Annotated in this window: 51 protein-coding genes and 1 tRNA gene (2 of these 52 only partly in view); 31 read left to right on the top strand and 21 right to left on the bottom strand. The window is 64.6% G+C overall.

The features are described from left to right. A protein-coding gene (locus tag RIC54_RS21760) for a DUF2806 domain-containing protein (RefSeq protein WP_350088626.1) crosses the window boundary here: on the top strand, positions 1–680 show its 3' portion. Its footprint begins 292 nt before the window's first position; the window shows 680 of its 972 coding nt (coding positions 293–972); its start codon lies beyond the left edge, outside the window; the stop codon is at positions 678–680. Here the strand turns inward: RIC54_RS21760 and RIC54_RS21765 are convergent. The 4 genes from RIC54_RS21765 to fabI all read right to left on the bottom strand — a co-directional run bounded on the left by RIC54_RS21765 (position 677) and on the right by fabI (position 4,951). Continuing rightward, positions 677–1,165: a hypothetical protein gene (locus RIC54_RS21765; RefSeq protein ID WP_350088623.1), complete on the bottom strand. Its 489-nt coding sequence runs from the start codon at positions 1,163–1,165 to the stop codon at positions 677–679. The genes RIC54_RS21760 and RIC54_RS21765 overlap by 4 nt on opposite strands. Before the next feature lie 16 nt (positions 1,166–1,181). Continuing rightward, complete coding sequence (locus RIC54_RS21770; RefSeq protein ID WP_350088619.1) at positions 1,182–2,933, bottom strand: S49 family peptidase; 1,752 nt, start codon at positions 2,931–2,933, stop codon at positions 1,182–1,184. Positions 2,934–3,012: 79 nt separating this feature from the next. Beyond that, the gene (gene aroC, locus RIC54_RS21775; RefSeq protein WP_350088616.1) at positions 3,013–4,119 is read right to left on the bottom strand and encodes a chorismate synthase; all 1,107 of its coding nucleotides are present in this window, start codon (positions 4,117–4,119) and stop codon (positions 3,013–3,015) included. A gap of 19 nt (positions 4,120–4,138) precedes the next feature. Then, positions 4,139–4,951 carry an enoyl-ACP reductase FabI gene (fabI, locus tag RIC54_RS21780; protein WP_350088613.1) on the bottom strand — a complete coding sequence of 271 codons (813 nt, stop codon included), beginning with the start codon at positions 4,949–4,951 and terminating at the stop codon, positions 4,139–4,141. Positions 4,952–5,071: 120 nt separating this feature from the next. Between fabI and RIC54_RS21785 the strand changes: the two genes are divergently transcribed. Further along, positions 5,072–6,466 (top strand): YihY family inner membrane protein, encoded by a 1,395-nt coding sequence (locus RIC54_RS21785; protein ID WP_350088610.1) that lies wholly within the window; start codon positions 5,072–5,074, stop codon positions 6,464–6,466. Positions 6,467–6,485: 19 nt separating this feature from the next. On the opposite strand, the gene RIC54_RS21790 is transcribed toward RIC54_RS21785, so the two are convergent. Together RIC54_RS21790 and RIC54_RS21795 are read right to left on the bottom strand one after the other, a co-directional pair. Then, entirely contained in the window at positions 6,486–7,478 is a 993-nt protein-coding gene (locus tag RIC54_RS21790) for a DnaJ C-terminal domain-containing protein (RefSeq protein WP_350088607.1), read from the bottom strand. Between the two features lie 52 nt (positions 7,479–7,530). Then, the gene (locus tag RIC54_RS21795; RefSeq protein ID WP_350088604.1) at positions 7,531–8,001 is read right to left on the bottom strand and encodes an RT0821/Lpp0805 family surface protein; all 471 of its coding nucleotides are present in this window, start codon (positions 7,999–8,001) and stop codon (positions 7,531–7,533) included. A 297-nt stretch (positions 8,002–8,298) separates the two neighbouring features. Between RIC54_RS21795 and pdxH the strand changes: the two genes are divergently transcribed. The 7 genes from pdxH (at position 8,299) to RIC54_RS21830 (ending at position 14,315) form a co-directional block, all read left to right on the top strand. Next, on the top strand, positions 8,299–8,895 hold the full coding sequence (gene pdxH, locus RIC54_RS21800; protein WP_350088601.1) for a pyridoxamine 5'-phosphate oxidase: 597 nt from the start codon (positions 8,299–8,301) through the stop codon (positions 8,893–8,895). 4 nt (positions 8,896–8,899) lie between these two features. Then, positions 8,900–9,856 carry a cation diffusion facilitator family transporter gene (locus RIC54_RS21805; protein WP_350151405.1) on the top strand — a complete coding sequence of 319 codons (957 nt, stop codon included), beginning with the start codon at positions 8,900–8,902 and terminating at the stop codon, positions 9,854–9,856. A 10-nt stretch (positions 9,857–9,866) separates the two neighbouring features. Then, complete coding sequence (locus RIC54_RS21810; RefSeq protein WP_350088596.1) at positions 9,867–11,426, top strand: bifunctional aminoglycoside phosphotransferase/ATP-binding protein; 1,560 nt, start codon at positions 9,867–9,869, stop codon at positions 11,424–11,426. A gap of 86 nt (positions 11,427–11,512) precedes the next feature. Then, the gene (locus RIC54_RS21815; protein ID WP_350088593.1) at positions 11,513–12,361 is read left to right on the top strand and encodes a universal stress protein; all 849 of its coding nucleotides are present in this window, start codon (positions 11,513–11,515) and stop codon (positions 12,359–12,361) included. 21 nt (positions 12,362–12,382) lie between these two features. Beyond that, positions 12,383–12,751, top strand: coding sequence for a hypothetical protein (locus RIC54_RS21820; protein WP_350088590.1), 369 nt, complete (start codon positions 12,383–12,385; stop codon positions 12,749–12,751). Between the two features lie 60 nt (positions 12,752–12,811). Then, a complete protein-coding gene (locus RIC54_RS21825) occupies positions 12,812–13,552 on the top strand; it encodes an SDR family NAD(P)-dependent oxidoreductase (protein WP_350088587.1) in 741 nt (246 codons plus the stop codon). Positions 13,553–13,562: 10 nt separating this feature from the next. Continuing rightward, on the top strand, positions 13,563–14,315 hold the full coding sequence (locus tag RIC54_RS21830; protein WP_350088584.1) for a glutamine amidotransferase-related protein: 753 nt from the start codon (positions 13,563–13,565) through the stop codon (positions 14,313–14,315). Here RIC54_RS21830 and RIC54_RS21835 read toward each other — a convergent pair. The 6 genes from RIC54_RS21835 to RIC54_RS21860 all read right to left on the bottom strand — a co-directional run bounded on the left by RIC54_RS21835 (position 14,284) and on the right by RIC54_RS21860 (position 20,364). After that, positions 14,284–15,186, bottom strand: coding sequence for an NHL repeat-containing protein (locus RIC54_RS21835; RefSeq protein ID WP_350088581.1), 903 nt, complete (start codon positions 15,184–15,186; stop codon positions 14,284–14,286). The two genes, RIC54_RS21830 and RIC54_RS21835, sit on opposite strands and share 32 nt — an antisense overlap. 14 nt (positions 15,187–15,200) lie before the next feature. Continuing rightward, positions 15,201–15,737, bottom strand: a complete 537-nt coding sequence (locus RIC54_RS21840; protein WP_350088578.1) for a hypothetical protein — start codon at positions 15,735–15,737, stop codon at positions 15,201–15,203. Between the two features lie 83 nt (positions 15,738–15,820). Further along, on the bottom strand, positions 15,821–16,684 hold the full coding sequence (locus tag RIC54_RS21845; RefSeq protein WP_350088575.1) for an ABC transporter permease: 864 nt from the start codon (positions 16,682–16,684) through the stop codon (positions 15,821–15,823). A gap of 9 nt (positions 16,685–16,693) precedes the next feature. Further along, positions 16,694–17,959, bottom strand: a complete 1,266-nt coding sequence (locus tag RIC54_RS21850) for an ABC transporter permease (RefSeq protein ID WP_350151407.1) — start codon at positions 17,957–17,959, stop codon at positions 16,694–16,696. A 101-nt stretch (positions 17,960–18,060) separates the two neighbouring features. After that, positions 18,061–19,131, bottom strand: a complete 1,071-nt coding sequence (locus tag RIC54_RS21855; protein WP_350088569.1) for an ABC transporter substrate-binding protein — start codon at positions 19,129–19,131, stop codon at positions 18,061–18,063. Between the two features lie 144 nt (positions 19,132–19,275). Further along, positions 19,276–20,364 carry an ABC transporter ATP-binding protein gene (locus RIC54_RS21860; RefSeq protein WP_350090629.1) on the bottom strand — a complete coding sequence of 363 codons (1,089 nt, stop codon included), beginning with the start codon at positions 20,362–20,364 and terminating at the stop codon, positions 19,276–19,278. 290 nt (positions 20,365–20,654) lie between these two features. Here RIC54_RS21860 and RIC54_RS21865 point away from each other — a divergent pair, with 290 nt between their 5' ends. Both RIC54_RS21865 and RIC54_RS21870 read left to right on the top strand, forming a co-directional pair. Then, complete coding sequence (locus RIC54_RS21865; protein ID WP_350088566.1) at positions 20,655–23,096, top strand: GcvT family protein; 2,442 nt, start codon at positions 20,655–20,657, stop codon at positions 23,094–23,096. A gap of 121 nt (positions 23,097–23,217) precedes the next feature. Further along, entirely contained in the window at positions 23,218–23,973 is a 756-nt protein-coding gene (locus RIC54_RS21870; protein WP_350088563.1) for a TylF/MycF/NovP-related O-methyltransferase, read from the top strand. A gap of 2 nt (positions 23,974–23,975) precedes the next feature. On the opposite strand, the gene RIC54_RS21875 is transcribed toward RIC54_RS21870, so the two are convergent. The 5 genes from RIC54_RS21875 to bluB all read right to left on the bottom strand — a co-directional run bounded on the left by RIC54_RS21875 (position 23,976) and on the right by bluB (position 28,367). Beyond that, positions 23,976–24,701 carry an HAD family hydrolase gene (locus tag RIC54_RS21875; RefSeq protein WP_350088560.1) on the bottom strand — a complete coding sequence of 242 codons (726 nt, stop codon included), beginning with the start codon at positions 24,699–24,701 and terminating at the stop codon, positions 23,976–23,978. Then, positions 24,698–25,753, bottom strand: a complete 1,056-nt coding sequence (gene choV / locus RIC54_RS21880) for a choline ABC transporter ATP-binding protein (protein WP_350088557.1) — start codon at positions 25,751–25,753, stop codon at positions 24,698–24,700. The genes RIC54_RS21875 and choV overlap by 4 nt, the downstream gene beginning before the upstream one ends. A 2-nt stretch (positions 25,754–25,755) precedes the next feature. After that, the gene (choW, locus tag RIC54_RS21885; RefSeq protein ID WP_350088554.1) at positions 25,756–26,622 is read right to left on the bottom strand and encodes a choline ABC transporter permease subunit; all 867 of its coding nucleotides are present in this window, start codon (positions 26,620–26,622) and stop codon (positions 25,756–25,758) included. Positions 26,623–26,696: 74 nt separating this feature from the next. Next, positions 26,697–27,638, bottom strand: a complete 942-nt coding sequence (locus RIC54_RS21890; protein ID WP_350088551.1) for a choline ABC transporter substrate-binding protein — start codon at positions 27,636–27,638, stop codon at positions 26,697–26,699. A 78-nt stretch (positions 27,639–27,716) separates the two neighbouring features. Beyond that, entirely contained in the window at positions 27,717–28,367 is a 651-nt protein-coding gene (gene bluB, locus RIC54_RS21895) for a 5,6-dimethylbenzimidazole synthase (protein WP_350088548.1), read from the bottom strand. A gap of 106 nt (positions 28,368–28,473) precedes the next feature. Here bluB and betB point away from each other — a divergent pair, with 106 nt between their 5' ends. After that, positions 28,474–29,940 carry a betaine-aldehyde dehydrogenase gene (gene betB / locus RIC54_RS21900; RefSeq protein WP_350088545.1) on the top strand — a complete coding sequence of 489 codons (1,467 nt, stop codon included), beginning with the start codon at positions 28,474–28,476 and terminating at the stop codon, positions 29,938–29,940. A gap of 6 nt (positions 29,941–29,946) precedes the next feature. Here the strand turns inward: betB and RIC54_RS21905 are convergent, their stop codons facing one another. Both RIC54_RS21905 and RIC54_RS21910 read right to left on the bottom strand, forming a co-directional pair. Continuing rightward, positions 29,947–30,816 (bottom strand): lysozyme family protein, encoded by an 870-nt coding sequence (locus RIC54_RS21905; RefSeq protein ID WP_350088542.1) that lies wholly within the window; start codon positions 30,814–30,816, stop codon positions 29,947–29,949. 73 nt (positions 30,817–30,889) lie between these two features. After that, positions 30,890–31,906 carry an N-formylglutamate amidohydrolase gene (locus RIC54_RS21910; RefSeq protein ID WP_350088539.1) on the bottom strand — a complete coding sequence of 339 codons (1,017 nt, stop codon included), beginning with the start codon at positions 31,904–31,906 and terminating at the stop codon, positions 30,890–30,892. Positions 31,907–32,074: 168 nt separating this feature from the next. Here RIC54_RS21910 and RIC54_RS21915 point away from each other — a divergent pair. From RIC54_RS21915 to RIC54_RS21980, 14 genes are all read left to right on the top strand, one after another. Then, positions 32,075–32,149: transfer RNA gene (locus RIC54_RS21915), tRNA-Val, on the top strand. Positions 32,150–32,716: 567 nt separating this feature from the next. Next, positions 32,717–33,628 carry a LysR family transcriptional regulator gene (locus tag RIC54_RS21920; protein ID WP_350088536.1) on the top strand — a complete coding sequence of 304 codons (912 nt, stop codon included), beginning with the start codon at positions 32,717–32,719 and terminating at the stop codon, positions 33,626–33,628. 157 nt (positions 33,629–33,785) lie between these two features. After that, positions 33,786–35,522 (top strand): NAD(P)H-dependent oxidoreductase subunit E, encoded by a 1,737-nt coding sequence (locus RIC54_RS21925; RefSeq protein ID WP_350088534.1) that lies wholly within the window; start codon positions 33,786–33,788, stop codon positions 35,520–35,522. Continuing rightward, positions 35,519–38,311, top strand: coding sequence for a formate dehydrogenase subunit alpha (gene fdhF / locus RIC54_RS21930; protein ID WP_350151410.1), 2,793 nt, complete (start codon positions 35,519–35,521; stop codon positions 38,309–38,311). The genes RIC54_RS21925 and fdhF overlap by 4 nt, the downstream gene beginning before the upstream one ends. A gap of 153 nt (positions 38,312–38,464) precedes the next feature. Further along, a complete protein-coding gene (locus RIC54_RS21935) occupies positions 38,465–39,181 on the top strand; it encodes a GntR family transcriptional regulator (RefSeq protein ID WP_350088529.1) in 717 nt (238 codons plus the stop codon). Between the two features lie 27 nt (positions 39,182–39,208). Further along, on the top strand, positions 39,209–40,969 hold the full coding sequence (gene oxc / locus RIC54_RS21940; protein ID WP_350088526.1) for an oxalyl-CoA decarboxylase: 1,761 nt from the start codon (positions 39,209–39,211) through the stop codon (positions 40,967–40,969). Positions 40,970–41,011: 42 nt separating this feature from the next. Beyond that, positions 41,012–42,286, top strand: coding sequence for a formyl-CoA transferase (gene frc, locus RIC54_RS21945; RefSeq protein ID WP_350088523.1), 1,275 nt, complete (start codon positions 41,012–41,014; stop codon positions 42,284–42,286). 54 nt (positions 42,287–42,340) lie between these two features. Next, complete coding sequence (locus RIC54_RS21950) at positions 42,341–43,228, top strand: methionyl-tRNA formyltransferase (RefSeq protein WP_350088520.1); 888 nt, start codon at positions 42,341–42,343, stop codon at positions 43,226–43,228. Between the two features lie 40 nt (positions 43,229–43,268). Further along, positions 43,269–44,936 carry a formate--tetrahydrofolate ligase gene (locus RIC54_RS21955; protein ID WP_350088517.1) on the top strand — a complete coding sequence of 556 codons (1,668 nt, stop codon included), beginning with the start codon at positions 43,269–43,271 and terminating at the stop codon, positions 44,934–44,936. Positions 44,937–44,948: 12 nt separating this feature from the next. Beyond that, on the top strand, positions 44,949–45,806 hold the full coding sequence (locus RIC54_RS21960) for a universal stress protein (RefSeq protein WP_350088514.1): 858 nt from the start codon (positions 44,949–44,951) through the stop codon (positions 45,804–45,806). Positions 45,807–45,919: 113 nt separating this feature from the next. Further along, a complete protein-coding gene (locus tag RIC54_RS21965) occupies positions 45,920–46,888 on the top strand; it encodes a Bug family tripartite tricarboxylate transporter substrate binding protein (protein ID WP_350088512.1) in 969 nt (322 codons plus the stop codon). A gap of 39 nt (positions 46,889–46,927) precedes the next feature. Continuing rightward, positions 46,928–47,431, top strand: coding sequence for a tripartite tricarboxylate transporter TctB family protein (locus RIC54_RS21970; RefSeq protein WP_350088509.1), 504 nt, complete (start codon positions 46,928–46,930; stop codon positions 47,429–47,431). A 44-nt stretch (positions 47,432–47,475) separates the two neighbouring features. Continuing rightward, positions 47,476–48,978 (top strand): tripartite tricarboxylate transporter permease, encoded by a 1,503-nt coding sequence (locus RIC54_RS21975; protein WP_350088506.1) that lies wholly within the window; start codon positions 47,476–47,478, stop codon positions 48,976–48,978. A gap of 150 nt (positions 48,979–49,128) precedes the next feature. Further along, on the top strand, positions 49,129–50,886 hold the full coding sequence (locus RIC54_RS21980; protein WP_350088503.1) for a hypothetical protein: 1,758 nt from the start codon (positions 49,129–49,131) through the stop codon (positions 50,884–50,886). 63 nt (positions 50,887–50,949) lie between these two features. Here RIC54_RS21980 and RIC54_RS21985 read toward each other — a convergent pair whose 3' ends face one another. Then, positions 50,950–51,543, bottom strand: a complete 594-nt coding sequence (locus RIC54_RS21985) for a cytochrome b (RefSeq protein WP_350088500.1) — start codon at positions 51,541–51,543, stop codon at positions 50,950–50,952. A 158-nt stretch (positions 51,544–51,701) separates the two neighbouring features. Between RIC54_RS21985 and RIC54_RS21990 the strand changes: the two genes are divergently transcribed. From RIC54_RS21990 to RIC54_RS22010, 5 genes are all read left to right on the top strand, one after another. Beyond that, a complete protein-coding gene (locus RIC54_RS21990) occupies positions 51,702–52,616 on the top strand; it encodes a LysR family transcriptional regulator (RefSeq protein WP_350088497.1) in 915 nt (304 codons plus the stop codon). A gap of 144 nt (positions 52,617–52,760) precedes the next feature. After that, a complete protein-coding gene (locus RIC54_RS21995) occupies positions 52,761–53,366 on the top strand; it encodes a TRAP transporter small permease subunit (protein WP_350088494.1) in 606 nt (201 codons plus the stop codon). Next, complete coding sequence (locus RIC54_RS22000; RefSeq protein WP_350088491.1) at positions 53,363–54,670, top strand: TRAP transporter large permease; 1,308 nt, start codon at positions 53,363–53,365, stop codon at positions 54,668–54,670. Before RIC54_RS21995 ends, RIC54_RS22000 begins: the two co-directional genes overlap by 4 nt. A gap of 39 nt (positions 54,671–54,709) precedes the next feature. Next, entirely contained in the window at positions 54,710–55,756 is a 1,047-nt protein-coding gene (locus RIC54_RS22005; protein ID WP_350088488.1) for a TRAP transporter substrate-binding protein, read from the top strand. 122 nt (positions 55,757–55,878) lie between these two features. Further along, a complete protein-coding gene (locus RIC54_RS22010) occupies positions 55,879–56,205 on the top strand; it encodes a hypothetical protein (protein ID WP_350088485.1) in 327 nt (108 codons plus the stop codon). Between the two features lie 22 nt (positions 56,206–56,227). Here the strand turns inward: RIC54_RS22010 and RIC54_RS22015 are convergent, their stop codons facing one another. Beyond that, on the bottom strand, positions 56,228–57,671 hold the 3' portion of the coding sequence (locus RIC54_RS22015; protein WP_350088482.1) for a protein adenylyltransferase SelO. The gene runs 68 nt beyond the window's last position; only the last 1,444 of its 1,512 coding nucleotides appear in the window; its start codon lies beyond the right edge, outside the window; its stop codon occupies positions 56,228–56,230.

Below are 57,671 nucleotides of genomic sequence, written 5' to 3' on the forward strand. Positions count from 1 at the left end.
TGCAACGGGCGTTGCGGATCCTTCCGGACACGGTCGAGGAGGGTACGCCCGATCCGGACTGGTCGGCCCGGTTCTTCAACGCCGTGGCGGATATCTCCGACGCCGAGTTCTCGCGGCTGTGGGCCCGCCTGCTGGTGATGGAGGTGCGCAGGCCGGGGACGGTGCCGCTGAACACGCTGCATCAGTTGCCCGGACTGTCCAAGGACGGACTCCGGCTGTTCACCCGGTTTGCGGCCTTTGCCATCAACAATTTCGTGATCCGGCTGAGCCAGGAGTTCTTCGACGGCAAGGACGTGACCGGCGACCAGATCCTGCTGCTTGAGGAGTATGGCTTGGTGCGGACCAACCGCGATCTGAACCGGGTGTTCCAGAGTCAGCGCACCGACCGGTTTTCGACCAACCTGCTGTACGCCGACAAGGCCCTGCGGATCACCAACCCCGACCAGAAGAAGCAACTCAATCTGCCATGCTACCGGTTGACCGAAGCCGGCAGCACGCTGTCCCGAGCGCTGTTCGACGAAGGCGAGATCCGCGCCGACACCGATTACATCGTGGAGATCGTGCGCACCCTGCAGCGCCAGGGGTTCCAGACCGCCCAGGCGGACATCCTGGAGCGCACCGACGAGCAGGTCGTCTCTAAGCACTCGCCGTTCTGCGACATCGCCGTATTGCGGCGTTAGATCATCGACTCGATGAACACGTCGTCGATCATGCTGGGGTAGCGCTCCAGCAGCTTCACCCGTGTGTCTTCCTTGAAGACCCGAATCTGCTCGGTGGTCGGACGGCCTTGTTCGAACAGTCGCACCGCCAACGGATAGACGATGCCGTTCATGACATTCTTTTGAGGTTCAAGCTGGGTTCGCGCCAGTTCCGTGGTTGTCTGAACCGCCACCCGGATGCGGGCTTCCAACGGCTGGCCCTGGACGAACAACGAGATGGAGAACGGGCCGAGGGCCAGAACCTTCGGGCCGACCGCGTGACGGTAGAGAATCTCGCGGTTGAACTCCTTGTCCTTCTTTTTCTGGCTTTTTTCGGCGTCCTTGCGCTCGGTCGTCGATTTCTCTTCGGCTCGGAGTTCGAGAACCGGCGCCGACACGATGCCCATGCCCAGAACCAGGGCCAGCGCCAGCAAGGCGCCACGAAAGCCCAGCCATTGTTTGGTCATCGTCTAACTCTCCCCATCACCGCACCGGATAGAAACGCGGGGCCTCCGTATGGATCAACCCGCTCCCGTGCGTCGGCACGAAACGCAACATCGCCTCCATATATCTGGTGATGTCCTGCATTTTCGTTAAGGCCCCGCGGATTTCACCCGACCGCAATGCCTCGAACAGCGCGTCCAGGGATCCGACCCCGCGCGGGAACCGCACGCGTTCGATCGGCGCGTCGGGGGTCAGCCCGATCGTCTGCCGGGTCAACTGCATCGCTTCTGCATAGCCGCCGAGCCCGTCGACCAAGCCGACCCGTTGGGCATCCTCGCCGGTCCAGACACGGCCACGCGCCACCGCATCGATTTCTCCAGGCGACAACCGTCGTGCCTCACCGACCCGGCCAGCGAAGTCGGCGTAGATGTCGTCCAGCATGCGCCGCAGGTGCTGGCGCTGATCGCTGGTGAACGGCCTTGTGCTGCTGAACATCCCGGCGTTGCGTCCGACCTCCACCCGGTCGATCGTCACCTCGAGCTTGTCCAGCAGGCCGCTGCCGCTGACCTTGCCGCCGACCGCGCCGATCGAGCCGGTCAGGGTGGCCGGGTGAGCGAGAATATGGTCGGCGGGCAGGGCGGCGAAATAGCCACCCGAAGCCGCGACGTTGGCGAAGCTCGCGATTACCGGCAGGCCGGCGGCGCGCAGCCGGCCGATGTCGTGGCGCATCGTGTCGGACGCGACGTAACTGCCGCCCGGACTCGAGATCCGCAAGATGACCGCGCGGACCGACTGGTCGGCCAGGACTTCGTCAACCGTGTCGGCGATCTGGGCGGAACCGATACTACCCCTGCTTACCAGTCCGTGGCCGTCGCCGCGGTCGATGGTTCCATCCAAATGGATCAATGCGATGCGGGTGCCGTCGGCGTTCGGTCGTCCCGCCTGGGCCAGGTAGCGGGCGCCAGAGACACGATTGTCGACGGTGAGACCGACAGTGGCTTCGGCGTCGGATCGATAACCGAGAGCGTCGACCAGGCCGTTGCCGCGGGCTTCGCTTGCGAGCAGCGGGCCACGGTCGATCAGGGCGGAAACCGTCGAGCCGCCGAGCCGGCGGGTGCTGGCGATGCCGCTGACGACCTGGCCGTACAGCGAACGGGCAACGCGGGCGAGATTGTCGCGTACCGCAGCCGGCAGTGCGGTGTCGGTGAGGGTCGTCATCGCGCCCTTGAACTCGAAGCGCTGTTCGAACTCCGGCAGCAGGCCGACTTCGTTGAGCAGGCTCCGCGCCAGCGGGACTTCCATGGAGATGCCGGTCAGCACCAGCAGGCCCGACGGTTGCATCCAGATGCGATCGAACGCACTGGCAAGATAGTATGGACCAACCCCGTCGCCCTCATAGCTGTCGGCAAAGGCAACGATGGTCTTCCCGGCCGCGCGGAAGCGGAACACCGCCGCACGCAGTTCCTGGGTCTGAGCCAAGCCGATCTGGGCGCCTGACAGATCGAAGATCGCGCCGGTTACCCGCCGATCTGCGGTAGCCCTGTCGAGAATGTCGACCAGATCAACCAACCCGAGGCCGGTCTGTTCGGGAAACAACTCAGCGAGCGGATCAAGCGGCGAGGCTTCGTCGACCGAGCCGCTCAGGTCGACGGACAGCACGATGTGATCGGGCAGTGGCTCGGGCGTGTCGAACGTATCGATCCACCACCACACGCCGGCCGTACCCGCCATCGTCAACAGGATCGCGAGAACGCCGATTGTGGCGAGGAATCCGACCAGAAAGCGGCGCATACGGTGTCCGATGTGTGGCTGATCTACAGGTTCAATTCTACCGGTGGCGGCCGATCTTGTCGAACCCGGGCGCCTACCGTCAGGGTCGGCCGGCCGACGGCAGCGGACCACACTGGGCCTCGTGCCGCATCAGGTGATCGAGCAGGACGCAGGCCATCATCGCCTCGCCGACCGGCACGGCGCGGATGCCGACGCAGGGGTCGTGGCGGCCCTTGGTGATGACGTCGACCTCGGCGCCGAACCGGTCGATCGACTGGCGGGACGTGAGGATCGAACTGGTTGGCTTCACCGCAAAGCGCACCACCACGTCCTGACCAGTGGAGATTCCGCCCAGGATGCCGCCCGAGTGGTTCGACAGGAACACCGGGCGATCGCCATCCATGCGCATCTCGTCGGCGGCTTCGTGCCCCGGGATCTCAGCGGCCGCGAAACCGTCGCCGATCTCCACGCCCTTGACCGCGTTGATGCTCATCATCGCGGCGGCCAGGTCGGTATCGAGCTTGCCGTACACCGGCTCACCCAGGCCGACTGGAATGCCGGAGGCCACCACTTCGATCACCGCACCCGCCGATGATCCGGACTTCCGCACCTCGTCGAGATAGCTGTCCCAGCCGGTTGCCGTGGCAGCGTCTGGGCAGAAGAAGGCGTTGCGGTCGACCTCCTCCCAGTCCCACCGTGACCGGTCGATCCGATGCGGGCCGATCTGCACCAGCGCGCCACGCACGCTGAACGCGTTGCCCAGCCGGCGGGCCAGCACCTTCTTGGCGATGGCGCCGGCAGCGACCCGCATCGCGGTCTCCCGGGCCGACGACCGGCCGCCGCCGCGGTAGTCGCGAATGCCGTATTTGGAGTCGTAGGTGTAGTCGGCATGGCCGGGTCGGTAGCGATCCTTGATCTCGCCGTAATCCTTGGAGCGCTGGTCCTGGTTCTCGATCACCAGGGCGATCGGGGTGCCGGTGGTCTGGCCCTCGAACACGCCGGACAGGATACGGACCTCGTCCGGTTCGCGGCGCTGGGTGGTGTGCCGCGACTGGCCGGGGCGGCGGCGGTCCAGGTCGTGCTGGATGTCCGCCTCGGCAAGCGGAAGGCGTGGCGGTGCGCCGTCGACCACGCAGCCGATCGCCGGGCCGTGGCTCTCGCCCCAGGTGGTGACCCGGAACAACTCGCCGAAACCGTTGCTCGCCATGGCGGCGCCTTTCGGAAGGTCAGACGACCGAGATGTCGGGCGCGTCGACCGCTTTCATGCCGACGACGTTGTAGCCGCAGTCGACGTGATGGATCTCGCCGGTGACTCCGGTCGACAGGTCGGACACCAGATACAGCCCCGCTCCGCCGACGTCTTCCAACGTCACGTTGCGGCGCAGCGGCGAATTGTACTGGTTCCATTTCAGGATGTACCGGAAGTCGCCGATGCCCGAAGCGGCCAACGTCTTCATCGGCCCGGCAGACAATCCGTTGACCCGAATGCCTTGGCCGCCCAGGTCGACGGCAAGGTAGCGCACGCTGGCCTCCAGCGCCGCCTTGGCCACGCCCATGACGTTGTAGTGTGGCATCACCCGTTCGGCACCGTAGTAGGTCAGGGTGATCAGGCTGCCGCCGGACGGCATCAGCTCCGCTGCCCGCTTGGCGACCGCCGTGAACGAGTAGCAGGAGATGTCCATGGTGCGCTGGAAGTTCTCGCGCGAGGTGTCGACGTACTTGCCCTTGAGTTCTTCCTTGTCGGAATAGGCGATCGCGTGCACCACGAAATCGAGACCGCCCCAGGCCTTTTCGACTTTGTCGAACACCCGATCAATGCTGCCGTCCTCGGTCACGTCACAGGGTTCGACCAGTGTCGAGCCGACCTGTTCGGCAAGCGGGCGAACCCGCTTCTCCAGCGCCTCGCCCTGAAAGGTGAACGCCAACTGCGCGCCATGGTCGGCGGCCGTCTTCGCAATTCCCCAGGCGATGGACCGATCGTTGGCCACCCCCATAATCAGACCCCGTTTGCCCGCCATGATTCGGGAGTCGTCGGCCATCCTGCCCTCTTGCAAACCTGATTGTTCAATATGTGCCGCATCCTACACCATCAACGTGCCCTCGCAAGCAACGGCGCCGGTGTCGTCGCCGCATCGGTGACGGGAGGACAGCGTGTTATCATGCCGGTGATGTCGGATCGATCGAAGGCGCTGGAGGTCTGGAGGAGCGTGCGCGGGTCGCGGGCCGCACGCGATGCCGGCGCGTACATCCTGTATGCGCTGCGCCGGTTCTACCGCGACGGCGGGATGCAGTCGGCCGCCGCTCTCACCTACACGACGCTGCTGGCGTTGGTACCGTTGATGACCATCGCCTTCGCCATCTTCTCGGCGTTTCCGGCGTTCCAGTCGGTGCAGTACCAGATCGAACTGCTGCTGTTCGAGAACCTGGTCCCTGAAGTCGGATCGATCATCCAGTCCTACATTTCGGAGTTCACCCGGAATGCGACCAAGTTAACCACGGTCGGCGTCGTGGCGCTCGCGGTGTCGGCCGTGCTGCTGCTGTCGACGGTCGAATCGGTGTTCAACCGCATCTGGCGGGTCGAGCGGGAGCGGCCGATCCTGACCCGCCTGTTGATCTTCTGGACGGTGCTGACCCTCGGGCCGATTCTGATGGGCGCCAGCCTGACATTGACGACCGGGGTGTTCGACTGGATCGGCCAGTTCGCCAACGAGAGCGTCGGCCTGGCCCCGATATCGCTCGAGGGCGAGCGATGGGTCATCGGCGGCCGGTTGCTGGCGGCCGGGCTGCAGGCTGCAGCGTTCACGATCCTGTTCTTTCTGGTCCCGGCCCGGCCGGTACGGCTGCGTGATGCCGCGGTCGGGGGCGCGATTGCCGGCGTCGCGCTCGAGGTCCTGAAGTGGGTGTTCCGGCTCTATGTGGTCGGGTTCCCCAGCTATCAGGCGATATACGGGGCGCTTGCCGCGGTGCCGATCTTCCTGATCTGGCTGTACCTGTCGTGGACCGTCATCATTCTGGGAGCCGTCTTCGCCGCGTCGTTCTCGGAGTGGCGCAGTGCCCGTGCGGTGGACGTAGAGGTGCAACTGAACCCCGCCCGAAAACTCGAAGCGGCTGTCGTCCTGCTGTCGCTGCTGAGCGACCGCGCCCGAACCGGCGAGCAGGTAACCCAGGCCGAAATGACCAAGGCATTGCCGATGGATGCACGCGACGGCCTCGCCGACGCGCTGCGCCAGACCGGCTACCTGTCAATGACGGAGCGTGGAGACTACGCGTTGACCCGCGACTTGCACGCCACGTCATTGGTCCAGTTGGCCCGCGACCTCGGTCTTACGCTGGGACTCGACACGCAGGCCGTGGTCGGAGCATCGGATCGCCGTGCCGCCCGTCGCCTGGATGCCGCCACCGGAGATCTGGCAGGCCGTCTTGCGGAGGTGTTCGAGGCGGAAGAACGGGTCCTCGGCTTGCCGATTGCTGCGCTTCTGGAGACTACGGCGGCCTCCGCAGTCTCCAGGGCGACGCTGTTGCCCCAGAACGTGGACCAGAGAACCGGAACCTAGGGGCAGGGGCGCAGCCGGCTCAGACGCCCATCTTGTGTCGGGGGTTGCCGGACCCCGCCGGCTTCCACGATTCCACGAAGGCTTCCAACGCAGGGTCCGGTTCGCTCGGCAGCATCACCGACAGGGTCACGTACTGGTCGCCGGCCGGGGTCGATCCGGCGTCCGGCACGCCTTTGCCGCGCAACCGCAGCTGCTGGCCGGTATTGGCGCCTTTCGGCACCTTGAGGCTGACATTGCCGTGGATTGTCGGAACCGTCACGGACGCGCCCAGCACGGCCTCCTTGAGGGTCACGGGCAGATCGATATGGATGTCCTGTCCGTCGCGCCGGTAGAAGGCATGGGCCTCTACCTGCAGTTCGAGATAAGCGTCACCGGCGGGCTTGCCCGAACTCGCCGGCTTGCCCTGTCCCTTGAGCCGGAGGATTGCGCCGTCCTCGGTACCCGCCGGGATGGTCAGGTTGATGATCTTGCCGTCGGACAGGGTCACCCGCTTCTTGATGCCGCCCACCGCTTCGACGAACGGTACCTTCAGACGGTATCGCTGATCTTGCGGCGACCGGCGTGTCGCCGAACGGGTTCCTGGCCCGGCACCGGCCGGATCGCCGGATCCCTGGTTCGTCTTGCTGCTGCGCCACGCCTTGAGGATCTCGTCAATCGGATCGGACTCCGACTCGAAATCCTCCCCGAAGTCGAAGCGGGTGCGCGTCCCGCCCGACGTGTCGGCGCCAGCGGAGCCAGCACCTCGCCGGCTCCAATTCCGCCAGAATCCGGCACCGGCTCCCGGTCGCTCGCGACCGCCGGTGTCGATCTCGCCGCGGTCGTACTTTGCGCGCTTGGCCGAATCGCCGAGCACGTCGTAGGCGGCACTGACGTCCTTGAAGCGACGCTCAACGTCGGTATCACCCGGATTGAGGTCCGGGTGATACTTCTTCGCGAGCTTGCGGTAAGCCGACTTGATTTCCGCCTGGTCCGCCGTTCGCGAGACCCCCAGCGTCTTGTAGGGGTCGTTCACGAGCGGCGGTCCACAGAGGCGGATGCCGCACCGAGGGTGCCTCGGTGTCTGTTCAGTTCACAACTTGCCAGGTTCCGTCCGGCTGTCGACATGCGGTTCCATACGCCTCCTCGCTACGGCCACCGATGTTAACCGTTTGCGAGAATTCCCGACAATACTGACCGCTGCTGTTCTGATAGGTGCTGGTGGGCGTGACCGTGCCGTAGTGGCCGGAGTCCGGATTGCGCCAGGTCGAGCTGGTTCCCACCGGCGCCGTCTCCAGAGTGGATTGCGTGGTACGAGCCATCGCCAACTGATCGGCCTTGTCCAACGACGAGCCGACCTCGCTGCCGATCAACGCGCCCAGCAAAGTACCTGCAGCGACAGCGGCCAGTTTTCCAGTGCCTTGGCCGAACTGCGCGCCCGCCACGGCGCCGCCGACACCACCGAGCAGCGCTCCGCCGGTCTGCTTCGGGCCTGGTCCGGTACCGCTGCACGCGGCCAAGCTGACGGCCAGTACCGCCACGACAGCCAATTTCTGCATCATAGCCCTCCAGTTCTTTCCATTAGACGCATCTCAATGCGAGCGCGTCCCACCTCCCGAAGACCGGCAGTCAACGTGGTCAACTGGCGCCGATCATCGTAGGGCCCCGTCGTATTCCGACGCATATTGACCTGCATCACAGATCAAACGCGTCAGCCTGAGTATTCCGTCGCAACGTCTCGGACCCTCAATCGGTTCCCTCCTTGCCGAATGGCATGGCACACGTTAGTGGGCTCGTTGAATATGGCTGGGACAGGGCAACATTCCAACGGGCGGCCGTATCGGAGGACAGGAACTATGTTCGAGCCAGACACCGACGATCCGTTCGAACTGTTCCAGCGCTGGTTCGCCGACGCCGAAGCTTCGGAGCCCAACGATCCGAACGCCATGACCCTTGCCACGGCCGGGTCCGACGGCCGACCGTCGGCGCGGGTGGTGTTGTTGAAGGATGTGGACGAGCGGGGGTTCGCGTTCTTCACCAACACCGAAAGCCAGAAGGGTTCCCAGCTTGGGGTCAACCCGTTCGCGGCGCTTTGTTTCCATTGGAAGTCGCTGCGTCGGCAAGTGCGCGTCGAAGGACCGGTGGCAAGCGTCAGTGAGGCGGAAGCCGATGCCTACTACGCGAGCCGACAGCGTGGCAGTCGGATCGGTGCATGGGCGTCCCAACAGTCCCGGCCGTTGGCGGATCGGCCGACCCTTCTGGCGGCCGTCGCGCGGTTTGAAGCCGAGTACGAGGGCCGGGATGTGCCGCGTCCGTCGTACTGGTCCGGATACCGCGTCACACCGCTGCGCATCGAGTTCTGGCACGATGGCGAGTTCCGGCTGCACGACCGCTTCGTATTCTCCCGGGGGAGCGACGGGCTGCCTTGGACGGTCCAACGGCTGTTCCCCTGACGTGATGGGGGACGCAACAGCGCTCGACCCGATCGGCCAAGCGCCCCAAGTCGCTCGCCTGACCCGGCGTGCGGCCGTGGCTGCGTCAGCAGTGGCGGCAGTACTTGTGGTCGCAAAGACCGGAGCATGGTGGACCACCGACTCGGTGGCGATGCTATCGAGCCTGGTCGACTCGCTGCTCGATGCCGGCATGTCGCTGGTGACGCTGCTGGCGGTCCATAAGGCGGCCAAGCCGGCGGATCGCGAGCATCGATGGGGACACGGCAAGGCCGAGTCGGTTGCCGCTCTCAGCCAGGCCGCTTTCATCGGCGGCTCGGCGGCCCTGGTTCTGGTTGAATGCGCGCGCCGCCTGATCGACCCGGCGCCGATCCGGCATGAGTGGGTCGGCATCCTGACCACGGTCTTTGCAATTCTTCTGAGCCTCGCGCTGGTCGCCATGCAGAGCTACGTGATCCGGCGGACGAGGTCGACGGCGATCACGGCCGACCGGGCTCACTACAGCGCCGACCTGGTGGTCAACGCGGGCGTCATCGGGTCCCTGTTGATTGCAGGACTTGGCGGATGGACCTGGGTCGATCCGGTGATTGCCGGCGTGATAGCTGCCTGGATGGGGCGGAGCGCCTGGCGGATTGGCCGCGAAGCGGTGGATCTGCTCATGGACCGGGAACTGCCCGATGACGAACGCAACCGGATCCGCCGGATCGCTCTGGAACACCCGGACGTCAAGGCGGTTCGCGACCTGAGAACCCGACGCTCGGGTACCGACACCTTCGTGCAGATGATCCTGGTGGTGGACGGGGCGCTGTCGGTCAATCAGGCGCACCGCATCGTCGATACCGTCGAGGCAGCGGTGTGCGCGGCCTATCCGAGCGTCGAGGTGCTGATCCACGAAGAACCGGAGCAACTTCCAGAGGAACGGTCGACCGCCCGTCGGCCGGGGAGCCGGCATGGCGACGTCTAACAGAGGTTCAATGGGGACCGGACGCCTGGAGCGTCTGGTGAACTTCCTTGGCGATCCTGGCACGCACGGGGTCGGTGCCTCGGAAATCTCTGATTCCATCGAAACCCACGGTGCGATCATCATCCTGGTTGGAGACCGGGCCTATAAGATCAAGAAGCCAGTGGCGCTGCCCTACATGGACCTGTCCACGGTGGCACGCCGGCGCCGGATCTGCCGACGCGAGGTGGACATCAACAGGCGCACTGCGCCGGACATCTATCTCGGCGTCGGGGAAGTGGTCGTCGGGCGCGACGGACAGTGGCGGTTGGTCGAGCCGGACACCAAGCGTGCCGGAGGAGAGCGCCTGGTGGAGCCGGTGGTTGTGATGCGCCGGTTCGACGACGGGCTTTTGTTCGATCGGCTGGCCGAGCGCGAAGCGTTGACCGATCGGGATCTGGACGCGCTGGCGGTGACGATCGCAGAAGCTCAGGACGATGCACCGAAACGCCGGCGGCGCTCGGGCGCTTCACGGGTCGCCGATGTCCTTGAGATCAACAAATCGGGCCTGGAATCCGGAGTGCCCGAGGTGTTCGAACCAACGCCCGTGAGTGATCTGGTCGAACGGACGGAGGCGGCGGCGTCCCAACTGCAACCACGGCTCGATGCGCGTGCGCGCCGTGGCTTCGTGCGGCGCTGCCACGGTGACCTGCATTTGCGAAACGTTTTCCGGGGTGAAGAGGGTCAGCCGGTGCTGTTCGACGCGCTGGAGTTCGATGAAGATCTGGCGACCGTCGATGTCGCCTACGATCTGGCGTTCATGCTGATGGATCTTCGGCACCGCGGGCTCGCAACAGAAGCCAACAGGGTCTGGAACGGCTGGATTTCAGCCACCGGCGACGATGAGGCGGCGACGGTGATGCCCTTGTTCCTGTCGATGCGGGCAGCCGTGCGCGCCCACGTGGGTGCAACGGCGGCCATCCAGCGCAACCTCGACGCGGGGAAAGCCAACGAGGCACGCCGCTATCTCGAACAGGCGCGGCAGGCGCTTGATCCCGCTTCACCCGTGGTCGTTGCGATCGGGGGCATCTCCGGAACCGGCAAGACCACCCTGGCGCGCGCGGTGGCTCCCCAACTGGGCGGGCCACCGGGCGCTGTTGTTTTGCGTTCCGACGTGATCCGGAAGCATCAGTTCGGCGTGGCCGAGACCGAACGTCTACCCAAGGCAGCCTACGAGCCGGCCGTCAGCGGCAAAGTCTTTGCCGAGATCCACCGCCGAGCCCGCCGCCTTGCGGAGTTCGGCTCGGCGGTCATTGCCGATGCGGTTTATGGGCGAACCGAGGATCGGCGGGCGATTGCAGGGGCCGCCGGGCGTGCCGGCACCCGGTTCCTGGGAGTCTGGCTTGAACTCTCGGAGGATGAAGCCCGATCGCGCGTGGCCAAGCGCAAAGGCGATGCGTCCGACGCAACCGGTGACGTGGTCGCCAAGCAGGCGGACACCATCGTTGCACCGCGAAACTGGCTGGTCCTGGATGCTGGGCGCCCCATCCCGGATCTTGCCGCCCAGGTTGTCGAGGCCGCGCGAAGCCTTTGATCTGGCTCAATGTCGGAACTGCGCAATAGCTCCAAGAGTTGACGGCACAGGGCGCGCTGCCCACGTCGAACAATGGAGGTTCTGCGATGAAACGGCTTCTGGTTCCGTTGCTGGGAGATGCTGGCGACCGGGCGGCCTTGGACCTGGGCACCGCTATTGCGCGGCGTAGCGGTGGACACATCGAGGCTGTGCTTTTCCTGCGCGATCCGAACGACATGATTCCTCTGGTGGGTGACGGCTTCAATGCCGGAATGGTCGACAGTATCGTTGAGGCCGGCCAGGCCCAGTCGGAGGAGCGCGAGGCCGCGGCGCGCGCGACGTTTGCCGGATGGCAGGAGGCTGCGGCCCCCTCGCTGGAGCCGGGTCCCGGCCGGCTGTCGGCCTCGTTCACATCGGTAACCGGACCACTTCCGAACGGGATTGCACGGCTGGCGCGGACCGCCGACATGACGATCCTTGCGCGCACCGAGCCGGAGGATGGGCAGGAACGCGGCGGATTGATCGAGACCGCCTTGTTTGAAGGCGGCCGTCCCGTCGTGCTGGCAGGTCCCCTCGGCGGGGGTGAGGTTGGACGCCGCATCGTGATTGCCTGGAACGGATCGGCAGAGGCGGCCCGCGCGGTATCAATGTCGATGCCGATGCTGCAGGCCGCAGACAGCGTGAAGGTCATCGTTGTCGACGACGGCGACGCGCCGGAGGCACCCGACGAACTGGTGCGGACGCTGTCGTTGTGGGGCATCGCCGCGACCGGCGCGACGGTCGCGGTTTCCAAGGAAGGAATCTCGGCGACGCTGGAGGCGGAAGCCCGGCATACGGATGCCGACCTGATCGTGCTTGGGGCCTACAGCCACAGCCGCATCCGGGAATTCGTGATGGGTGGCGTGACCGACGACGCCCTGCGTGATGCATCGCTGGCGGTGCTGCTCGCGCGATGAGAGAGGCAGGGGAGGATCAGAATGCCGATGCGTAGTATCCGGCTCGAACTGGCGCGGAACCCGGAATTTCCGGAGGGCAGCTCGTCGCGTGGCTATGAATTCAAGGCCCCGTTGACCGACGACGGAACCTTGGACCATGAGGCATGGAAGACGGTCAAGGACGCCTGCACCGTCCGTCGCTTCTGGAACGGCGAGCCGGACGAGAACGGACTGCTGATCCATACCCGCGGCAAGCGATGGATGTTTCGCTACGACCATCCAGGAGTGGTTGACGATCACGATGATCCGATCTTTCGGTTTGACCGGCATCATTTCGTGGAAGGCGAGTATGTCTCGATCACCGAGCATGACGAGGAGCAGCGGACGTTTCGCGTCGTGAGCGTGCGGTAGCGCCGGGACCCCGTCTGCGGACCCTTTCACCGCCACGCCGCCTCGGCTATCGTCCGCGCCATGTCCGACGACGACAAGCTCCTCCTTCTCACCGGCGCCAGCCGGGGTATCGGCCACTCCACGGTGGCGTTCTTCCTCCATCGGGGCTGGCGCGTGCTGACGTGTTCGCGCGACTCTCCGCCGCCGGAGTGCAAGATGGACCCGGCGCGCGCGCATCATATTGCCGCTGATCTTGGTGACCCGGCCAGTCTCGACCGGTTCGTCGCGGAAGCCAACGAGTGGCTCGACGGGCGGCCGCTGCACGCGCTTGTCAACAATGCCGGGTGGTCGCCCAAAACCCCCTACAAGGAGCGGCTCGGTTGCCTGAACGGAGACCTGGACGCCTGGCGGCAGGTGTTCGAGTTGAACTTCTTCGCGCCCCTGAAGCTGGCGCGCGGATTCGGCCAGGCCCTGCATCGCGGCCGCGGAGCGATCGTCAACATCACCTCGATTGCCGGGCATGCCATCCATCCGTTCGCAGGCTCGGCGTATTCCACGTCGAAGGCCGCACTGTCGGCGTTGACCCGGGAGATGGCGAACGAGTTCGCCGAGCTGGATGTCCGCGTGAACGCGGTGGCGCCGGGTGAGATCGAGACCGCCATGCTGTCGCCCGAGACCGAAGTGCTGATTCCGCGCATCCCGCTGCACCGGTTGGGACAGCCCAAGGACGTGGCGGCGACGATCTATTATCTGTGTTCCGAGGACAGCGGCTACGTGACGGGGACCGAGATCTTCGTCACCGGCGGCCAGCACCTGCTGTGAGGAGGTCGTTATGCGAGTGTGCGTGATGGTGTGCGGCCGGGTGGCGGAACCGCTGGCCGATGTGATGCCGAGCTATCTGCAGAGCTTCAAGGCTTTGCTGTCGCCGCACCTGCCTGAGGCGGTGTTCGTATCGTCCTCGACGATCGACGGCGAGTTTCCGGCCTCGGTGGACGATCACGACGTCTACATTTTCACCGGCAGTCCGCACGGGGTTTACGAGGATCTGCCCTGGATCCGCGCCGCCGAAGCGTTCGTCCGAGACGCGGTCAAGGCGCAGAAAGTGATCGTCGGCGGATGCTTCGGCCATCAACTGGTTGCGCAGGCGCTCGGCGGTGAAGTCCGAAAGTCCGAGCGGGGCTGGGGAATGGGCGTGCATTCCCATGCGCTGACGGCGCGCGAACCGTGGATGGTTGGCGGTCCCGACGCCCTGAACGTGCTGGTCAGCCACCAGGATCAGGTGGTCCGGGCGCCGGAGGGCGCGGTGGTGTTGGCCGCCAGCGAGTTCTGCCCGAACGCGATGCTGCGGATCGGAGACCGGGTGATCACGATGCAGGGGCATCCGGAAATGAACGTGCCGACCGTCAACCGGCTGCTCGACATGCGCAGGGACCGGGTTGGCGAGTCGGTCTACGCCGACGGCAAGGCGTCGCTCGAGACCCCGCTGGACCACAACGCGATGGCGCAGTGGCTGGCGGGTTTCATTCGCGCGGCGCTCAACGGCGAAGCCGCGGTCAGCGCAGCCGCGAAGGCTGGAGCCGCATAACCAGGGGATAGAACGCCGGCCAGTTCAGGTACTTCCCGGCGCCGGCTTCTGAGACCGTCCACATCCGGCCGGCGGCGTCCGTACCCAGGTCCTCGGCGCCGACGGGGGCGTCGAACTCCGCCAGCACGTCCCCGGTTGTGGGATCCAGACGGTAGAGCTTGCCGAACTGGCTGGACGAGGCCGACACCCAGAGTGTTCCGTCCGCTGCGACGGTAGCGCCTTGTGAGCGGACGGGCGTTGGAACCTCGCGCTCGATGGCGTCGCCCGCCAGGCCGGTTGCCGGGTCGGCGGCGTCGACGGACGCAAGGCTGACAAACCGCAAGGACGCCCCGGCCGATCGCTTGTATTCGCCGATCCACAGGCCCTTCTCGGTTCCGGCGGCGAAGGAACCACGGATCGGAAACCGCAACGAGGTGGACTTCACGACGCTCTGATCGTGTCGTGCGGGGTTGAACAGGGCGTCGGGGTCAAGCTCGATGAGCGCCCAGGTGTCGGTGACGAACAGCCGGCCACCGGCGACCGCCATCCCGCCGCCGTGGCTGCATGCCGTCGGCACATCGGCGGAACCGGTGTGGGCTCCGGTTTCCGCGTCGAACCGGTGGACCCGGCAATCCTGCGGCCCGGCCCGGCCTTCGTTGTAGGTCGACACCAACACGTGCTTGCCGTTCAGCACGGTCAGTCCTTGCGGTACCTCACCCTGGTCGAGACCGGGAACCCAGATCCGAAGGTCGACCGCGTCGGCATTCGGGGGAATGGAGAGAGCGCGGTCGGCGGCGTATGCCGGCGGCGTGCCAAGTGGGGCGTCGGCCAGAGCCGGGTTTGACGCCCAGAACAGCGCAGCAACGGCGGCTGCTACAGGTACAACGCGCATCGTGAGATCCGTCGTCAGGAAGTCATCAAACCCTGGCACCAGGCGATACGCTGGTCCACCTGGTCGATCTCCAAGTCCAGCCAATCAGGCAGCAGGCCCGCCGGGCGCCCGGTGCGGGCGCGCAGGTCTTCAAGCCGGGACTTCTCGCCGGCGTACATCATTTCGAGCGCCGCGATCTGCTCGGCTCGATCCTCGCCGGACAGGAGGTCGATGAACCGCAGCTTGAGTGCCAGGACCAACTTGTTCAGGTCTGACACGCCCGGCCGGATCGTCGAGGTAAGGTAATCGTCCAGGGCGGTCCGCCCCTCGACGGTCAGCCGGAGGGTTGCGTTGTCTTCCATCCCCCGGCCGCTGGTCGGCTCGATGAGGCCTTCGAAACGCAGAAGCTCGATCGAGGTGCCGAGCAGGTCCAGGGAAGGCCCGACGATGCGCGACGCGAACTCCCGGACCTCGCGCGCGAGGTCGCCATAGGGTCGCTCCCGCTCCGCGAGCAGGCCTAGCGCTGCAAGGCGGATCGCCTCTTTCGGCACGAGGGAATTGTCACGATACATATCGACCTCCGGGCGTAGCACCCACCGTCAAGGTGATAGCTCGCCTCGGGTTTGTCCAGAGCGGCTGCGACGGAACGCGATGGTCAGTAGGTGACCCCACGCAACCGCTCATTGCGCCGCCGCAGCATCTCGATGGTGGCAAGCAGGATCGTGGACAGGCAGATCAGCAGGGTCGCCACCGCCAGGATGGTCGGGCTGATCTGCTCCCGGATGCCGGCCCACATCTGCCGCGGAATGGTCCGCTGCTCGAAGCCGGCCATGAAAAGCACCACCACCACCTCGTCGAATGAAGTGACGAAGGCGAACAGCCCGCCGGAGATCACGCCCGGCAGGATCAGCGGCATGATCACCCGGAAGAATGTCGTCACCGAGTCGGCGCCGAGGCTGTTCGACGCGCGGATCAGGTTCTTGTCGAACCCAACCAACGTGGCGGTGACGGTGATCACCACGAACGGCGTGCCGAGCGCGGCATGGGCGAGGATCACTCCGGTATAGGTCTGGGTCAGCGCGAAACCGGTGCCGAACGGTGCCGAGTAGAAGAAGAACATCGCAGCGGCCGAGATGATCAGCGGCACGATCATCGGCGAGATCAGCACGGCCATGATCAGGCGCTTGGCCGGCAGTTCCGAGCGCGATAGGCCCAGGGCGGCCAGCGTCCCGAATGTCGTGGCGACGATCGTGGAGGCGATCCCGATCAGGAAGCTGTTCTTGATCGAATGGAGCCACTGGTCGTTGTTGATGATGTCCGCATACCAGCGCAGCGAGTAGCCCTTGGGGTCGAAACGCAGCATCTCCGGCGTGAAAGTGAAATAGGGCTCGGCGTTGAACGACAGCGGGATCACGACCAGGATCGGTGCGATCAGGAACATGAAGATCGCGGCACAGATGAACCGGTAGAGATAGTACCAGGTTCGTTCCACCGGTCCTGCGTAGCTGGGTAGCGCCATCGTCCCCTCTCAACCGAGCTTCATGTTGTCGACGCCGACGATGCGGTCGCACAGCCAGTACAGCGCAAGGACGCCTGCCAGCAGGATCGCGCCAAGCGCCGCCGCGAGCCCCCAGTTCAGCGACTTCTGCATGTGGTAGGCGATGAAGTTGGAGATCAACTGCCCATCCTGGCCACCGACCAGGGCCGGGGTGATGTAGTAGCCGATTGCCAGAATGAACACGAGGATCGAGCCGGCGCCAACACCGGGGACGGTCTGGGGCATGTAGACGCGAACAAACGCGATCATCGGATTGGCGCCCAGCGAACGCGCTGCGCGCAGGTAGTTCGGCGAGATTGTCTTCATCACCGAGTACAACGGCAGCACCATGAACGGCATCAGGATGTGCGTCATCGCGATGATCGTGCCGGTCATGTTGTAGATCATCTCGATCCGGTGATCGGTGTGGACGACGCCGAGCCAGACCAACGTGTCGTTCATCACGCCGTTGGTCTGCAGCAGGACGATCCACGACGTCGTGCGCACCAGCAACGAGGTCCAGAACGGCAACAGCACGAGAATGAGCAGCAGATTGCCTTTGCTCGCCGGCAACGTGGCGAGGAGGTAGGCGATCGGGTACGAGAGAATCAGACAGGCGATCGTGACGCCGAGCGAGACATAGATCGTCTTGATGAACAGGTGGACATAGATCTGCTTCCACTCCGGCTGCATGACGATGTTGCCGTTTTCGTCATAGGTCCGGTCCAGCGCATTCAGGTAGTAGCTGAAGGTTGTGCTGGGAGCGGTGAGTTGAATGGTCTTCCAGATCGCAGTCTTGCCCCAATCGGCATCGATGGCGATCATGCCTTCTTTGTAGGGACCGCTGGTCAGCTTGTCGGCTCGCCGCTGGGACTTGTTGAGGAGCGAACGAAACCCGCTGTCCTCGTAGTTCAGTCGGGCGCCCATGCGTCCGATCTCGCTGCGCTTGCTCTTGTCGGACAGTTCCTTTGCCAGAGCGGCAAAAACCGGCTCCGGCGGCAAGCCGGTCCCGTCCCAGTCCTTCAGAAGCGCCACCGTTTCGGGAATAGCGGCCTGGACCTCGGGGTTGTCGACACTGCGGGCCAGCATGTCGACGATCGGGATGATGAAGCTGACGAGAACGAACGCCAGCAGCGGAGCCACCAGGATGAACGCGCGGATCTTGTTGCGGCGGGTTGCACGCGCCAGGGCCTGCTTGAGCGGCGTGCCGTCAGCGGTCGTCAGGATCCGATCGGCGGTCTCGGTCATCTGCGCCATGGACTGCTTCTCGGCTCCGGATTTTCGTCAAATGAACGAACGAACAGGCACTTGGGAGAATGGAAAGGCGGAGCGATCACTCGCTCCGCCTTCGTTGTCTGTCAGCTGGCGAGCCAAGCGTTGAAACGCTCGTTCAGCTCGTCGCTGTAATCAGCCCAGAACTCGAAGTCGTTCTGAAGCGGGTTCTTGAAGTTTGCCGGTGCAGTCGGCATGTGCGGCTGTACTGCAGTCGGGATCTTCGGGAACGACGACCGGCGAACCGGGCCGTAGGAGATCCACTTGGACTGGTCGGCAAGGCGCTGGGTGTCGGTCGAGAACTTGATGAACTCCCACGCGCGATCCTTGTTCTTCGCACCCTTCGGGATTGCCCAAAGGTCGATGTCCCACACCTGGCCGTCCCAGACGATCTCAAACGGCTTCTTCTCGTTGACGATCGCGTTGAACAGGCGGCCGTTGTAGGCCGTGGTCATGACCACTTCACCGTCGGCCAGGAGCTGCGGCGGCTGGGCGCCGGCTTCCCACCAGATGGTGTCATTCTTGATCGTCGCCAGCTTCTTGAACGCCCGCTCGACGCCCTTGGAAGTCGCCAGCTCGGCATAGACCTTATCGGCGGGGACGCCGTCTGCCATCAGCGCGAACTCAAGGTTGGCCTTCGGGGTCTTGCGCATGCCGCGCTTGCCCGGGAACTTCTTGAGGTCGAAGAAATCGGCAATGGTCTTCGGCCCATCCTTGAACTTGGTGGTGTCATAGGCATAGACGGTCGACCAGACGATGGTACCCACCGAGCACTCATTGACGGTTCCCTGGATGAAGTCCTGGTCGGCCGGCGTGCCGTCGTCGCCCTTGGGCAGGTCAGCGGCGTTCAGGGGTTCCAGGATGCCCTCGTCGCAGCCGCGAACGGCGTCCGACAGCTCCATGTCGACCACGTCCCAGGTCACATTGTTGGCTTCGACCTGTGCCCGAACCTCGGCGAGGCCGCCGTTGTAATCTTCGGAGTTGATCGTGTCCTTGGTCTTGGCGATCCAGGGCTTGTGGTACGCTTCGATCTGGCTCTTCGTGTAGGCGCCGCCCCAGGACACGATCGTCAGCGTGTCGGCCGACGCAGCCCCGGCGAGGCCGAAAGCCGCCATGCCGACGGCTGCGACTCCCGCGCTCTTCAGCAGATGTTTCATTATGTGCAGTCTCCCTGATCTGTGCCGGCGTCTCCGGCAAATTTCCTCGTCTGCCGTTCCCACTATCTCTCGGGAATTCAACGGCTCCGAGGCCTTCGGCTGGTCGCGCCAAGCTCAATGCGGGCACGACCGGCGGTTGCTGCGTCAGGCGTCGAGCGCCCGGCAATCTTCCATGGACCACCCGACCCGGACATTCGTGCCCTTGGCCAAGCTCAAGTGCCCATGGGCATTCGGAACTTTGACGATGAACTCGTCATCGCCGCAGGTACTGACCCGCGCGCGGATATGGTCGCCGAGATAAATCAGCTCCCGAACAACCGCATCGAACACGTTCGGCAACGATCCATTTTCAGGATTGAGCGTCACGCGCTCCGGCCGGAGCGACAGCGTCGTTTTTGATCCACGGCCGTCGTGATTGATGCTCAGCGCCTTGATCGTGTGCCCGTCGACGACGACGGTGCACTGCTCTCCATCGTCTTCCTCGACGATGCCGAGAAGCCGGTTGTTCTCGCCGATGAACTGCGCGACGAACGCGTTCTCCGGTTTCTCGTAAAGGTCTGCCGGTGGGGCCAACTGCTGGATCCGGCCATCATTGAACACCGCGATCCGGTCCGACATCGTCAGCGCTTCGGACTGATCGTGGGTGACGTAGACCACGGTCATGCCAAGCTTTTCGTGGATGTGCTTGATCTCGTACTGCATCTGCTCGCGCAGGTTCTTGTCGAGCGCGCCGAGAGGCTCGTCCATCAGCACGAGATCGGGTTCGAAGACCAGCGCCCGGGCCAGGGCAACACGCTGCTGCTGGCCACCGGACAGTTGTCCCGGACGACGGTTTCCGAACGCCGACAATTCGACCATGTCGAGCGCCCGTTCCACCTTCGCCACCGTGTCGGACTTCGACAGCTTGCGAACCTCAAGCGGAAACGCGAGGTTCTCGGCCACGGTCATGTGCGGGAACAGAGCGTAGTTCTGAAAGACCATTCCGATGCCGCGCTTGTGGGGCGGCACGTTGTTGAGCTCGCGGTTGCCGAGCATGATCCGACCCTCGGTCGGCGTCTCGAACCCGGCGAGCATCATAAGGCAGGTTGTCTTGCCGGACCCGGAAGGACCCAGCATCGTGACGAACTCACCTTCTGCAATATCGAGATTAAGGTCCTTAACGACGAGAATCTCTCCGTCGTAGGTCTTCTGGACCTCGGAAAATTGAACGAACGGCGCCGCTTGGTCCGCCATGCTCCCCCATTTGTCCCTGTCTGTCGGTGGCTCCGCGCTCCCTACGCTGGCCACCCTCGTTTGATCGGGCATTTGCCCAACCACGATTTTGCCGAAGCGTAGAGCAAGCATGGCGCCGCTGTAAACCCGGCGTTTTGCGGCGCACAAAAAGTGCTGCAGCGCCAATGTGTTCGCTTTGCGCTAAATGCGACACGCTGCCGTCGCCTGTCGGCACGGCTCGCTCGGGGTTTTCGTCACTCTGTCCTCCTGCGCGGTCGACGGTCGCAGGACGTCTGTGTCGGGGGATGGATATGAAGGATACGGCTCGGGTCGTGGTGATCGGTGGCGGCGTGGTCGGCGTCAGCACGCTCTACCATCTCGCCAAGCGCGGCTGGTCGGACGTTGTGCTGCTGGAGCGCACCGAGTTGACGGCAGGCTCAACCTGGCACGCCGCCGGTCTCTTGCCGTTGTTCAACATGAGCTACTCGGTTGGCCAACTGCATCAGTACTCGGTCGAGTTGTATAAGAAACTTGAGGCCGAAACCGGGCAGGCGGTCGGCTTTCACCCTACGGGCAACCTGCGGCTCGCCACCAACCGCGACCGTATGGACGAGTACCGCAACTACCAGTGCACCGCGGAAACCATCGGCGTCGAGTGCCACCTGATCGGCATCGATGAGATCAAGTCGCTGTGGCCGCTGATCAACCCGGAAGGACTGGTCGGCGCGCTCTGGCATCCGACCGACGGGCACATCGCGCCGGTCGACGTCACGATGGCCCTCGCGAAGGGTGCGCGCGCAAACGGCGGCACGATCTACCAGCAAACCCAGGTCGACGGGATCGAACGGGATGGCAACGAGTGGTTGGTGAAGACCAGCAAAGGCACGATCCGCTGCGAGCACGTCGTGTGTGCGACCGGCAACTACGCCCGGCAGACCGCCCGGATGGTTGGTTTGCAGATCCCGGTGATCCCGGTCGAGCACCAGTACATCGTCACCGACGTCGATCCGGTGCTGAAGGCGTACCGAGAGTCCGGGGCCAAGGAACTGCCGATCCTGCGGGAGTCGGACTCCCAGTACTATTTCCGCGAAGAGCGGATGGGTTGGATCCTCGGTCCGTACGAACGGGGAGCGCCGGCGTGCTTCGTCGACGGCGTGCCTCCGACCTTTGAGAAGGACCTGTTCCCCGGCGCGCTCGAGCGGCTGATGCCGCACGTCGAAGGCTGCATCAACCGGGTGCCGTCGTTCGAGAACGCCGGGATCAAGGACATCGTCAACGGGCCGATCTCCTACGCGCCGGACGGCAACCCGATGGTCGGTCCGGCTTTCGGACTGCCCAACTTCTGGCTGTCGGAGGCGCACAGCTTCGGCGTCACGGCAGCCGGTGGTGCCGGCTGGCAGTTGGCCAACTGGATGGTCGATGGCGAGCCGTCGGTCGACATGATCGGCGTCGACCCGCGGCGCTTCGGCGTGACCTCCAAGCATTTCGCCAGGATCAAGAACGAGGAAGCGTACGAGCACGTCTTCGTCAATCACTTCCCGATGGAGGAGCGTCCCGCCGGCCGGCCGGCCAAGACCCCGCCGATCTACGACCGCCTCGACAAGGCCGGGGCGGTGTGGGGCCACCGGTTCGGCTGGGAGCGGCCGAACTGGTTCGCACCGGCGGGTGTCGAGCGCAGGGACGTCTACTCGTTCCGACGATCCAACTGGTTTGCGCACGTCGGCAACGAAGTGCACACCATGCGCGAGCGTGTCGGGCTCCTGGAACTGTCCTCGTTCGCCAAGTACGAGGTCGAAGGGTCGGGCGCACGTGCCTGGCTCGATCGTATGGTGGCCAACGCCATTCCCAAAAGTGTCGGCCGGATGAGCCTTGCCCACGCGCTCAACCCGTCGGGGTCAGTGCGCTCGGAATTCACCATCACCCGGATGGCCGACGGGCTGTACGGCGAGCGGTTCTATCTGGTGGGACCGGGCGCCGGTCACGACTACGACCTCGATTTCCTGCAGAAGACCCTGCCGCGCGACGGCTCGGTGTTCCTGAAGGATGTCACCACCCAGTACGGCGTGCTGGTCCTGGCCGGTCCGGACGCCCGCCGGGTGTTGGAGAAGCTGGCGGACGCCGACATTTCGAACGCGGCGTTTCCGTGGCTGACCATGCAGGACATCCCCGTCGGCTATTGCCCGAGCGTGCGGGCGCTGCGGGTCAACTTCGTCGGCTCGCTCGGCTGGGAACTGCATCACCCGATCGAGTATCAGGTCCACCTGTATGAGGCGCTGATGGCGGCCGGAGCCGAATTCAATATCGGGCTGGTCGGGATGCGGGCGATGGATTCGATGCGGCTGGAGAAGAGCTACCGTCTGTGGGGCACCGACCTGAACGCCGAGAACTCGCTGCTCGAGGCTGGGCTGAACCGGTTCGTGCGCCTGAACAAGGGCGAGTTCACCGGGCGCGACGCGCTGGTCCGGCAGCAGGCGGACGGCGTACCGAACACCTACTGCACGATCGAGATCGACGCCGACGATGCCGACAGTTTCGGCAACGAGCCGGTGTTCATGAACGGTCAGGTTGTGGGCCGCGGCACCGCCGGCGGCTACGCCCACTTCGTGAAGAAGTCGCTCATGCTGGGCTATGTAAAGACCGAGCATGCCGAGGTCGGCCGGGAATGCCAGGTCCGCCTGATGGGAGAGTTGCGGCCCGCCCGCATCATTGCGGAGAGCCCTTATGACCCGGAGAATGCAGCGTTGAGGGCGTGAGAACCAAGGGTGTGGCGGTCGGACTGCGAAGCGGTGGTTGTATGACTGTCCGGCCGGTGCGACAACGGCGGCGCTCTCGCGGCGGCGAGGGCGTGCACCGCAAGGGATGTCGCGCCGATCGATGCTTGAGCCTGGCTCCAACACCGACGAACTGAACGCCGAACTGGATCGGCGGTATGGGTCTCTCATCGTTGCGGGACGGCCGTATCTCGAGGTGTTCCGGGAGTGCATGGCGGTGTCCGGTACGACGGTCGCCCCGGACAAGGTGCTCGACCGGGTAGAACGGGGCCATCGACTTGCCGTGGCGCTCGACGGGGTGTTGTCGACGGGCGCCGATGGCATCGCCGAAGCCGGTGTCTGGCGCGGGTTCAGTGCTCGCCTGATGGCCATCCTGGTCGCGCACCGTCGCCCCGGATGGCAGGGCGAGGGCTTGGTCCTGATCGACAGTTTCGAAGGCTTGAGCGCTCCGCGTATCGAGGATGCATCGCCTTCCCCGGACGGCTGGGTGGTTGCGCGTCACACCACCAATTTTGCCAGCGGCGAGGACGTTGTCCGGCAGACCTTGTCAGACTTTCCCAATGCGGCAATTCACGCCGGCTGGATCCCGCCGGTGCTGGATACCCTGGCCGAGCGAACCTACTGCTTCGTCCATCTGGACACCGACCTGTTCGAACCGACCGCTGCCTGTCTGGCGTACTTTTCGTCACGAATGACGCCGGGAGGGTGCATCGTGGACGACGACTACGGCTCCGACCTGTTCCCCGGTGTCCGGCGCGCGTGGGACCGGTTTGCGCGGGCTGCGCCAGGACGGTTCGAGGTGCTTGAGAGTGGGCAGTGCCTTTGGACCGCTGCGGGCGGACCGGGGGCACGGGGGTAGCGTCAGGCGGGCGCGGGCTGGAGCAGTCCCGGCAGTGCGTGGATATCGTCGAGAACCACATCCGCCAGCGGTGACAGCACGGCTGCCGTTGAGGTTCCGGTGAGCACGCCTACGACCCGGCCGCATCCGGCGGCTCTGCCGGCGGACAGATCTGCGGGCGAATCGCCGATCATGACGACTTCCCCCGGGGCCATTCCCATGCTCGTGCAGAAGGCCAGGATCATGCCGGGTCCAGGCTTGGCGCCATGGCCAGAATCGTAGCCGGCGACGAAGTCGACCCGGTCGGTCAGTCCCAGTTGCCTGATCGTGGAATGGGCGGCCTGCTCGGTGTCGTTGGTCGCAACACCCAGCCGCAATCCCCGATCGATGAAGTGATCGAACAGCGCTGGAAGGTCGCCGACCGGTGCCAGCAGCTCCAGCACCCGGCGCTCCCAGAACCCGTCGAGCCACGGGATCAGCCGGTCAAGCGTCGGCAACTCCGGGCTGATGGCCCGCCAGCGGGCGGCCAGCACGTCGGTGGTTCCGGAGGCGAGGTCGCTGCCGGCCAGGACACGGCCGGTCGCACCGTCGTAGCCGGTTGCTTCAAGCCAGGCCGCCGCCATCTCGGGCTGTCCGATCTGCTCGGCCAGGGCCTCGGCACTCTCCACGAACACCGGTGTCCAGGTCCGGTCGAAATGGATCAGCGTGCCGTCCTTGTCGAACACGATGCCGCGGATCGGTGCGCTCACAGGGCGTCACCGCTGCGCCGGCGCAGCAGGCCATCGTAGATCTCGGGTTCGCCGATCATGCCCAGCACAGTGCCCGATCCGTCCAGGACCGGAAAGATCCCGCCGCGTTCGCGTGCCAGCGCCACCAACTCACGCATGGGGGTGTCCGGCCCGACCGCACGGTCACGGTCGACGTCTTCACCCGTGCGGACCGAACGCATCAGCGAGACGGCGCACAGCACGTTCAGCGGGTTCACGTTGCCCACGAAGGCACGGACGTAGTCGTTGGCCGGCTGGGTGACGATTTCCTCCGGTCGGCCGTACTGGACGATTCGTCCGCCCTCCATGATCGCGATGTGGGTGCCGATCTTCAGCGCCTCGTCGAGATCGTGACTGACGAACACGATAGTCTTCTTCAGCGAACGCTGAAGCTCGAGCAGTTCCTCCTGGAGATGCTCTCGGATCAGCGGATCGAGGGCGGAGAACGGCTCGTCCATCAGCAGAATGTCGGCGTCGGTGGCGAGCGCCCGGGCCAGACCGACCCGCTGCTGCATGCCGCCGGACAGTTCGTGCGGGTGCTTGTCGGCCCATTGGTCCAGTCGGACCAGGGCCAGCTTCTCGTCGACGAGCCGGTCGCGCTCGGTCCGAGACAGGCCGCGCAGCTCAAGCCCCAGGCCGACATTCTCGCGGATCGTGCGCCAGGGCATCAGCGCGAACTGCTGGAACACCATGGCGATGCGATCGGTGCGCAGCCGGCGCAGGGTGGCGGCGTCGCAACTCGCCACGTCGACCGTGCCGCCACCGTCGGCGATCAGGACCTTCCCCCGGCTCACGGTGTTGAGCCCGTTCACGCAGCGCAGCAGCGACGACTTGCCTGATCCCGACAAGCCCATCAGCACGCAGATCTCGCCCTCATCGATGCACAGAGTGGCGTCGCGCACGCCGACCACGGCGCCGGTTTCCTCCAGTACCCGGCTGCGGTCGGCGCCCTGGTCGATCAGTTCGAGCGCCGCCTTCCGGCCGGCCGTGTTGCCGAACACCACGTCGACATGCTCGAAGGTGATGGCATCCATGATCAGTGCCCGCCGCCGGAGCCAGGGCGTTCCGACTGGCGCATGATCCGGTCCATCAGGATGGCGACGATCACGATGGCGAGGCCGGCCTCGAATCCCTGGGCGATATTGACGGTATTGAGCGCACGCACCACCGGTTTGCCCAAACCGTTGGCGCCGACCAAGGCGGCGATCACCACCATCGACAGCGACAGCATGATGCATTGGGTCACACCGGCCATGATGGTCGGCATGGCGTGCGGCAACTCCACCTTGAGCAGCAACTGCCAGCGGGTGGCGCCGAACGCTTCGCCGGCCTCGATCAGCGGCTTCGGCACATTGCGCACGCCAAGCTCGGTGAGCCGAATGGGGGCGGGGACCGCGAACACCACGGTAGAGATCAGCCCCGGGACCACACCGAGCCCGAACAGCATCAGGGTCGGGATCAGGTATACGAAGGTTGGGATGGTCTGCATCAGGTCAAGGATCGGCCGGATGCCCGAATAGAACCAGCGGTTGTGGGCCGCGTAGATGCCGATCGGGACGCCGATCAGGACGCACACCAGGGTGGCAGACAGCACAAGCGCCAGGGTCTCGGTGGTGGCTTCCCAGTACCCGAGGTTCAGGATCAGCAGCAGCCCGGCAACCACCAGCGCCACCAGCCCGATCGAGCGGTGCAGCCACCAGGCGAGGCCGGCGACCAGTGCGATCAGGACGACCGGCGGCACCGCCGCCAGCAGCCAGATGACTCCCTCGATCGCCCAGCCCAGCCCGTCGGAGAACGCGCGGAACTGGGCGTAGAAGTTGTCGGTCAGCCACTCGACGAAGGTCTTCACACCGCGTCCAAGGCCCAGCTTGTTGTCTTCTATGAACGCCGAGATTGGATCCATGCCGGTCGCCCCCCTTCAGTCGGCGATCCGGAACCGCGCGATGCAGTATCGGCCGGTTCCGGTCACCGCGTCTCTCAGAGGCCGAGCTTCGCTGACACGGCCTTCTTGGCATCCTCGCCCTTGAAAGTGGTCACGCCGTCCAGCCACGACATCGCCAGGTCAGGGTGCGCCTTCAGATACTTCGCGGCGGCCTTCTCGGGCTGCATGCCATCGTCGAGGATGGAGCCCATGACGGCGTTCTCCATCTCAAGCGTGAACTTCAGGTTGGTGATCAGTTTGCCGAGGTTCGGGCACTCCTTGGTCAGGCCGGCCCGGACGTTGGTGTAGACCGTGGCACCGCCGTAGTCTGGCCCGAAAAAGTCGTCGCCGCCGGCGAGGTAGGTCAGGTCGAAGTTGGCGTTCATCGGATGCGGCGCCCAGCCCAGGAACACGATCCATTCCTTGCCGCGCGCGGCACGGGCCACTTGGCTCAGCATGCCCTGCTCGGATGATTCAACGACCTCCCACCCCTTCAGGCCGAAGGCGTCCTTGTCGATCATGTCCTGGATCAGGCGGTTGCCGTCATTGCCCGGCTCGATCCCGTACAGCTTGCCGTCGAACTTCGCCTTGTTGGGTGCAAGATCGGCGAAACTCTTCACGCCTGCTGCGGCAACGTAGCTTGGTACGGCCAGGGTGTATTTGGCCCCTTCGAGGTTGGCGGTCAGGCTCACCACCGAGCCGTCATCGGTGTACGGCTTCAGGTCGGCGGCCATCGACGGCATCCAGTTGCCGAGGAAGACGTCGACATCCTTGTTCTTCAGGCTGGCGTAGGTCACCGGCACCGACAGTATCTGGGTCTTCGGCTCGTAGCCGAGGGCGTCCAGGACTACCGACGCGGCCGCGGTCGTGGCGGTGATGTCGGTCCAGCCGACATCGGAGAACGTCACCTTCTGGCAGGAAGCCGGATCGGCCGCGAGTGCCGGTGCGGTTGTCAGAACAACGGCCGTCATGGCCGCGACGCCAAGCGAGCTGCGCATGGTTGAAGCCCCCATATTTCGTTTTGGTTGTCCACCAGCATGCAAATTGACGCCGGAAAGGCAAGGCGGGCTGTTCCGTCAGCGCCGCAGCAGGTCGCGTCCGCGCCCGGTCCGGGACTGCCATCCGGCGCGTTCCAGTTCCGGATCGGCGTGCTCTTCTTCCGGCCATCCCAGGCACAGATAGGCGGTGAAGCGCCACCCGGCGGGGACGCGGAGATCGGCGCAGAGCCGGTCTGGATCGAGGATCGAGACCCACCCAACGCCGATGCCGAGCGTCCGCGCGGCCAGCCACAGCGTGTGGATGGCCATCACGGTCGAGTGTTCGAGCGTCTGCGGCATTGTGCGACGGCCGAGCCCGTGGCCCTGTTCGGTCTCGCTGTCGGTGAAGACGGCGAGGTGGACCGGCGCCCGGTCCAGGCCGGCGAGTTTCAAGGATGCGTACAGGTGGCGGCGCTCCTGTGTCTGGTCGGCGAGCGCCTCGGCGTTGGCCCGCTCGAAGTTGGCGCGGACCCGGCGCCGGGCTTCGGGCGTCCCGACCGAGACGAACCGCCAGGGTTGGCTGTTGCCGACCGAAGGAGCGAGATCGGCCAGATCCAGCAGCCGGTCGAGCGATGCCGGTTCAATCGGGTCGCTGCGGAACCGGCGGACATCGCGGCGCCACCGCAGCAGCGCTTCGAAGCCGTCTCGGAACCCGGTGTCAAATTCGGGTGGACTATCGGTGTCGGTCACGCCGGTCTGCCGTTCCCAGGTTTCGGGGCACCACACTGCCTCCATCCTGGACGATCGCAAACCGTCGAGCTTTCCCCCAGGCGCCGCGAACGGTAGAACGGGCGTCATGACGACATTGGACCCCATCGCGTTGTGGATCGGCGGTCGTGCGGTCGACGCGCGCTCCGGCCGCACCTTCATCTCCGAGAATCCGGCCACCGGAAAGCCGCTCGCGGTGATCCAGGAGGCCGGGATAGAGGATGTCGACGCCGCGGTCGCCGCCGCCAAGGCAGCATTTCCGATCTGGTCGGCGATGACCGGGGCTGAACGCGGACGGATCCTGCACCGAGCGGCGCAGATCCTACGCGCCCGCAACGATGCCATCGCCCGGCTGGAGGTGCTGGACACCGGCAAGCCGATCGCCGAGGCCAGTGTTGTCGATGTTGCGTCGGGCGCCGACTGCCTTGAGTTCTTTGCCGGCTTGGCGGCAGCGATTGCCGGCGAACACATCGATCTCGGCAGTGCCTTCGCCTACACGCGGCGCGAACCGCTGGGCGTGTGCGCCGGCATCGGCGCCTGGAACTACCCGATCCAGATCGCCTGCTGGAAGGCGGCGCCGGCGCTCGCCTGCGGCAATACGATGGTGTTCAAGCCCTCGGAGACCACGCCGGTTACGGCGGTCGAACTGGCCAAGGCGCTGGCGGAGGCCGGAGCCCCGCCGGGGGTGTTCAACATCGTCCAAGGCGCGGCCGCGACCGGTCAGGCGCTGGTGGCGCACCCGGACGTCGCCAAGGTCTCGCTGACCGGATCGGTTCCGACCGGCAAACGTGCGATGGCCGCCGCCGCCGAGACACTCAAGCACGTGACCATGGAGCTGGGCGGGAAGTCGCCGCTGCTGGTGTTCGACGACGCTCATGTCGACAACGCGGTGTCGGCGGCGCTGAACGCGAATTTCTATACCCAGGGTGAGATCTGCTCGAACGGCACCCGGGTGTTCGTTCACCGCCGGATCCGCGACGCCTTCGTCGACGCCATGATGCCGCGCATCCAGCGCATGCGGATCGGCGATCCTCTTGATCCCGAAACCACGGTCGGCGCGCTGATCTCACGGGCTCACATGGAAAAGGTGCTCGGCTACGTCGAACGCGGCCGCACGGAAGGAGCGAAGCTGCTGTGCGGCGGCACCCGGGTCGTCGATGGCGCCTGCGCCGACGGCTGGTTCGTCACCCCGACCGTGTTCGAAGCCCCCGACGACAGCCTCACCATCGTGCGCGAGGAGATCTTCGGCCCGGTGATGACATTGCTGGTGTTCGATGACGAGGACGAGGCGGTTACCCGCGCCAACGCCACGCCGTTCGGGCTGGCGGCTGGTCTGTTCACCCGCGATCTGGCACGCGCCCACCGGGTGGCGGCGCGGCTGGAGGCCGGCACGGTCTGGATCAACGACTACAACGTGACGCCGATCGAGATGCCGTTCGGCGGCGTGAAGCAGTCGGGCCTGGGCCGGGAGAACGGCCTGGCCGCGATCGAGCACTATACCCAGCGCAAATCTGTTTTCGTGCAGCTTGGCGACGTGGCAACCTCGTTCCTCTGATTGGTCTCAGCCGCTGTCGCCGGTCCGGATGCCGGCCTTGGCCTCTGCCCGGCGGCGCTTCATCTCGGCCCATTCGGTGAGCACGGCAGCCTTGCGAGCTTCGAACGCCGCGGCGTTGCGGGCGTCGATCATGGCGCGCTGCTTGGCCAGGAATTCGACGTTGGCGGCGCGCGCCTCCTGGATCATCCGGTACTGGTCGGCCTTGCGGGCGCGGGCCTGCGCCAGTTCGGCACGGTGCGCCTCGGCGGCCAGCGCCTCGGCGGTCAGCGCCGGTGCCGAGCCCTGGGCCGCGATCATCAGGTTCTGCCGCTGGCCGTACCACAGGTCATAGACCTTGCCCTGGTAGTAGTCGCCGCGCTTGTCGTCGCGCGAGTGATAGTAGGCGACCGCGTCCTTCCAGGTGCCGACTTCTTCCTTCAGGTCGCGCAGGAAGGCGGCGGCATAGTCGGCGTTGGTCTCCGGATCGAACGCGGAGGCCAGATCGTCGAACGCGTCGGCGTGATAGAACAGGTTCACCTGCATGCAGCCGACGTCGATGTTCTTGACGCCGCGCGCCTGCAGGCGCCGAACTTCGGCGACCGCGGCGGCCTTGCTCGGCAGATATCGCCCACGGCCCTCGGCCATCACGGTCCACGGCCAGGCAAAGCTTGCCTTGTGGTCCCGGCTCCAACGTCCAGTTTCGGCGAGGGAGATCGCGCCCAGAAGGTGGGGGGCGAGGTGGTGGCGGCGTTCGGCGCTGCGCGTCGCCTCGATGCACAGCGTGTGCGCCTCGGGCGTCGGGCTCGAGTCCGCCAGGGCGGCACCGGCGGTGCCCACCGCCCCGAGGGTGGCAGCGGCCAGCAGCAGAAAACACCGGGTCAGGGAACGTCCAAGCATGCTTCACCTCCTGGTCAGAGGTTAAGCAATCGGCGTGCCACTCTCGGGCAGGTTTGGAAGCCGTTCGGGCGATTCAGTCGGCATCGCCCCAGGGACGGCGGGGATCGAAGCTGCCGAGAGCAGCCACCAGGCGGCGCATGTCGGCGGCGACCCGGGCAAACCCGGCGGAGTGCTGGAACCGCCGTTCGTTCATGTAGAGGCCGCGCTTGAGCTCGATCTGCAGGGCGTGCACCCCGGATTCCGGCCGGCCATAGTGTCGGGTGACGAATCCGCCGGCGTAGGGCGTGTTGCGGTGGACGCGGTAGCCCTGGCGGGCCATCACCCGTTCGCAGCGCTGGACCAGCTGTGTGGAGCAGGATCCGCCGTGGCAGTCGCCCAGCACGACGTCGGCCACCGGGTATGCCCGGCCGTCGGCGCCAAGGGTCAGAACGTTCGATGGCATCGAGTGGGCATCGAGCAGGATGCAGTAGCCGAACCGGTCGAGGGTTTCCTCGATCGCGTCGGCCAGGGCGGCGTGGAACGGTCGCCAGCACCCGTCAATGCGCTGCAGGGCGTCGGCAAAGCGAAGCTTGCCGCGGTACACCGGCGCCGAGTTGGAGACCACGCGGGCAATGGTGCCGAGGCCGGCGGCGATCCGGGCGTTCTGGGTGGTGACATAGTCGGGCAGGGCGTCGTCGAACATTGCCGGGTCGAGCTCGAACGGCTCGCGGTTGGCGTCGACATAGACCCGCGGGAACTCCGCCTTGACCAGCGGCGCCCCCAGTTCGGGCGCCGAGGCGAACAACTGGTCGACGAAGGTGTCCTCGCTCGAGCGCAGGGTCAATGTGTCCAGATCGGTGCAGGACAGCAGGTCCTGCGGGTAGCGCTGGCCGCTGTGCGGCGACGACACGACCACCGCCAGGGTCTGGCGCGGCGGCCGCTCGACCGTCACCGGGCCATCGAACGCCGGGCTGCCGAATGCCCGGCCGTCGACCGGCGTGTTCGACGATTCGCGGCGATCGCTCTGGGTAGGGGGAAAAGACGGCACGAAAGACCCCAGGTTCTGGAGGCTATCGGCGGTCTCGCGCCCGGAGTCGAGAACCTCGTCCATACCCTCTGACTTAGAGCAATCCACGGGCCGTGTCACCGGTTCCGGTGGTCGTGGCACGGTCACGGCGGCGCGTTTCGGAAATCCTGTGACACGGGCTTGCATTGCACCGCAGAGGGCATTATGACGAGCCTCCTTGCGGCACCGAAATCCCGAACCGGTGCTGTCGGCGGGCGCGTAGCTCAGCGGGAGAGCACTACGTTGACATCGTAGGGGTCACAGGTTCAATCCCTGTCGCGCCCACCATTGACTTCAAAGGGTTAGAGGGTTCTTGCCAGCCTCGGCGAATACTCGTCCTCACGCCCCCTCCCTGCAGTTTCGTAGTTTGGTCCGCGCCGACAACCCGATACCGAGAGCCTCGGCGATCGCGCGACGCGTTGGACCACTGGTCGGAGCTAGCCGGGCGGCTTCACGCCGAGAATCCGGCGTCGGTCTGTTCCCTCGTCCCGTAGGGCACCTCCTGGTTTCTCCGTTGGCGCCGTCGATTTTTCCTAAGAATGCCCAGTCTCCCTGACCCTGCGGAAATTCTGCTCGGCAATTGCGGCCGGGCCAGTTCGGGAAATGTGGTAGATGTCCTCGCGGCGCAGCTCTCCTTTGCGGATTCACGACCAAGCCTGCAGGGTCAAGGAGCCACGCCTGCTTGGCTGTTTCAGCGTCGGGCGGGCGTTCTCGTCAGAACCAATTCCGGGTTGAGCGATCCCGCATCGGAGCGGCAGGAGAGATGACCGGACACCACAACCCAGACGCAAGATGCGGTGCGATGCCGCCGGCGCTGTGCCGAACGGCGGGCGATTTCCCGGGTCGACGGTAGCCATGCAGCTCCGGCATCTCCGCTACTTCGTCGCGCTCAGCCGGGAGAAGCATTTCGGCCGGGCCGCCGAGGTCTGCAACGTCACGCAGTCGACTCTATCGGCTGCGATCCGCCAGCTCGAGACCGAGATGGGCGCACCGCTGATCGAACGCGACAAGCGCTTCAAGGGTTTCACCGCCGAGGGCAAGGTGCTGCTCGACTGGGCGACCCGGGTGGTGGCCGAGCGCGAGGTCCTGGACCAGCAGATCGGGCTGCTGCGCGGCGAACTCTCCGGCGAGCTGGCGCTGGGCGTGGTGCCCTCGGCGCTGCCGACCATTGGGCTGCTGACCACACCCTTTGCCCGCCGTCATCCGAACGTCACCCTGCGGATCCTCTCCCGTACCTCCGACGACATCCAGCGGATGCTCGACGAGTTCGTCATTGACGTCGGCATCACCTATCTGGACAGCGAGCCGCTGCATGGCGTCACGACGGTTCCGCTCTACACCGAGCGCTACATCCTGCTCACGCCGGAGCGCGGACCGTTCCGAGGCCGCACGACTGTCACCTGGCGCGAGGCGGCCGAAACCCCGCTCTGCCTGCTGACACCCGACATGCAGAACCGACGAATACTCAACGGCGTGTTTGCCTCGGTGGGCTGCGCACCACGGGTCCATGCCGAAACCAACTCCGTGCTCACGCTCTGCTCGCACATCCGCACCGCCGGCTGGTCGAGTGTGCTGCCGTACAACCTGCTGTGGCTCTTCGGCACGCCGCTTGGCATGCTGGCTCTGCCATTGACCGAGCCGGAGCCGCGTTTCACCATGGGCATGGCAGTACGCCGCCAGAATCCGATCCCGCCGCTGGTCGAGGCGTTCACAAAGTCCGTGAAAGCGATCGACCTGGAAGCTGAGATGAAGCCTCGCAACGGCTGATCGTTGATCGAGAAAACCGATTACGAATACAGAAAAACTCGTTTGATTTCGATTTTAGCGCAGGCCATCGTCGTGCATGTAGGGCGGGGTTCAGCCGCTCGATGGATTTCCGCTTTAATTGCGGCCCGATGAACGATGCCGCGTCTTGGAGGAAGCGATGACGGGAACCGGAGCCGTCGGGCCTGGTCGCGGGGCCGACCCGGTAGATGCGCATGGCCGGGTTGAGCGGGCTTCCGGCGGGGTCGGGCGCAGGGGGCGTGCGTTCAACAAGGGCCGCCAGGTCGACCCGGCGGCGCTCGAGGAGGTCCGCTTTGTTCTGGGCGACGCGCCGCGGCGCCGCGACCTTCTAATCGAACACCTGCATGCGGTTCAGGACCACTTCGGACACCTGTCGGCCCGGCATCTGGCGGCGCTGGCCCATGACATGCGGCTTGCGATGGCCGAGGTCTGGGAGGTGGCGACGTTCTACGCGCATTTCGACGTGGTGAAGGAGGACGCCGTCCCGCCGCCGGCGGTGACGGTGCGGGTGTGCGACAGCCTGAGCTGTGCGCTAGCGGGGGCGGAGCGTCTGCTGGGCGCGCTGCGGTCCGATGTCGGCGGCGATGTCCGGGTGGTGCGCGCACCCTGCATGGGCGCCTGCGACAAAGCGCCGGTCGCGGCGGTCGGCCATGGCCTGGTCGAGCGGGCCGATGCGGCGTCCGTCGCCCGGCGCATCGCCGCTCCGGATCGCGCCGAGGTGCTGAACCCGGTGCGGCTAGCGGCTTACCGGGCCGACGGCGGCTACAACCTGCTGCAGCGCTGCCTGGACGGTTCGGTGACGCCGGAGGCGGTGATCGAGGCGCTGCAGGCCGCCGGTCTGCGCGGCCTGGGCGGCGCCGGGTTCCCGACGGCGCGCAAATGGTCTCTGGTGCGCCAGGCACCGGGGCCCCGGCTGATGGCGGTGAACGCCGACGAGGGCGAGCCCGGCACCTTCAAGGACCGCTGGTACCTGGAGCGCGACGTCCACCGGATGCTCGAGGGCATGCTGGTCGGTGCCTGGGTGGTCGGTGCCGAGGCGGTCTACATCTACCTGCGCGACGAGTACCCGCAGATCCACGAGGTCCTGCTGGAGGAGATCGCGGCGTTGACCGCTGCCGGCCTAGCACCGCACACCGAGATCCACCTCCGACGCGGTGCCGGCGCTTACATCTGCGGCGAAGAGTCGGCGATGATCGAGAGCATCGAGGGCAAGCGCGGCCTGCCGCGCCACCGCCCGCCCTACGTCGCCCAGCGCGGGCTCTTCGACCGGCCGACCCTGGTCAACAACGTGGAGACCCTGTGGTGGGTCCGCGACATCGTGGAGAAGGGCGGCGAGTGGTTCGCCGACCAGGGCAAGCCCGGTCATCCCGGGCTGCGCAGCTATTCGGTATCGGGGCGGGTACGGAACCCCGGGGTGAAAGTCGTGGCAGCCGGGGTGACGGCGCGCGAACTGATCGAGGAGCACTGCGGCGGCATGCTCGACGGTCATGCCTTCAAGGGTTACCTGCCGGGCGGTGCGTCTGGCGGTATCCTGCCGGCGTCGATGGCCGACATCCCGCTCGATTTCGGGCAATTGGAGAAGCACGGCTGCTTCGTCGGCAGCCACGCCGTTGTGATTCTGTCGGACCACGACGACATGAAGGACGTGGCGCTGAACCTGATGCGGTTCTTCGAGGATGAGAGTTGTGGTCAGTGCACGCCGTGCCGGGCCGGCACTGAGAAGGCGGCGACCCTGATGGCGAGCGGAGACTGGGACCAGCCGCTGCTGGAGGAGTTGACGGGTGTGATGCGCGACGCCTCGATCTGCGGCCTGGGACAGGCGGCGGGCAACCCGATACTCAGCGTCATGAAGTTCTTCCCGGAGGATCTGCGATGACCGATGCCACCCCGCCGAAGAACATCCGCTTCGAACTCGACGGCCACACGGTCGACGCCCTGCCGGGAGAGACCATATGGCAGGTCGCCGATCGGCTCGGCACCGAGATCCCGCATCTGTGCTGGAAGCCGGCCCCCGGCTACCGCGGCGACGGCAACTGCCGGGCCTGCATGGTGGAGATCGAGGGCGAACGGGTCCTGGCGGCGTCCTGCATCCGCACGCCAACCGAAGGCATGAAGGTCCAGTCGGCGTCGGAGCGTGCCAAGAGTTCCCGCAAGCTGGTGATGGAACTGCTGGTGGCTGACCAGCCGGCTCGCGCGCAGTCGCACCAGCCGGACTCCACCCTGTGGAAGTTCGCCGACAGCCAGGGCGTAGAGGCCAGCCGGTTCCCGGCGCATGCCACGCCGGAAGACGACAGTTCGCACCCGGGTATCGCGGTCAACCTGGACGCCTGTATCCAGTGCAACCTGTGCGTCCGGGCGTGCCGCGAGGTCCAGGTGAACGACGTCATCGGCCTGGCCTACCGCGGCCATCAGGCGAAGATCGTGTTCGACTTTGACGACGCCATGGGGGCGAGCACCTGCGTGGGCTGCGGCGAGTGCGTGCAGGCCTGCCCGACCGGGGCGCTGATGCCGAAGACCGCGCTGGACGCGTTCGGGCTGTTCAAGGGCAAGGCCGACCGGCAGGTGGAGAGCGTGTGCCCCTATTGCGGGGTCGGCTGCCAGCTGACCTTCAACATCAAGGACGAGGCGTTGGCCTGGGTCGACGGCAAGGAAGGCCCGGCGAACGCCAGCCGTCTGTGCGTCAAGGGCCGCTACGGCTTCGACTACATTTCCAACCCGCAGCGCCTGACCAAGCCGCTGATCCGGCGCGATGACGTGCCCAAGTCGGCCTCGCTGCCGATCGACCCGTCAAACCCCTACAGCCATTTCCGCGAGGCCAGCTGGGAAGAGGCGCTGGACCGCGCGGCGGGCGGGCTGCTGTCGATCAAGGGTGAACACGGCGGCAAGGGCCTGGCAGGGTTCGGGTCGGCCAAGGGCTCCAACGAGGAGGCCTACCTGGTCCAGAAGCTGGTGCGCACCGGGTTCGGAACCAACAACGTCGACCATTGCACCCGGCTGTGCCACGCCAGTTCGGTGGCGGCCCTGATGGAGACCATCGGCTCCGGGGCGGTTACCGCCGGGTTCCGCGAGGCGGTGAACGCCGACGTCATCGTGGTGATCGGGGCCAACCCGACGGTCAATCACCCGGTGGCCGCCACCTTCATCAAGAACGCTGCCAAGCGCGGTGCGAAACTGGTGGTGCTGGACCCCCGGGGCCAGGCGCTGACCCGGCACGCCACCCACATGCTGCAATTCAAGCCGGGCACCGACGTCGCCCTGCTGAACGCGATGATGAACGTGATCGTGACCGAGGAGCGGTTCGACCGGCAGTACATCGATGGCTACACCGAAGGATTCGAGGCGCTGAAGGCTAGCGTGTCGGCGTTCACGCCGGAGGCCATGAGTCCGATCTGCGGGATCGAGCCGGAGCGGATCCGCGAGGTTGCCCGGCTGTACGCCGACGCCGAGCAGGCCATCATCTTCTGGGGCATGGGCGTCTCCCAGCACACCCACGGCACTGACAACGCGCGCTGCCTGATATCGCTGGCGCTGATGTGCGGGCAGGTCGGCCGTCCCGGTACCGGGCTGCACCCGCTGCGCGGCCAGAACAACGTCCAGGGCGCGTCGGACGCCGGCCTGATCCCGATGATGTTCCCGGACTACAAGCTGGTTGAGAATGCCGACATCCACGCCCGGTTCGAGGAGTTCTGGGGAACATCCCTGGATCCGAAGAAGGGGCTGACGGTGGTCGAGATCACCGACGCGATCCACGCCGGCACGATCCGGGGCGTCTACGTGATGGGCGAGAACCCGGCGATGTCTGACCCCGACCAGCATCACACCCGCTCCGCCCTGGAGATGCTGGAGCACCTGGTGGTCCAGGACATCTTCCTCACCGAGACTGCAGCGTTCGCCGATGTGGTGCTGCCGGCGTCGGCGTTCCCGGAGAAGACCGGCACGGTGACCAACACCAACCGACAGGTCCAGATGGGCCGCCAAGCCCTGCAGCCGCCCGGCGATGCCCGCCAGGACTGGTGGATCGTCCAGGAGATCGCCAAACGGATGGGGCTGGACTGGAACTACACCGGTCCCAGCGAGGTGTTCGCGGAGATGGCCCGGGTCATGCCGTCGCTGGCCAACATCACCTGGGAGCGGCTGGAGCGCGAGGACGCCGTGACGTACCCGTGCGCCGGGCCGGACGAGCCGGGCAAGGGAGTGATCTTCGGTGACGGCTTCCCGACCGCCAGCGGCCGCGGCAAGTTCGTGCCGACGCAGATCCTGCCGCCCGACGAGTTGCCGGACGCCGCGTTCCCGCTGGTGCTGACCACCGGACGGCTGCTGGAGCATTGGCACACCGGGTCGATGACCCGGCGGGCCAGCGTGCTGGACGCGCTGGAGCCGGACGCGCACGTGCACGTCAACCCGGACGACCTGGGGCGTTGGGACATCGCACCGGGCCAGATGGTGCGGGTGGCGACCCGCCGCGGCGCCATCGAACTGGCCGCCCGCAGCGACCCCTACGTGCCGGCCGGCGTGGTGTTCATCCCGTTCTGCTACAGCGAGGCTGCCGCCAACTTCCTGACCAACCCGGCGCTCGACCCGTTCGGCAAGATCCCCGAGCTCAAGTTCGCCGCCGCGCGCCTCGAACCCGCAGGCACAGCCGCAACTGCAACCGCCGCTCAGTAGACAGAGAAACGCTGCTGAGCTCTCAGCTTCGAAACAGGCCCTGCCGGCTTCGGAACGCTGGTATGGAAAACCGGATGTGTGGTATACCATATACAAACGCGCACTGCGGATGCGATAACCGCAGGCAGGGTCGGTATCGGGAGGGCGCTGTAGGTGTCGATTAGCGACAAGCTCAGTCCTATCGCTGAGAACTTCAGCTTGAAGTCTCACACCTTCGAACTGCTGCGTGCGGCGATCCTCGACATGGATATCTACCGGCCTGACGTGGACCTGCGTCTGGACGAGCGGAAGTTGGCCGAGAAGCTCGGGGTGTCCAGAACGCCCATTCGCGAGGCGCTGGCGCAGCTGGCGCAGGAAGGTCTCGTCCACATCGTTGCGCGCAAGGGTGTCTTCGTATGCCGCAAGACGCGTGAAGAGATTCTGGAAATGGTTGTCACCTGGGCGGCGCTGGAAAGCATGGCGGCACGGCTGGCGACGCAGAACGCCAGCGACGCGGAACTGCAAGCGTTGCGGGACTTCGCCATTGAGCACAGCAGCGACGTGGAACGGGCGGATTTAGAAGAGTACTCCGACGCCAATATCGTCTTCCATCAGACCATATTGGAACTCTCGGGGTGCCAATTGCTGAAGAAGATGGCCGATACGCTTTTCACCCACATGCAGGCGGTGCGGCGGCGTGCCATGGGCGAGAGCGATCGCGCCCGCCGATCCGTCGCCGATCACATGGGGATCATCGATGCGCTGATCTCCCGCGATGCGGATCTCTCATCGCGCCGGGTGCGCGAACACACGATGCGGTTGCACGATCACATCGCCAAGACGTGGTCCCGGATAGAGGCCCTCGGTTCGTGGCGAGATATGGCCAGTTGATCTTCAAGGAATGGGAAGAGGAACCACATGACCCTCGCTGGTACAGCGCCTGCCGCTAAATCGGAGAATGCGGACAGCGCCGGGACGTCGGCACCGCAGGATTTGACCGACGGCTTCCACCTGATCATCGACGCCCTCAAGCTGAACGGCTTGAACACGATCTATGGGGTGCCCGGTATTCCGATCACCGATTTCGGCCGCATGGCGCAGGCCGAGGGCATACGGGTGATCTCGTTCCGCCATGAGCAGAACGCCGGCAACGCTGCGGCGATCGCCGGTTACCTGACCCAGAAGCCGGGTCTGTGCCTGACCGTCTCGGCGCCCGGCTTTCTGAATGGCCTGACGGCGCTGGCGCACGCGACCACCAACTGCTGGCCGATGATCCTGATGTCGGGGTCGTCCGAGCGGGAGATCGTGGACCTCCAGCAGGGCGACTACGAGGAGATGGACCAGCTGGCGATCGCCAAGCCACTCTGCAAGGCGGCCTACCGAATCCTTCATGCCGCGGACATCGGCATCGGAATTGCCCGCGCGATCCGCGCCGCGGTGTCCGGCCGTCCCGGTGGCGTCTACCTCGACCTGCCGGCGAAGCTGTTCGGGCAGGTCATGGACGCCACAGCTGGTGCCAAGTCCCTGGTCAAAGTGATCGACCCCGCGCCAAAGCAACTTCCCGCGCCCGATGCGATCGAGCGTGCGCTGGGAGTTCTGAAGGGCGCCAAGCGGCCGCTCATCATCCTCGGCAAGGGCGCTGCCTATGCGCAGGCTGACGATGCGATTCGCCAGTTCGTGGAGAAAAGCGGCGTCCCCTATCTGCCGATGAGCATGGCAAAGGGCATCCTGCCCGACGATCATCCGCTCTCGGCCGGTGCGGCGCGTTCGCTGGTTCTCAAGGACTGCGATGTCGTCATGATGATCGGCGCGCGCCTGAACTGGCTTCTGTCCCATGGCAAGGGAAAGCAGTGGGGCACCGAGCCGAAGCAGATCATCCAGATCGACATCGAGCCGAAAGAGATGGACAGCAACGTCCAGATTGTCGCGCCGATCGTCGGGGACATCGCTTCCTGCGTCTCGGCCCTGCTCGACGCCATGGGGTCGAAGTGGCAGGCGAGCTATCCGGACTGGACCAGCACCGTCCGGGAAAAGGTCGAGTCCAACGTCGCCAAGATGGCGCCGAGGCTGATGAACAACAACGTGCCGATGGACTACCACGGTGCGCTCGGTGCGCTGAAGCCGATCATCCAGGCGCATCCCGATACGATCTTCGTGAACGAGGGCGCCAACACGCTCGATTTCGCACGTTCCATCATCGACATGTACAAGCCCCGCAAGCGCCTCGACGTGGGCACCTGGGGCGTCATGGGCATCGGGATGGGTACCGCGATCGCCGCGGCGATCGAGACCGGACAGAAGGTCCTTGCGGTCGAGGGCGACAGCGCCTTCGGCTTCTCCGGCATGGAGGTGGAAACGATCTGCCGCTACAACCTGCCGGTCTGCGTCATCGTCTTCAACAATAACGGCATTTACCGAGGCACGGACGTCAATCCGAGCGGCGGTTCCGACGTTGCGACGACCGTTTTTGTGAAGGACGCGCGCTACGATGTCATGATGCAGGCCTTTGGCGGCGTCGGCATCAACGCCACGACGCCGGACGAGCTTTCGCGTGCCGTGAACCAGTTCATGGACGACGGCAAGCCAACCCTCATCAACGCCGTCATCGACCCGCAATCCGGCACGGAGAGCGGCCGTATCGGCAATCTGAACCCACAGAGTGTGGTGTCCAAGAAATAGACCAACCTCGGCCAATCAAAGGTTTCGTGAAGGTTACATACGATGAAAGCTCTGGAAGGCGTCAAAGTTCTCGATTTCACCCACGTCCAGTCAGGTCCGACCTGCACGCAGCTTCTGGCGTGGCTGGGGGCGGACGTAATCAAGGTGGAGCGGCCCGGCGTTGGCGATGCGACGCGCAAGCAGCTTGTCGACAAGCCGGGCGCGGACAGCCTCTATTTCACCATGCTCAACCACAACAAGCGTTCGATCGAGATCAACTCGAAGAACGAGGCGGGCAAGGAAGTCCTGACCAAGCTCATCGAGACGTGCGATGTCCTGGTCGAGAACTTCGCGCCCGGCGCGCTCGATCGGATGGGTTTCTCCTGGGAGAACATCCAGAAGATCAACCCCAGGATCATCGTGGCCTCGGTCAAGGGCTTCGGTCCCGGCCAGTACGAAGATTGCAAGGTTTACGAGAACATCGCGCAGTGTGCCGGTGGAGCGGCTTCGACGACGGGATTTCTTGACGGCCCGCCGCTTGTGACCGGAGCGCAGATCGGCGATTCCGGAACCGGGCTGCACCTGGCGCTGGGGATCGTCGCCGCGCTGTTCCAGCGCGAGAAGTCAGGCCGCGGACAGAAGGTCCTGGCGCCGATGCAGGACGGGGTGATCAACCTCTGCCGGGTCAAGCTGCGCGACCAGCAGCGCCTGGAAGCGGGCCCGCTGACCGAGTATTCGCAGTTCGGCGAGGGCATCCCGTTCGGGGAAGCAACGCCGCGGGCCGGCAACGACTCCGGCGGCGGTCAGCCCGGACGGATCCTGAAATGCAAGGGCTGGGAGACCGATCCCAACGCCTACACGTACTTCATCACCCAGGCCGCGGCGTGGGAAAAGGTCTGCGACGTGATCGGCAAGCCGGAATGGAAGACCGATCCGGACTACGCGACGCCGAAGGCACGGTTGCCGCGCCTCAACACGATGTTCGAGGCGATCGAGGCCTGGACCATGACCAAGACCAAGTTCGAGGTCATGGAAATCTGCAACCCGCACGACATCCCGGTCGGCCCGATCCTCAGCATGAAGGAAATTGCCGAGGACCAGGGACTGCGGGCAACGGGAACGATCGTCGAGGTCGATCATCCCGAGCGCGGCAAGTACCTCAGCGTCGGCTGCCCGATCAAGCTGTCGGACAGCCCTGTCGAGGTGACTCGGTCTCCGCTGCTCGGAGAGCACACGACCGAGATCCTCAAGGACCTGCTGGGTTACTCCGGCGAGGACCTTGAGCGCATCGTCGGATCGGGAGCGGTCGGCGACGTCAAGCGGGTCGCTGCGGAGTAGGTAGACAAGGGAAGACCGGCGCAAGACCGATCGGACCGGAACGGGAGGAATTCGATGCGAATTGTCGTCCACGGACAGCAGGCATTCGGCAAGGCTGTGCTAGAGCGGCTGCTGGAGCGCGGCGAGAACGTCGTGGCGGTATGCTGCGCGCCGGCGAAGGAAGGCAGGCCGGAAGATCCGCTTGCGGAGTACGCCGCCGAGAAAGGCCTTCCCGTGCACCGGCCGGCCTCATGGAAGACGCCAGAAGCGCTCGAACTGATGAAGAGCTTCAAGGCCGATGTCTGCATGATGGCCTACGTGCTGCTGTTCGTGCCGCAGGAGGTCAGGGATGCGCCGACCTACGGCACGTTCCAGTACCACCCGTCTCTATGCCCCTGGCACCGTGGGCCGTCATCGATCAACTGGCCGATCGCTATGGGCAAGACGCAAACCGGCCTGACGATCTTCTGGCCCGACGACGGCTTGGATGAAGGTCCGATCATGCTGCAGAAGACCTGCGAGATCGGACCCGACGAAACGCTGGGCGACGTCTATTTCAAGAAGCTCTTTCCGATGGGGGTCGATGCGATGATCGAAGGCCTCGAACTCGTAAAGGCCGGAGTCATCCTGAAGCACGACCAGCGGCTGGAGGATGGTTCGTACGAGAGCTGGTTCAAGGCCGAGCATGCCCGGATCGATTGGTCCAAGCCCGCGCGCGACGTCTACAACGTCATCAGAGCCGCGAACCCCGCCCCGGGCGCCCATACGACGATTGCCGGGACCGAGGTTCAGGTCTTTGACTGCAAGCTCCTGGACGGAGACGGGACGCCGGGCGATCTCGTCGAGAAGAACGACGCCGGGATCGTGATGCAGGCGAACGGCGGCCGGATCCTGATCGAACGTGTCCGCCCTGCCGGTGGACAGAAGCAGCCGGCGGCCGCCTGGATCGCCGAGCATGGTTGACGTCAGCAAATACACACAACCGCGGAAAGAGTGACCGGCCATGTCAGACATCGAAATCGCCCGTGCCGCCAACAAGAAGCCGATCCAGGAGATCGGCGCCAGTCTCGGCATCCCGGCCGAACATCTTGTGCCCTACGGCCATGACAAGGCGAAGATCTCGGCGGAGTTCATCAAGTCCTGTTCGACGAAGAAAAATGGTCACTTGATCCTGGTCACGGCGATCAACCCGACGCCGGCAGGCGAAGGCAAGACGACGACGACCGTCGGTCTGGGTGACGGCCTGAACGCCATCGGCAAGAAGGCGATGATCTGCATCCGCGAGGCGTCGCTCGGCCCGAATTTCGGGATGAAGGGTGGCGCCGCCGGCGGCGGGTATTCCCAGGTCGTGCCGATGGACGACATGAACCTCCACTTCACCGGCGACTTCCACGCGATCACGTCGGCACACAACCTTCTCGCAGCGATGCTCGACAACCACGTCTACTGGGGCAACGCGCTCGACATCGATGCCCGCCGCGTCGCGCTGCGCCGGGTGATGGACATGAACGACCGGGCGCTCAGGCAGGTCGTCTGCAATCTCGGCGGTGTCGCCAACGGATTTCCGCGTGAATCGGGTTTCGACATCACCGTCGCATCCGAGGTGATGGCGATCCTGTGTCTGGCGTCCGACCTTGCCGATCTTGAGCGGCGATTGGGCGACATCATTGTCGCCTACCGCCGTGACAGGACTCCCGTCTACGCTCGGGACATCAAGGCTGACGGCGCGATGGCGGTCCTGCTCAAGGATGCCATGCAGCCGAACCTGGTCCAGACACTGGAGAACAATCCGGCTTTCGTGCATGGCGGCCCGTTCGCCAATATCGCCCATGGCTGCAACTCGGTCGTGGCGACGACAACGGCGCTCAAGCTTGCCGACTACGTGGTGACCGAAGCCGGTTTTGGGGCAGACCTTGGCGCCGAGAAGTTTTTCGACATCAAGTGCCGCAAGGCGTCTCTGCGGCCGTCGGCGGTGGTTCTGGTCGCGACCGTGCGCGCGATGAAGATGAACGGTGGCGTCAAGAAAGACGATCTGGGTAAGGAGAACGTCGAGGCGGTGAAGAAGGGCTGCGCGAACCTCGGCCGCCATATCGAGAACCTGACGAAGTTCGGCGTGCCGATGGTCGTCGGCATCAACCACTTCGTCACCGATACCGACGCCGAGGTACAGGCGATCAAGGACTACTGTTCGGAGCGCGGGGTTGAAGCGATCCTGAACACGCACTGGGCGAACGGCGGCAAGGGCATCGAGGAAACGGCGCGGAAAGTCGTGGCGCTGTGCGAAGGCGGCACGGCCGATTACCGCCCGCTCTATCCCGACGACATGCCGCTGTTCCAGAAGATCGAGACGATCGCCAAGGAAATCTATCGAGCCGACGAGGTCGTCGCCGACGCGAAGATTCGCGGCCAGTTGAAGGAGTGGGAAGAACAGGGCTACGGCAACCTGCCGGTGTGCATGGCCAAGACCCAGTACTCGTTCACTACCGACCCGAACTGGCGCGGTGCGCCGACCGGTCACAACCTGCCTGTGCGCGAGGTCCGTCTGTCGGCAGGGGCCGGGTTTGTCGTGGTTATCTGCGGCGAGATCATGACCATGCCTGGACTGCCCAGGACGCCGGCTGCGGAAACCATTCGCATCAACAAGGAAGGTCTGATCGACGGCCTGTTCTGAGGGGATTCTGGCGTGATACGCAAAATTCTCGTCCCGGTGAGGGGAGACGGCAAGGGCGACAACGTACTCGCCCACGCGGCCGCGATTGCGCATCGCCATACGTCCCACGTCGTCGTCGTGCACTGCCGGCCGCGTCCCCAGGATCTGATGCCCTATGGCATCTACATCCCGGATTTCCTGCGCAAACAGCTTGTCGAACAGTCGTACAAGCTGGCCGATCAGGAGGAGGCGGGCCTCCGAGACGAACTCAGAGCGCTCGCACTCAAGCTGAATCTTGACGATTCAGGCGACAGGATTGGCAAGGTTGCGACCGTCGAGTTCGTCGAGGAGGCCGGTCGGCAGGTCGACGTCATCAAGCGGCGGGGGCGACTGGCCGACGTGATCGCGGTGGCCAAACCTGACCGGGACAGGAACCTGGGTGCAAACACCCTCAAGGCTGCCTTGTTTCATTCCGGACGTCCGGTCCTCATGTGTCCGCCCCGGGCGACGCCGCCGGAGACACTGAGTGCGAAGGTTACCATCGCCTGGAACGGCAGTGCGGAGGCCGCTCAAGCGCTGTCGCGGTGCAAGTCCATCCTGCGTGGCGCCGATACGATCTGGGTGCTGTCGAACGGTACCGACGCCGGGCCGGGTACATCGGTCGATGACCTGGTTTCGTACCTCAAACTGCACGACATCAAGACCACGGTGGAGATGTTCTCCGCGAGCGAAAAAGCCGGCCGGGAATTGTTGCGGGTCAGCGCCAGTCTCGGGGCTGACATGATGATCATGGGCGCCTACGGCGACAGCCATGAGCGTGAAACTGTTTTCGGCGGCAATTCCCAGGCGGTTGTTGATACAGCAACCATGCCGGTTCTTCTCAATCACTGACTGGAGGCAGCAAAAACAAGTATCTATGCACTTGCCTATCAAGGCCGCGCTAAGAACGGCAGCAAGATGTGAACGAACCGAAATAATAATATATTCCTATAGGGAGGAATGAAATGGCGTTTACCTCAAAAATATTGTCCGGTTTGGCCGGTGTCGCTGCGCTGGGCATGATGAGCTTGGCGGCTCCGGCGCAGGCGTGGGAACCGAACAAACCCATCGACTTCGTGATCATGGCCGGCGCTGGCGGCGGGGCCGATCAGATCGCCCGCTTCCTGCAGTCAGTGGCCGAGAAGAAGAACCTGACGACCCGCCCTCTCGTGCCCAATAACAAGGGTGGTGGATCGGGTGCCGAGGCGCTCATTGCCCTCAAGGACAGCTCTGATCCGGATCATACGATCCTCGTCACGCTGAACTCATTCTTCACGACGCCGCTGCGTCAGCCGAAGCTGGGTATCGACATTGCGACCTTCACGCCGATTGCGATGATGGGCGTCGATCCATTCGTTCTCTGGGTTCACAAGGACAGCGGGATCAAGACGTTCGAAGATTGGCTCAAGACCGTGAAGGCCGAGCCCAACTACATCATGGGCGGCACCGGCAAGGGCCAGGAAGACTCCATCGTGATTGCCTTCATGGAGAAAGCCTTCGACATCAAGGTCAAGTACATCCCGTACAAGGGCGGTGGGGCCGTCGCCAAGGATCTTGCCGGCAAGCAGATCATGGCCACGGTCAACAATCCTTCGGAAACCAAGGGCTTCTATGCGTCTGGTGACGTAGTCCCGCTGCTGGCCTTCTCGGACGAACGCATGCCGGCGTTCCCCGACGTCCCGACCGTCAAGGAGAAGGGGCAGACGTTCAGCTACTACAACCAGCGGGCGGTCGTCGGTGCCCCGGGCATGTCGGCTGATGCGGCAGCTTACTACCAGCAGCTCTTCAAGACGATCTACGAGACCGACGAGTGGCAGGGCTACATGAAGTCGGAAAGCCTCTCGCCGCTCTGGATGGCCCCGGACAAGCAGAAGGTCTACTGGACCACTCAGGTCGAGAACCACAAGGAACTGCTCGCCGCCTCGGACCAGTGAGTTCGGCGACCCGGTTCTCGGCTACGGAGGGAGGCCGAATTGCGCCTCGGTGAATTTGTTACGGCAGCTATTCTGGCCGCTCTATCCATCTACCTGATGTGGAAAAGTTCCGAGCTGGAAATCGGCTATATCAGGGGCGAAGGACCGGGAGGCGGGGCTTGGCCGTTCTGGCTCTCGGCGATCATGCTGATCTGCACGGCCCTGATCGCATACAATGCGGGAAGGCGGACATCTCCGCCTTCCCGTTCCACCGAGCCGGTTCTCGATGCCGAGGGCCGGAAGATGTTGGTGCAGGTCTTCGGCGGGATCGTGGTCTTCGTCGCGCTCGTGAGCATCATCTCGATGTACGGCGCAATGATGGTCTTCCTGTTCTACTATCTTTGGTTCCTTGGACGGCATGGGCTCTACTTGTCGCTCTCGATTTCGATCCTCACGCCTGTCGTGTTCTTTTTCTTCTTCGAAGCACTGATGCGCGTAACGTTGCCCAAGGGCATGCGGTTCACCGAGCCGTTTTTCAACATGCTCAACACCATCATCTACTGATCTGACAGGCAGCACGTACGGCTGAACGTGGCGGAGGAGATCGCGTGGAAATTCTGGGACATCTTCTGGACGGCCTTGCACAGGCGTCACAGCCGATCAACCTGCTGCTGATCGTCGTCGGCGTTACACTCGGCTTGTTCATCGGCATGATGCCGGGGTTGGGCTCGGTGAATGGTGTAGCGATCCTGTTGCCCATTACCTTCCTGGTGCCACCCGCGTCGGCGATCATCTTTCTTGCCGCGATCTACTATGGCGCCATGTACGGGGGCGCCATCAGTTCGATCACCCTCGGCATACCAGGCGCCTCAACGGCGGTAGCGACGACTTTCGACGGGCGACCACTGGCGCTCAAGGGGCGCGCCAGCCTTGCGCTCGTGACGGCCGCCATTGCGTCCTTCGCTGGCGGTACCGTATCGATCGTCTTGTTCACGATGTTTGCGCCGCCATTGGCGTCGGTTGCCCTGAGCTTCGGTCCGCCGGAAATCTTCGCCCTCATGCTGCTGGCCTTTGCGACTTTCGTCGGGCTGGGTGGGGACGACATTCCGAAAACCGTCCTGTCGATCTGCTTAGGGTTGGTTCTCGCGGCCGTTGGGTTCGACGAAATCTCCGGCGAGCCGCGCCTCGTGTTCTTTGACATTTCGGGGTTCCTGCACGGCATCAACTTCCTGGTGCTGGCGATCGGCATCTACGGTATCGGCGAGATGCTGTGGACGATCGATACGACGCGCGGAAAAGTGACCTCCACTGAAGCCAGGATGACGGTCAAAGGCGTGCTCGCGGACACCCGGGAATGCCTGACCAAGGGCTGGAAGGGCATGTCCATCGGCTCCTTCCTCGGGTTCTTTGTCGGAATCCTGCCTGCGGCCGGCGCGACGCCGGGGTCGCTGATGGCATACGGTGTCGCCAAACTCACCTCACGCAATCCCAAATCCTACGGTACCGGCAACGTCGACGGTGTTGCCGCGCCGGAGGCCGCCAACAATTCGGCTTCGACCGGCTCGATGCTGCCGATGCTCACACTCGGCATTCCGGGTTCACCGACCACCGCCATCCTGCTCGGCGGCATGGTGATCTGGGGCCTCACGCCCGGGCCGCGGCTTTTTGGAGATGAGCCCGAGTTCGTCTGGGGATTGATTGGATCGTTCTACCTGTCCAACTTCTTCGCCCTGGTGATTAACCTGTCCTTCATTCCGCTGTTCATATGGATGCTGCGGATGCCGTTCGCCATCCTGGCGGCGATGATCTTCGTGTTGTCGATCGTCGGCGGTTATGCGGCGACGACGGACATGCACGATGTTTGGCTGATGCTGCTGTTCGGCCTGGGCGGGTTCTTCCTGCGCAAGTTCGAATACCCGGTTGCCCCTGCGGTTCTGGCCATCGTACTAGGGCCCATTGCAGAACCAACATTGCGGCAATCACTGCTTCTGTCGTCGGGCGATATGACCATCTTCTTCACCCGGCCGATCGCAGGACCGATCACGGTCATCGCGATTGTGCTCATCCTTCTACCGCTGTTCAAACTGATACGAAGCAGGTATCGCGGCTAGGATCCCCTCGGTGCGCCGCCTGTTCGGCACGGGCGCTGCCGCGTCGGCGGGACTGGATCTCGGGGTGGTTCGGGACAATCGGTGTTCATCCCTGTACCATTGTTGCCGTGAACGACCACTGGTGTTCGCGTCCATCGGGACTCAGCCGGAATGATCGGAGCCGACGCTCAGTTTGACGCCTGGAACCCGGGCATAGCCTCGGCGATTCCAACCCGCCTTTTGCCGCTGGTGACGCTGTACAGGCCGGAAAACTCGAAAATCGGCTACAGGGAAGCCTGGGAACTGGCGGAGATCTGCGGGCTGAAGCCGCACGAGATGATCGCGTTCAGCGTCCGCCGGTTGATCGTGCATGAACTTCTGATCCGGGTCACCGCCGACCTTCACGTGCCGGATGGGCCGAACTACGCAGACCTGGGGCTGCGCTTGCGCGGCATGACCACCCGCATACTCCAAGTCCACGTTGAGCCCAGAATGGCGGAGTTCGAACGCGCCTTCGACGAACTGCGCGATGACGTCGACAACCGGCTTCGCACCCTGCTCGACCGGAATGTTTTTGCAAGGCCGCCAGCCGAGCGTGATGCCAAACCAAGCGTTCTTGCGCGGATTTTTGGCAAGAAAGACCGGGCCGAGACCGAAACGACCCTTCCCGAACTGACCGCACTGTCACGGTGGGAACACGCGATCTCCCGGGCCGACTCGCAGATCGAGAAGGCCTGTCTACAGGGGCTGTGCAAGATCGTTTCGGGAATCATGGGGCAACGCGGACGCCTCGTGGCCGACAGGGACACCCTGGTCCGGCTGGCCGCGAACTGGATCTGCAATTCCTATGGAAGCGAGAGGGTCGGCGACATGCTCGACCCCGTCATCCACGATGCTGCCGCCGCAGAGGGCTACAAGTATCTGCCGTTTCAGGGCGCACCGGTGATCCTGAATGTCAAAGGCGCATCCGCCGCGGGAAAGAGCACGATCCGCCCGCTGCAGCGAAAGCTCGCGCAGCGTATCGGCGTACCCTGGGAGCATTTCGCCCTGGTGAGTCCGGATTACTGGCGGAAACTCCTCCTTGATTACCAAAGCCTCGGAGATGATCAGAAATACGCGGCAATGATGACTGGCCAGGAACTGGAGATTATCGACAAGAAACTCGATGGCTACATCGAACGCAAGGCTGCTCGCTTGGAACTTCCGCACCTTCTGATCGACCGTTTCCGGTTCGACAGCTTTCAGTCAGGAGCGATCCAGCCGGCGGACAGTCGATTGCTGAGCAGGTTCGGCGACACGGTGTTCATGTTCTTCGTGATCACGCCGCCGGCTGAAACGGTGGAGCGCGCCTGGACACGGGGGATCGAGACGGGGAGGTACAAGGCCGTCGACGATCTGCTGTACCACAACATCGAAGCCTATACGGGAATGCCTCAACTGTTCTTCACCTGGGTGAAGAAAGACCGGCAGAAAGTGCATTTCGAGTTTCTCGACAACAGCATTCCATATGGCGAAACACCGCGGTCGGTCGCCTTCGGGTGGAACGACAAGATCACAATCCTCGATCTGGAATGTTTGCGGAAAATGGTCGTCTATCAAAGAATCAACGTCGACGCCCGAAAACCGGAGGATGTGCTCCTGCGGTCGGACGGCACCCCAAATGACATTGTAATGGAATGCATTAAGAGGATTTCAGACGTTACTTTCGTCGACCCTGAGACGCTGGAAGTCGTGGGTCATACGAAAAACGGAAAATGCGATTATGAGGTTTCCGATTTTTTCAGGAGATCATCGATCAACATCGAGCGCGCTCCGGAACTTGACGAGGGGTCACGTTCGATGGATCCGCAGGGGCGAAGCCCGTCGAAGCCGGTTCTGGATTTCGACTACGAGCAAACATTCACTGTCGGCAGTTGGAAACGTGGATAGCTTTGCCTGCTGTCGGATCGTTGCATAGAGGTCTACCCGCCAACGATCTTGAGCGGTTCGCCTTCAGCGCCGCGATTTCCTGCGCACCGGCAGAGCGATCCGACCCATCACCCCGTCGCGCAGAATGAGCCAGTGCATCAGACCGGCCCCGACGTGCAGGACGATCAGCAACGCGATCGTCCACCCGACGTATCGGTGCCAATCGTAAAGCAGGGCTCCGATGGCCTCGCTTTTGGGCACCACCTGCGGAACGTCCCACGCAAAGAACTCCACGGGATAGTCCGACATGTCGGTGGCCAGCCAGCCCAACACTGGCATCGCGAGCAGCAGTACGTAGAACAGGTAGTGCACGGTCTGGCTGACCGCCTGTTGCCAAGGCTTGATCGGTGGGTTGTAAGCCGGGCGACCCCGATCGATCCGAACGAACAGGCGTATCAGCATCAGCCCCAGCACGATCAGACCGAAGGTCTTGTGGTACTCGTAGAGAACGTCGCGCCCCGACCCGCCGAGCAGAGCGGTGACCCGGTCAAATCCGAGCCGGCCGATCACCAGGCCGCCGGCCAGCGTCGCAAGAACCAGCCCGGCAACCACCCAATGCAGGACACGCTGAAGCGGCGCGAACCCGGTGGCCGGCTCCGGCAGGCTCGACTCGGGCATGACGTGCTCCTCCCGTCCGATTGACTGGGCCATCACACACTGCGCTCGAAAGTCAGCCTCGTGCAACGGCCGGTTGGCTGCCACGAACCGGCGATCAGGTCCTCACGGTTTCTCACGTATGATCCCGGCCCACCGGATAGTACCTGATAGGTGGGGCAATGCAGTTCACGATCGATCAGCTCAACGCGTTCATAGCGGTAGCGCGCGAGCGGGGCGTGCGTCGGGCCGCCGAAACGATGCGGCTGTCGCAGCCCGCCGTGACTGCGCGCATTCAAGCGCTGGAGAACGCGCTGGCGACCCGGTTGTTCGAACGGCGGGGCGGCGGGATGTCTCTCACGCGTCGCGGCGCAATACTGCTGCGATACGCCGAGGAGCAGATGCGACTGCTCGACCGGATTCGACGGGACGTGTCGGAACCGTCGGAGGTGGAGGTCAGCCTTCGCCTCGGTATCGCGGAGACCATAGCGCTCACGTGGCTCCCGACGTTCGTTGCCCGCATGCGGCATGAGTTCCCGAAGATCGAGATCGAGATCAGTGTCGACATGTCCGTCAACCTCAGCCGCTCGTTGATCGCGCAGAGCCTGGACCTGGCTATTCTGGTGGGCTTGGTGTCCGAGCCTGCGGTCGCCAACCTGCCGCTGCCCGATGTCGAATTGGGGTGGTACGCCGGTCCTGGTGTTCCGATCCCCGATGATCCGAAGGATCTATTCCTGTCCAGACCGATCATCACCTTCGCGCGCAGCACCAACTCGTTCCATGAGCTGAAGTCGAACCTGTTCGACCGCTACGGCACCGGGGTGTCGTTCTTCTCATCGACCTCGCTGTCGGCCTGTTTGGGCATGGTCGCGTCGGGACTTGGCATTGCCGCCCTGCCCAAGGCGCTTGCCAGGCGCGATGTCGAGGACGGCCGTGTGGTTTCGTTTGATCCCGGATGGAGGCCAAGCAACTGGCAGTTCTCGGCTGCGCTGTTTCGGGATCCACCGAACTTCGTGGCGGAACGGGCGGTCGAGGTTGCGCAATGGGCCGCAACTGATTTCGATCAGGAATTTCGATCGATTTTGATCCAAAAATAAGATTTGTCTTGATCGTGCAGGGCTTCAACAATCGTCCATGGGAGGCGCAGGCGATGGACCATCTGGACTTGTTGGCCTTGGGATCGAGAAACGCCGGCGCGATTGCGGCCGTTTGCCGTACAGTCCCGTTTCGGATGCCGTGAGATGTTGCAGGGCGAATCTCGGTTCGGGCTTGAGGCACTGACGCGGCGGGTTTCCAAAGTTCTGGCCTGGGTTGCCGGTGGCGCGATCCTGTTCGGTTGCGCGGTTCCGATCACCATCGACGTGGTGTCCCGGTTCTTCCTGAACCGGACGCTTCTGGAAAGCTTCGAGATCTCCGGCTACGCGCTCGCGGCCTGCATCGGTCTCGGCATGGGCTACACGGTATCCACCAAGGCCAATGTCCGGGTGGACTTCCTGACCATGCGCCTGCCGCCCGGGATCAGGGTCGTCTTTGACCTGGTGGCGGCTGCGGCGCTTGCGGTGGTCGCGGCGGCCATCGCCTATTTTGCCTGGGGCGTGCTCCAGCAGTCCGAGGCCATGAACGCGCGGTCTATGTCGATCCTGCAGGTTCCGTTGGTCATCCCGCAGAGCGTCTGGTGGGTTGGCCTTTTCTGGTTTGCCTGCGTTGCCGTTTTGACGCCGGTTCTCGCTGTCCTGAGATTGCTCGGGCGGGACCGGGCCGGGGCGGACCGGCTGATCGGTTCGACCGACCTGGCCGAGGAGCTTGAGTTGATCGGCGCCGACGGGCGGGCGGAAAAACCCCGATGATCCAGGTCACGCTCCTGATGCTTCTGACCTCCTTGGCGATCGGATTGCCGGTCGCCGCGGTCCTGGCGCTCACCGGCTATGTCCTTTCCGAGAACTACGCCTTCATTCCGATGACCGCGGCCTCGGGCGAACTCGCCTGGAGCCACTCCAACGACTTCGTGCTGATCGCCGCGCCGATGTTCATCATGATGGGGGAGCTGATGCACCGTTCGGGCGTTAGCGAGCGGTTGTTCTCAGCTCTCACGCCCTGGTTCACCCGGGTGCCGGGGCAACTGATCCATACAAATATTGCCGCCAGCGCGGTCTTCGCCGCGACCTCCGGCTCGTCCCTGGCAACCGCGGCCACCATCGGGACGGTGGCCATTCCGAACATGGACAGGGGGGGCTATAGCCGGCCGCTGTTCCTGGGGTCGATCGCTGCCGGCGGGACCCTCGGTATCCTGATCCCGCCGTCGGTCAACATGATCATCTACGCGGTCCTGTCGGAGACTTCCGTCGCCGATCTGTACGCCGCCGGATTCCTGCCGGGCATTCTGCTGGCGGTTCTGTTTTCCGCCGTGGTCGTCGTGGCGGTGCTGTGGAATCCGAAGCTGGCGCCCGCCACCGACTTCCAGGGCTCGCTTTGGCCGGCACGGATCGCCGGGCTGAAGCACCTGGTCCCGCCCCTGTGCCTGTTCTTTCTGGTGGTCGGGTCGATCTATCTCGGCATCGCGACCCCGACCGAAGCGGCGGCCCTCGGGCTGGTGGCGACCGTCGGACTGGTCGGACTGAACCGGGCGTTGACGGTCGCGGTGTTGCTGTCGGCCTTCGAGGGCACCGTGCGCACGACCTGCATGATCATGCTGATCGTCATCGCGGCGTTCTTCCTGAACTTCGTGATGGTGTCGATCGGGCTGGTCGAAGCGATCACCGGTGCCCTGCTGTCGCTCGGCTGGCCGCCGCTCGCGATGCTGGCGGCCATCGTGGTTTTCTATCTGGTCCTGGGCTGCTTCATGGAGACGATCTCAATGATGATCGCCACCACCCCGATCATCGTTCCGGTGATTGTCGAGCTCGGCTACTCGCCGGTCTGGTGGGGGATCGTGTTCGTGATCCTGATCGAGGCAGCGCTGATCACTCCGCCGGTTGGGCTGAACCTGTACGTGGTTCAGGCGGTACGCAAAGCCGGATCGATCGCGGATCTGTTCAAAGGATCGGCGCCCTTCCTGGTGGCCATGCTGCTGACCATCATCCTGCTCATCAGCTTTCCGCAGCTGGCGCTCTGGCTGCCAACCATCCTTAACCCGAAGTCCGGCCCCGTCTGAGCCGCCGGAAGTTCCGACAACCAACAGGAGACGTCCGACATGACGAACAGACTAACGCTCATCTCGTCACTCGCTGCGGTACTGGCCTTTTCGCCCGTGGCGTCGGCCCAGGACCTGCCGAAGACCGAGTTCAATGTGGTTGGCTCGATCGGCATCCTGTCGATGTACAAGACCATGGAGGCTCCGTTCTGGACCGAGACGGTTCCAGCCGCTTCGGGTGGGGCGATCAAGGCCAATGTCAAACCGTTCACCGAGCTCGGCTTCAAGGGGGGCGAGTTGTTCAACCTGGTTGCCAAGGGCACGGTTCCGATGGCCCACCAGGTTCTGGCCTATACGTCCGGCTCCGTGCCGACCAACGAAGCAACCGATCTCGTGGGCGTCGTTGACTCCGTCGAGGAACTGCATGACGTCGCGAAAGCCTTCCGGGCTTACCACGCCGAGTTCCTGGCCAAAGAGCATGGCATCAAGCTGCTCGGCTACGGCACCTATCAGGCGCAGGTGATCTATTGCCGTGACCAGTTCACCTCGATCGCCGACCTGAAGGGCCGCAAGGTCCGCGCCTCGGGCGCCTCCCAGCAGGTATTCATCAGTCATTTGGGTGGATCGCCCATCGGGCTGGCGTTCGGTGAGGTCCAGACTGCGCTCGCCAGTGGTGTTGTCGACTGCGCCATTACCGGCGCGCTGTCCGGCTACCTTGCCAAGTGGCATGAGTCGGCGAAGTTCATCTCCCCGATGCCGATCAATCACGGTCTGATTGCGCATATCGCCAATCTGGCTTGGTGGAACAGCCTCGATCCGAAGGTTCAGGCCCTGCTCGAGACTCAATTGATGGGTCTTGAATCCAAGATGTTCGCCCTGGCCGCGACCGAGACCAAGGATGGCCTGTCCTGCAACACCGGCGGCGCCTGCGCATACGGCCAGCCGGCTGCCATGACCCTGGTGCCGGTCGCTGCCGGAGATGCCGCGATCCGCGATGAAGCCGTCACTGCCGCCGTCCTGCCGGCCTACAAGGACCGGTGCGGCGAGGCCTGTGCCACCAAGTGGAACGAGACCATCGGTGCCGCGCAGGGTGTGGTGATCCGCTAGTCACCTGGAATCAGGGGCGGGACACCGGATCGTGCTCGCGAGGTCCCGCCCCGACACCTTCTAGAGCTGCCGCGATCGACGGGCGGACGACAGCTCGAATCCGGCCACCGGGAGACAAAGACATGATGACCGCAGACGAGGTGCAGTCATTCATTCGAGGGGCAACCGTTCGGGCGATCGATCCCGAAACCGAACGGATGGTCGCCACGGTCAGCTATCTGCTGGACGGCACCTGCCAGATGGCGCGCACGGGCGCGATTGCCGTCGAGCCTGGGTTGTACGGGTTCACGGACGGGCTCTATTGGACCCGGTATGCCGAGTTCCGGGACGGCACCACCAACAGCTTCTATCTGGTCGAGGTCGCCCCGGGACTCGCGCAGGCCTACTATGCCGATGGGCGTCGCGCGTTCCTTCTCGAGCGTCAGAACGGCGCGAGCCAACCCGAGTAAAGCCAACAGTGGCAGACCGCGATCAGGTTCCGCAGAAGGTCTGCCGAACGACCTGATCCGGACGCGGTGGTTGCTGGTAGCGCGCGTGCTCCGGAAGGTCCTCATAGGGATTGGTGAGCGCCAAGAGGAGTGCCTCGAACGGGGCGAGGTCGCCGTTGTCTTCGGCGGCCCGAATAGCCTCCTCGACCAGGTGATTGCGCGGGATCACCGCCGGGTTGGCGGCTCGCAATGCGGCAGCCCGTTCCTTGGCGGGCTTCGCATCCTCTGCCAGACGGGCCTGCCATGCCTCTGCCCAGGTGTCGAATGCGGTCGGGTCCTGGAACTGCGCGCGCGGTCCAGGGCTGTCGCACTGTGGGTTTTCTGCAGGCGGGTCGAGCAGGTCGGCGAGGCCGCGGAACGTCAGCGTGAAATCGGCGCCGTTCTCGGCCATCCGGCTCATCAGATCCTGTGCCAGGGCGAGATCGCCGTCCCGGGGCTCGGCGAGGCCAAGTTTGCCCTCCAACACGACGGTGAGCGCGGCCTCGAACACCGCCGGGAAGCCGTCGATCGCATGCTGCGCGGCGGCCAGCGCACGGTCCTCGTTCTCGTCGATGATCGGCAGCAGACACTGCGCCAGCTGCGCCAGGTTCCACTGCACGATCGCCGGCTGGTTGGCGAAGGCGTATCGACCGGCGTGGTCGATCGAGCTGTACACCGTTTGCGGATGGTAGCGGTCCATGAACGCACAAGGGCCGTAGTCGATGGTCTCGCCGGCAATCGACGTGTTGTCGGTGTTCATCACGCCGTGGATGAAGCCGATCCCCAGCCATTGGGCGACCAGCCGGGCCTGGGCGCCGATTACGGCGTCCAGCAACGCGAGGTATGGCCGTTCGGCGTCGGCGGCTTCGGGGTAGTGGCGGGCGATCACGTGATCGGCGAGGCTGCGGGTTCCCTCGCTGTCGCGCCGTGCGGCGAAGTACTGGAAGGTTCCGACGCGAATGTGGCTGCGCGCCACCCGGGTCAGCACCGCGCCCGGCAGCATGGTTTCACGATACACCGGCTGGCCGGTGGTGACCGCCGCCAGCGCACGGGTCGTCGGGATGCCCAGGCGGTGCATCGCCTCGCTGACAATGTACTCGCGCAGCACTGGACCGAGGGCGGCACGGCCGTCGCCACCGCGGGAGAATGGGGTGCGGCCGGCACCCTTCAACTGGAGGTCTCGGCGGATACCGTCCCGGCCGATCACTTCGCCGAGCAGGATTGCCCGTCCGTCGCCAAGCTGCGGCACCCAGCCGCCGAACTGATGGCCGGCATAGGCCATCGCCAGAGGATCGGCACCGTCGGGAACGCGGTTGCCGGCGAGGATCTCGATTCCGGTCGGCGAGGCCAGGGCATCGGCGTCGAGGCCGAGCGCTTCGGCCAGCTCGCGGTTGACCCGGACCAGACCCGGTTCGGTGACCGGGGTCGGCGGAAGCCGGGCGAAGAAT

This window comes from Thalassobaculum sp., from assembly GCF_040219215.1.
Taxonomy (GTDB): Bacteria; Pseudomonadota; Alphaproteobacteria; order Thalassobaculales; family Thalassobaculaceae; genus Thalassobaculum_A.

Excerpts from the sequence above, each read along its gene's own strand:
- fabI (WP_350088613.1), bottom strand. The coding sequence starts at position 4,951 with ATGGCCGACGACTCCCGAATCATGGCGGGCAAACGGGGTCTGATTATG.
- RIC54_RS21925 (WP_350088534.1), top strand. The coding sequence starts at position 33,786 with ATGACGGGAACCGGAGCCGTCGGGCCTGGTCGCGGGGCCGACCCGGTA.
- betB (WP_350088545.1), top strand. The coding sequence starts at position 28,474 with ATGACGACATTGGACCCCATCGCGTTGTGGATCGGCGGTCGTGCGGTC.
- RIC54_RS21785 (WP_350088610.1), top strand. The coding sequence starts at position 5,072 with ATGCCGGTGATGTCGGATCGATCGAAGGCGCTGGAGGTCTGGAGGAGC.
- RIC54_RS21765 (WP_350088623.1), bottom strand. The coding sequence starts at position 1,165 with ATGACCAAACAATGGCTGGGCTTTCGTGGCGCCTTGCTGGCGCTGGCC.
- aroC (WP_350088616.1), bottom strand. The coding sequence starts at position 4,119 with ATGGCGAGCAACGGTTTCGGCGAGTTGTTCCGGGTCACCACCTGGGGC.
- RIC54_RS21965 (WP_350088512.1), top strand. The coding sequence starts at position 45,920 with ATGGCGTTTACCTCAAAAATATTGTCCGGTTTGGCCGGTGTCGCTGCG.
- RIC54_RS21835 (WP_350088581.1), bottom strand. The coding sequence starts at position 15,186 with ATGCGCGTTGTACCTGTAGCAGCCGCCGTTGCTGCGCTGTTCTGGGCG.
- RIC54_RS21860 (WP_350090629.1), bottom strand. The coding sequence starts at position 20,364 with ATGGCGGACCAAGCGGCGCCGTTCGTTCAATTTTCCGAGGTCCAGAAG.
- choW (WP_350088554.1), bottom strand. The coding sequence starts at position 26,622 with ATGGATCCAATCTCGGCGTTCATAGAAGACAACAAGCTGGGCCTTGGA.
- RIC54_RS21810 (WP_350088596.1), top strand. The coding sequence starts at position 9,867 with ATGGGGACCGGACGCCTGGAGCGTCTGGTGAACTTCCTTGGCGATCCT.
- oxc (WP_350088526.1), top strand. The coding sequence starts at position 39,209 with ATGACCCTCGCTGGTACAGCGCCTGCCGCTAAATCGGAGAATGCGGAC.
- RIC54_RS21955 (WP_350088517.1), top strand. The coding sequence starts at position 43,269 with ATGTCAGACATCGAAATCGCCCGTGCCGCCAACAAGAAGCCGATCCAG.
- RIC54_RS21830 (WP_350088584.1), top strand. The coding sequence starts at position 13,563 with ATGCGAGTGTGCGTGATGGTGTGCGGCCGGGTGGCGGAACCGCTGGCC.
- RIC54_RS21890 (WP_350088551.1), bottom strand. The coding sequence starts at position 27,638 with ATGCGCAGCTCGCTTGGCGTCGCGGCCATGACGGCCGTTGTTCTGACA.
- RIC54_RS21795 (WP_350088604.1), bottom strand. The coding sequence starts at position 8,001 with ATGCAGAAATTGGCTGTCGTGGCGGTACTGGCCGTCAGCTTGGCCGCG.
- pdxH (WP_350088601.1), top strand. The coding sequence starts at position 8,299 with ATGTTCGAGCCAGACACCGACGATCCGTTCGAACTGTTCCAGCGCTGG.
- RIC54_RS21950 (WP_350088520.1), top strand. The coding sequence starts at position 42,341 with ATGCGAATTGTCGTCCACGGACAGCAGGCATTCGGCAAGGCTGTGCTA.
- RIC54_RS21855 (WP_350088569.1), bottom strand. The coding sequence starts at position 19,131 with ATGAAACATCTGCTGAAGAGCGCGGGAGTCGCAGCCGTCGGCATGGCG.
- RIC54_RS21840 (WP_350088578.1), bottom strand. The coding sequence starts at position 15,737 with ATGTATCGTGACAATTCCCTCGTGCCGAAAGAGGCGATCCGCCTTGCA.
- RIC54_RS21905 (WP_350088542.1), bottom strand. The coding sequence starts at position 30,816 with ATGCTTGGACGTTCCCTGACCCGGTGTTTTCTGCTGCTGGCCGCTGCC.
- RIC54_RS21910 (WP_350088539.1), bottom strand. The coding sequence starts at position 31,906 with ATGGACGAGGTTCTCGACTCCGGGCGCGAGACCGCCGATAGCCTCCAG.
- RIC54_RS21845 (WP_350088575.1), bottom strand. The coding sequence starts at position 16,684 with ATGGCGCTACCCAGCTACGCAGGACCGGTGGAACGAACCTGGTACTAT.
- RIC54_RS21865 (WP_350088566.1), top strand. The coding sequence starts at position 20,655 with ATGAAGGATACGGCTCGGGTCGTGGTGATCGGTGGCGGCGTGGTCGGC.
- RIC54_RS21990 (WP_350088497.1), top strand. The coding sequence starts at position 51,702 with ATGCAGTTCACGATCGATCAGCTCAACGCGTTCATAGCGGTAGCGCGC.
- RIC54_RS21920 (WP_350088536.1), top strand. The coding sequence starts at position 32,717 with ATGCAGCTCCGGCATCTCCGCTACTTCGTCGCGCTCAGCCGGGAGAAG.
- RIC54_RS21825 (WP_350088587.1), top strand. The coding sequence starts at position 12,812 with ATGTCCGACGACGACAAGCTCCTCCTTCTCACCGGCGCCAGCCGGGGT.
- choV (WP_350088557.1), bottom strand. The coding sequence starts at position 25,753 with ATGGATGCCATCACCTTCGAGCATGTCGACGTGGTGTTCGGCAACACG.
- RIC54_RS21995 (WP_350088494.1), top strand. The coding sequence starts at position 52,761 with ATGTTGCAGGGCGAATCTCGGTTCGGGCTTGAGGCACTGACGCGGCGG.
- RIC54_RS21850 (WP_350151407.1), bottom strand. The coding sequence starts at position 17,959 with ATGGCGCAGATGACCGAGACCGCCGATCGGATCCTGACGACCGCTGAC.
- RIC54_RS22000 (WP_350088491.1), top strand. The coding sequence starts at position 53,363 with ATGATCCAGGTCACGCTCCTGATGCTTCTGACCTCCTTGGCGATCGGA.
- RIC54_RS22005 (WP_350088488.1), top strand. The coding sequence starts at position 54,710 with ATGACGAACAGACTAACGCTCATCTCGTCACTCGCTGCGGTACTGGCC.
- RIC54_RS21870 (WP_350088563.1), top strand. The coding sequence starts at position 23,218 with ATGCTTGAGCCTGGCTCCAACACCGACGAACTGAACGCCGAACTGGAT.
- RIC54_RS21770 (WP_350088619.1), bottom strand. The coding sequence starts at position 2,933 with ATGCGCCGCTTTCTGGTCGGATTCCTCGCCACAATCGGCGTTCTCGCG.
- frc (WP_350088523.1), top strand. The coding sequence starts at position 41,012 with ATGAAAGCTCTGGAAGGCGTCAAAGTTCTCGATTTCACCCACGTCCAG.
- RIC54_RS22010 (WP_350088485.1), top strand. The coding sequence starts at position 55,879 with ATGATGACCGCAGACGAGGTGCAGTCATTCATTCGAGGGGCAACCGTT.
- RIC54_RS21815 (WP_350088593.1), top strand. The coding sequence starts at position 11,513 with ATGAAACGGCTTCTGGTTCCGTTGCTGGGAGATGCTGGCGACCGGGCG.
- RIC54_RS21805 (WP_350151405.1), top strand. The coding sequence starts at position 8,900 with ATGGGGGACGCAACAGCGCTCGACCCGATCGGCCAAGCGCCCCAAGTC.
- RIC54_RS21820 (WP_350088590.1), top strand. The coding sequence starts at position 12,383 with ATGCCGATGCGTAGTATCCGGCTCGAACTGGCGCGGAACCCGGAATTT.
- RIC54_RS21980 (WP_350088503.1), top strand. The coding sequence starts at position 49,129 with ATGATCGGAGCCGACGCTCAGTTTGACGCCTGGAACCCGGGCATAGCC.
- fdhF (WP_350151410.1), top strand. The coding sequence starts at position 35,519 with ATGACCGATGCCACCCCGCCGAAGAACATCCGCTTCGAACTCGACGGC.
- RIC54_RS21985 (WP_350088500.1), bottom strand. The coding sequence starts at position 51,543 with ATGCCCGAGTCGAGCCTGCCGGAGCCGGCCACCGGGTTCGCGCCGCTT.